At 60.9% G+C, this 56,563-nt stretch carries 52 protein-coding genes (1 of these 52 cut by a window edge); 32 read left to right on the forward strand and 20 right to left on the reverse strand.

Annotated elements, in window-relative coordinates; all coding sequences use genetic code 11:
• Positions 1-370 precede the first annotated feature (370 nt).
• The 10 genes from EI290_RS20830 to EI290_RS20870 all read left to right on the forward strand — a co-directional run bounded on the left by EI290_RS20830 (position 371) and on the right by EI290_RS20870 (position 11,757).
• Positions 371-1,462: an OmpA family protein gene (locus EI290_RS20830; RefSeq protein ID WP_125433580.1), complete on the forward strand. Its 1,092-nt coding sequence runs from the start codon at positions 371-373 to the stop codon at positions 1,460-1,462.
• Positions 1,463-1,577: 115 nt separating this feature from the next.
• Complete coding sequence (locus EI290_RS20835; RefSeq protein ID WP_185817101.1) at positions 1,578-2,405, forward strand: rhomboid family protein; 828 nt, start codon at positions 1,578-1,580, stop codon at positions 2,403-2,405.
• Positions 2,406-2,588: 183 nt separating this feature from the next.
• Positions 2,589-3,692, forward strand: a complete 1,104-nt coding sequence (locus EI290_RS20840) for a bifunctional transcriptional activator/DNA repair enzyme AdaA (RefSeq protein ID WP_125433582.1) — start codon at positions 2,589-2,591, stop codon at positions 3,690-3,692.
• A gap of 725 nt (positions 3,693-4,417) precedes the next feature.
• The gene (locus EI290_RS20845) at positions 4,418-5,551 is read left to right on the forward strand and encodes a trypsin-like serine peptidase (RefSeq protein WP_125433583.1); all 1,134 of its coding nucleotides are present in this window, start codon (positions 4,418-4,420) and stop codon (positions 5,549-5,551) included.
• A 131-nt stretch (positions 5,552-5,682) separates the two neighbouring features.
• Complete coding sequence (locus EI290_RS20850; RefSeq protein WP_125433584.1) at positions 5,683-6,027, forward strand: carboxypeptidase-like regulatory domain-containing protein; 345 nt, start codon at positions 5,683-5,685, stop codon at positions 6,025-6,027.
• Between the two features lie 128 nt (positions 6,028-6,155).
• Positions 6,156-6,293, forward strand: coding sequence for a hypothetical protein (locus EI290_RS22540; protein WP_155832933.1), 138 nt, complete (start codon positions 6,156-6,158; stop codon positions 6,291-6,293).
• Between the two features lie 261 nt (positions 6,294-6,554).
• Positions 6,555-7,181, forward strand: coding sequence for an FKBP-type peptidyl-prolyl cis-trans isomerase N-terminal domain-containing protein (locus EI290_RS20855; RefSeq protein WP_125433585.1), 627 nt, complete (start codon positions 6,555-6,557; stop codon positions 7,179-7,181).
• A gap of 97 nt (positions 7,182-7,278) precedes the next feature.
• The gene (locus tag EI290_RS20860) at positions 7,279-7,938 is read left to right on the forward strand and encodes a hypothetical protein (protein ID WP_125433586.1); all 660 of its coding nucleotides are present in this window, start codon (positions 7,279-7,281) and stop codon (positions 7,936-7,938) included.
• Positions 7,939-8,081: 143 nt separating this feature from the next.
• Complete coding sequence (locus EI290_RS20865; RefSeq protein ID WP_125433587.1) at positions 8,082-10,016, forward strand: KUP/HAK/KT family potassium transporter; 1,935 nt, start codon at positions 8,082-8,084, stop codon at positions 10,014-10,016.
• Between the two features lie 172 nt (positions 10,017-10,188).
• Positions 10,189-11,757 (forward strand): S8/S53 family peptidase, encoded by a 1,569-nt coding sequence (locus tag EI290_RS20870; RefSeq protein ID WP_125433588.1) that lies wholly within the window; start codon positions 10,189-10,191, stop codon positions 11,755-11,757.
• A gap of 91 nt (positions 11,758-11,848) precedes the next feature.
• Here EI290_RS20870 and EI290_RS20875 read toward each other — a convergent pair whose 3' ends face one another.
• Entirely contained in the window at positions 11,849-13,660 is a 1,812-nt protein-coding gene (locus EI290_RS20875; protein WP_125433589.1) for a M61 family metallopeptidase, read from the reverse strand.
• 192 nt (positions 13,661-13,852) lie between these two features.
• Here EI290_RS20875 and EI290_RS20880 point away from each other — a divergent pair, with 192 nt between their 5' ends.
• The 3 genes from EI290_RS20880 to EI290_RS20890 all read left to right on the forward strand — a co-directional run bounded on the left by EI290_RS20880 (position 13,853) and on the right by EI290_RS20890 (position 16,373).
• Positions 13,853-14,398, forward strand: coding sequence for a C40 family peptidase (locus EI290_RS20880; protein ID WP_185817102.1), 546 nt, complete (start codon positions 13,853-13,855; stop codon positions 14,396-14,398).
• A 704-nt stretch (positions 14,399-15,102) separates the two neighbouring features.
• Positions 15,103-15,543 (forward strand): DUF2147 domain-containing protein, encoded by a 441-nt coding sequence (locus EI290_RS20885; protein ID WP_125433591.1) that lies wholly within the window; start codon positions 15,103-15,105, stop codon positions 15,541-15,543.
• A 203-nt stretch (positions 15,544-15,746) separates the two neighbouring features.
• The gene (locus tag EI290_RS20890) at positions 15,747-16,373 is read left to right on the forward strand and encodes a hypothetical protein (protein WP_125433592.1); all 627 of its coding nucleotides are present in this window, start codon (positions 15,747-15,749) and stop codon (positions 16,371-16,373) included.
• Positions 16,374-16,454: 81 nt separating this feature from the next.
• Here EI290_RS20890 and EI290_RS20895 read toward each other — a convergent pair whose 3' ends face one another.
• On the reverse strand, positions 16,455-18,473 hold the full coding sequence (locus EI290_RS20895) for a M1 family aminopeptidase (protein ID WP_125433593.1): 2,019 nt from the start codon (positions 18,471-18,473) through the stop codon (positions 16,455-16,457).
• A gap of 133 nt (positions 18,474-18,606) precedes the next feature.
• Here EI290_RS20895 and EI290_RS20900 point away from each other — a divergent pair, with 133 nt between their 5' ends.
• Positions 18,607-20,856 carry a gliding motility-associated C-terminal domain-containing protein gene (locus EI290_RS20900; RefSeq protein ID WP_125433594.1) on the forward strand — a complete coding sequence of 750 codons (2,250 nt, stop codon included), beginning with the start codon at positions 18,607-18,609 and terminating at the stop codon, positions 20,854-20,856.
• 215 nt (positions 20,857-21,071) lie between these two features.
• On the opposite strand, the gene EI290_RS20905 is transcribed toward EI290_RS20900, so the two are convergent.
• The 3 genes from EI290_RS20905 to EI290_RS20915 all read right to left on the reverse strand — a co-directional run bounded on the left by EI290_RS20905 (position 21,072) and on the right by EI290_RS20915 (position 22,483).
• Entirely contained in the window at positions 21,072-21,716 is a 645-nt protein-coding gene (locus tag EI290_RS20905) for a cytochrome c oxidase subunit 3 (protein WP_125433595.1), read from the reverse strand.
• A gap of 196 nt (positions 21,717-21,912) precedes the next feature.
• Complete coding sequence (locus EI290_RS20910) at positions 21,913-22,257, reverse strand: hypothetical protein (protein ID WP_125433596.1); 345 nt, start codon at positions 22,255-22,257, stop codon at positions 21,913-21,915.
• Positions 22,250-22,483 (reverse strand): hypothetical protein, encoded by a 234-nt coding sequence (locus EI290_RS20915; RefSeq protein ID WP_125433597.1) that lies wholly within the window; start codon positions 22,481-22,483, stop codon positions 22,250-22,252. Before EI290_RS20915 ends, EI290_RS20910 begins: the two co-directional genes overlap by 8 nt.
• 236 nt (positions 22,484-22,719) lie before the next feature.
• Between EI290_RS20915 and EI290_RS20920 the strand changes: the two genes are divergently transcribed.
• The 4 genes from EI290_RS20920 (at position 22,720) to EI290_RS20935 (ending at position 27,062) form a co-directional block, all read left to right on the forward strand.
• Positions 22,720-23,520: a TapB family protein gene (locus tag EI290_RS20920; protein ID WP_125433598.1), complete on the forward strand. Its 801-nt coding sequence runs from the start codon at positions 22,720-22,722 to the stop codon at positions 23,518-23,520.
• A 46-nt stretch (positions 23,521-23,566) separates the two neighbouring features.
• Positions 23,567-24,076 (forward strand): DUF4920 domain-containing protein, encoded by a 510-nt coding sequence (locus tag EI290_RS20925; RefSeq protein ID WP_125433599.1) that lies wholly within the window; start codon positions 23,567-23,569, stop codon positions 24,074-24,076.
• A 236-nt stretch (positions 24,077-24,312) separates the two neighbouring features.
• Complete coding sequence (ligA, locus tag EI290_RS20930) at positions 24,313-26,412, forward strand: NAD-dependent DNA ligase LigA (RefSeq protein WP_125433600.1); 2,100 nt, start codon at positions 24,313-24,315, stop codon at positions 26,410-26,412.
• A gap of 194 nt (positions 26,413-26,606) precedes the next feature.
• Positions 26,607-27,062, forward strand: coding sequence for a rhodanese-like domain-containing protein (locus EI290_RS20935; RefSeq protein ID WP_125433601.1), 456 nt, complete (start codon positions 26,607-26,609; stop codon positions 27,060-27,062).
• Positions 27,063-27,513: 451 nt separating this feature from the next.
• On the opposite strand, the gene EI290_RS20940 is transcribed toward EI290_RS20935, so the two are convergent.
• Entirely contained in the window at positions 27,514-28,443 is a 930-nt protein-coding gene (locus EI290_RS20940; protein ID WP_125433602.1) for a polysaccharide deacetylase family protein, read from the reverse strand.
• A 126-nt stretch (positions 28,444-28,569) separates the two neighbouring features.
• Here EI290_RS20940 and dapA point away from each other — a divergent pair, with 126 nt between their 5' ends.
• Positions 28,570-29,442, forward strand: coding sequence for a 4-hydroxy-tetrahydrodipicolinate synthase (dapA, locus tag EI290_RS20945; RefSeq protein WP_125433603.1), 873 nt, complete (start codon positions 28,570-28,572; stop codon positions 29,440-29,442).
• Between the two features lie 319 nt (positions 29,443-29,761).
• Complete coding sequence (locus tag EI290_RS20950; RefSeq protein ID WP_185817103.1) at positions 29,762-30,157, forward strand: VOC family protein; 396 nt, start codon at positions 29,762-29,764, stop codon at positions 30,155-30,157.
• Positions 30,158-30,252: 95 nt separating this feature from the next.
• Here EI290_RS20950 and EI290_RS20955 read toward each other — a convergent pair whose 3' ends face one another.
• Positions 30,253-30,990: a (Fe-S)-binding protein gene (locus EI290_RS20955; protein ID WP_125433605.1), complete on the reverse strand. Its 738-nt coding sequence runs from the start codon at positions 30,988-30,990 to the stop codon at positions 30,253-30,255.
• A 184-nt stretch (positions 30,991-31,174) separates the two neighbouring features.
• Complete coding sequence (locus EI290_RS20960) at positions 31,175-32,029, reverse strand: hydroxymethylglutaryl-CoA lyase (RefSeq protein ID WP_125433606.1); 855 nt, start codon at positions 32,027-32,029, stop codon at positions 31,175-31,177.
• A gap of 376 nt (positions 32,030-32,405) precedes the next feature.
• Between EI290_RS20960 and EI290_RS20965 the strand changes: the two genes are divergently transcribed.
• Positions 32,406-33,740: a M23 family metallopeptidase gene (locus tag EI290_RS20965; protein WP_125433607.1), complete on the forward strand. Its 1,335-nt coding sequence runs from the start codon at positions 32,406-32,408 to the stop codon at positions 33,738-33,740.
• A 421-nt stretch (positions 33,741-34,161) separates the two neighbouring features.
• Here the strand turns inward: EI290_RS20965 and EI290_RS20970 are convergent, their stop codons facing one another.
• The 3 genes from EI290_RS20970 to EI290_RS20980 all read right to left on the reverse strand — a co-directional run bounded on the left by EI290_RS20970 (position 34,162) and on the right by EI290_RS20980 (position 37,422).
• Entirely contained in the window at positions 34,162-34,764 is a 603-nt protein-coding gene (locus EI290_RS20970; protein WP_125433608.1) for a hypothetical protein, read from the reverse strand.
• A gap of 217 nt (positions 34,765-34,981) precedes the next feature.
• Complete coding sequence (locus EI290_RS20975; protein ID WP_125433609.1) at positions 34,982-35,701, reverse strand: hypothetical protein; 720 nt, start codon at positions 35,699-35,701, stop codon at positions 34,982-34,984.
• Positions 35,698-37,422 carry a S8 family serine peptidase gene (locus tag EI290_RS20980; RefSeq protein WP_125433610.1) on the reverse strand — a complete coding sequence of 575 codons (1,725 nt, stop codon included), beginning with the start codon at positions 37,420-37,422 and terminating at the stop codon, positions 35,698-35,700. The genes EI290_RS20975 and EI290_RS20980 overlap by 4 nt, the downstream gene beginning before the upstream one ends.
• Before the next feature lie 191 nt (positions 37,423-37,613).
• Between EI290_RS20980 and EI290_RS20985 the strand changes: the two genes are divergently transcribed.
• Both EI290_RS20985 and EI290_RS20990 read left to right on the forward strand, forming a co-directional pair.
• The gene (locus tag EI290_RS20985; RefSeq protein WP_246009023.1) at positions 37,614-38,447 is read left to right on the forward strand and encodes an OmpA/MotB family protein; all 834 of its coding nucleotides are present in this window, start codon (positions 37,614-37,616) and stop codon (positions 38,445-38,447) included.
• 346 nt (positions 38,448-38,793) lie between these two features.
• Positions 38,794-39,027 (forward strand): hypothetical protein, encoded by a 234-nt coding sequence (locus EI290_RS20990; protein WP_125433611.1) that lies wholly within the window; start codon positions 38,794-38,796, stop codon positions 39,025-39,027.
• Positions 39,028-39,109: 82 nt separating this feature from the next.
• Here the strand turns inward: EI290_RS20990 and EI290_RS20995 are convergent, their stop codons facing one another.
• The 3 genes from EI290_RS20995 to EI290_RS21005 all read right to left on the reverse strand — a co-directional run bounded on the left by EI290_RS20995 (position 39,110) and on the right by EI290_RS21005 (position 41,795).
• Positions 39,110-39,649 (reverse strand): 2'-5' RNA ligase family protein, encoded by a 540-nt coding sequence (locus EI290_RS20995; RefSeq protein ID WP_125433612.1) that lies wholly within the window; start codon positions 39,647-39,649, stop codon positions 39,110-39,112.
• A 96-nt stretch (positions 39,650-39,745) separates the two neighbouring features.
• Entirely contained in the window at positions 39,746-41,134 is a 1,389-nt protein-coding gene (locus tag EI290_RS21000) for a M28 family peptidase (protein WP_125433613.1), read from the reverse strand.
• 94 nt (positions 41,135-41,228) lie between these two features.
• Positions 41,229-41,795 carry a histidine phosphatase family protein gene (locus EI290_RS21005; RefSeq protein WP_185817104.1) on the reverse strand — a complete coding sequence of 189 codons (567 nt, stop codon included), beginning with the start codon at positions 41,793-41,795 and terminating at the stop codon, positions 41,229-41,231.
• Positions 41,796-42,008: 213 nt separating this feature from the next.
• On the opposite strand from EI290_RS21005, the gene EI290_RS21010 reads away from it, so the two are divergent.
• Positions 42,009-43,049: an ABC transporter ATP-binding protein gene (locus EI290_RS21010; RefSeq protein WP_125433615.1), complete on the forward strand. Its 1,041-nt coding sequence runs from the start codon at positions 42,009-42,011 to the stop codon at positions 43,047-43,049.
• Positions 43,046-44,608, forward strand: a complete 1,563-nt coding sequence (locus EI290_RS21015; protein WP_125433616.1) for an ABC transporter permease/substrate-binding protein — start codon at positions 43,046-43,048, stop codon at positions 44,606-44,608. Before EI290_RS21010 ends, EI290_RS21015 begins: the two co-directional genes overlap by 4 nt.
• Positions 44,609-44,642: 34 nt before the next feature.
• Here the strand turns inward: EI290_RS21015 and EI290_RS21020 are convergent, their stop codons facing one another.
• A complete protein-coding gene (locus EI290_RS21020; RefSeq protein WP_246009024.1) occupies positions 44,643-45,338 on the reverse strand; it encodes a TIGR04283 family arsenosugar biosynthesis glycosyltransferase in 696 nt (231 codons plus the stop codon).
• Positions 45,339-45,502: 164 nt separating this feature from the next.
• Here EI290_RS21020 and EI290_RS21025 point away from each other — a divergent pair, with 164 nt between their 5' ends.
• From EI290_RS21025 to EI290_RS21040, 4 genes are all read left to right on the forward strand, one after another.
• A complete protein-coding gene (locus EI290_RS21025; RefSeq protein WP_125433618.1) occupies positions 45,503-46,189 on the forward strand; it encodes a response regulator transcription factor in 687 nt (228 codons plus the stop codon).
• Between the two features lie 274 nt (positions 46,190-46,463).
• Positions 46,464-47,792 carry a sensor histidine kinase gene (locus EI290_RS21030; RefSeq protein WP_125433619.1) on the forward strand — a complete coding sequence of 443 codons (1,329 nt, stop codon included), beginning with the start codon at positions 46,464-46,466 and terminating at the stop codon, positions 47,790-47,792.
• Positions 47,793-47,885: 93 nt separating this feature from the next.
• Entirely contained in the window at positions 47,886-48,158 is a 273-nt protein-coding gene (locus tag EI290_RS21035) for a hypothetical protein (RefSeq protein ID WP_125433620.1), read from the forward strand.
• Between the two features lie 64 nt (positions 48,159-48,222).
• Positions 48,223-48,408 carry a hypothetical protein gene (locus tag EI290_RS21040; RefSeq protein WP_125433621.1) on the forward strand — a complete coding sequence of 62 codons (186 nt, stop codon included), beginning with the start codon at positions 48,223-48,225 and terminating at the stop codon, positions 48,406-48,408.
• 138 nt (positions 48,409-48,546) lie between these two features.
• On the opposite strand, the gene surE is transcribed toward EI290_RS21040, so the two are convergent.
• Positions 48,547-49,416 (reverse strand): 5'/3'-nucleotidase SurE, encoded by an 870-nt coding sequence (gene surE / locus EI290_RS21045; RefSeq protein ID WP_246009025.1) that lies wholly within the window; start codon positions 49,414-49,416, stop codon positions 48,547-48,549.
• 130 nt (positions 49,417-49,546) lie between these two features.
• Here surE and EI290_RS22545 point away from each other — a divergent pair, with 130 nt between their 5' ends.
• The 3 genes from EI290_RS22545 to EI290_RS21060 all read left to right on the forward strand — a co-directional run bounded on the left by EI290_RS22545 (position 49,547) and on the right by EI290_RS21060 (position 52,638).
• Entirely contained in the window at positions 49,547-50,242 is a 696-nt protein-coding gene (locus EI290_RS22545; RefSeq protein ID WP_185817105.1) for a hypothetical protein, read from the forward strand.
• Positions 50,243-50,356: 114 nt separating this feature from the next.
• Positions 50,357-50,791 carry a DoxX family protein gene (locus tag EI290_RS21055; RefSeq protein ID WP_125433622.1) on the forward strand — a complete coding sequence of 145 codons (435 nt, stop codon included), beginning with the start codon at positions 50,357-50,359 and terminating at the stop codon, positions 50,789-50,791.
• A gap of 119 nt (positions 50,792-50,910) precedes the next feature.
• Complete coding sequence (locus EI290_RS21060) at positions 50,911-52,638, forward strand: M14 family metallopeptidase (RefSeq protein WP_125433623.1); 1,728 nt, start codon at positions 50,911-50,913, stop codon at positions 52,636-52,638.
• Positions 52,639-52,739: 101 nt separating this feature from the next.
• Here the strand turns inward: EI290_RS21060 and EI290_RS21065 are convergent, their stop codons facing one another.
• The 4 genes from EI290_RS21065 to proC all read right to left on the reverse strand — a co-directional run.
• Positions 52,740-53,531 (reverse strand): hypothetical protein, encoded by a 792-nt coding sequence (locus EI290_RS21065; RefSeq protein ID WP_125433624.1) that lies wholly within the window; start codon positions 53,529-53,531, stop codon positions 52,740-52,742.
• Positions 53,532-53,606: 75 nt separating this feature from the next.
• Complete coding sequence (locus EI290_RS21070; RefSeq protein WP_125433625.1) at positions 53,607-54,386, reverse strand: hypothetical protein; 780 nt, start codon at positions 54,384-54,386, stop codon at positions 53,607-53,609.
• A gap of 94 nt (positions 54,387-54,480) precedes the next feature.
• Positions 54,481-55,725, reverse strand: a complete 1,245-nt coding sequence (locus EI290_RS21075) for a bifunctional 3,4-dihydroxy-2-butanone-4-phosphate synthase/GTP cyclohydrolase II (protein WP_125433626.1) — start codon at positions 55,723-55,725, stop codon at positions 54,481-54,483.
• Positions 55,726-55,947: 222 nt separating this feature from the next.
• On the reverse strand, positions 55,948-56,563 hold the 3' portion of the coding sequence (proC, locus tag EI290_RS21080; RefSeq protein ID WP_125433627.1) for a pyrroline-5-carboxylate reductase. The gene runs 197 nt beyond the window's last position; only the last 616 of its 813 coding nucleotides appear in the window; its start codon lies beyond the right edge, outside the window — the gene reads right to left on this strand; its stop codon occupies positions 55,948-55,950.

The raw sequence follows: 56,563 nt of genomic DNA on the forward strand, positions 1-56,563 counted from the left end.
CCACTGCGAGTCAGTAAGGGGTTGGTAGCCATCAACCATAATGCCCGTGGAAGCCTAGGAACTCCCCGCGCAACTTACTGACTCGTTTCTTTTTAGCCCCTACCTAATTCCCAAACACGCTCTTATGCGGAGCGCCGCGAGCCACCCGCCCCGCCGGATAGCTTTGGGGCCGGAAAGAAGTATGGACGCTTAGTGGCGCGGCTTGTGGCCGGCCGGGCTGGGGCTCAGCTCCGGGGTGAGCCGGGCAGCTCTGCTGGGCACCCGATGGCTGGGGCCAGCTGCTTTCCGCAAGTCCTGCTTATCCGCATTGGGTCGTCGTTGTAGCCCGGGCATTCCGTTGCAACTACAGACTTCGCTTTATTTTAGGAGCATGAATACGAGAATCTGGTACTGCATCATGGCCTTGCTCCTGCCTGCCGGACCGGGCCATGCCCAGTCGTTGGCGGGCGTCTGGCAGGGTGTGGAAACGGAAACCGGTCAGCGGGACGGGTTCTGGCCGACGGTACTTCGGATCCAGCCCAGCAAGCGTAACGACTACTTTGGTGTACTCTACCAGGAAGTTGGGGGGCAGGCCCGGGTTTCCGTTACATTTCAGGTGCAGGCAGCCCGCACCGCCACCGGATTGCGCCTGGACCATGGGCGGAAGCTGCAGGAAAGCGGCCGCTCCTTGTTCAGCTACTGGTGCGACGGGTCTATTGCCTTTACTTATGATGCGGCCCAGGAAAAGCTGACCGGCCGGGCCACTTACCGCCCCGTGGGCGACTGTGACCAAGGCACGTTTATTCTGTACCGGGTGAAGCTGAAATCGGCTGCCACCGTAACGGCCGGGGCCGAAACCACCATCCGGGTATCGGGCCGCAACGTGCTGTGGTACGCCGATGCTGAGCTTAAGCAGCCCGTTGCTACTGGCAATTCCTACCGCACCCGCCTCACCAAAACCACCACTTTCTACCTCACCCAGGGCTACTACTCTACCGCCGAAAGTGCCGTAACACCCGTTACCGTACTGGTAAGCGAAACCGCCTCTCCTTCCCGGCCGGGTCCTGTGGAGCCCCTGGCGGCCCGGCCTCCGGCCCGGCTGAACCCGCAGCCGGAAGCCCTCGTGCCTGCGCCCGCCCCGGCCCTGCCTGCTGCGCCCGTAGTACTGCCTACCGTGCTGTTCAGGCTAGGCACTCCCGAGCTGCTGGCCGATGGCCTACCGGCTCTCAACAGGCTGGCCGCCGAGCTGCTGGCTCGCCCTACCCTGCAGCTGCTGGTAGCCGGCCACACCGACAAAATCGGCGAGCCTCAGAAAAACCAGGTGCTGAGCGAACAGCGGGCCGAGGCCGTGAAAGCCTACCTGGTGAAGGCCGGGGTGCCCGCCCGCCGCATCCGCACCGTGGGCTACGGCGACGCCCGCCCGCTGTTCCCTTCACCGGATGCCCGCAACCGCCGGGTGGAGGTGAGCGAGGTACCGGAATAACAGCCTTTGGCGGCTGTGTATGCCCCCTAGGAAGTGTGCGTCGGCTCGCCCTAACTTGCCGCTGTCCACACAGCCTAGTGACGGTTTTTTCATTTATCCTCATTTTAGTATCCGTATGAACGATTTAGGCATTGTGGGCCTGGGCTTGGTGCTGCTGACGTGTTACGTGACGTACAAAGGGCTGCATGAGCCCGGTTATATGGCCCGCTACGCCTTTGAGGTGGGCCCCATCCGCTACCGGCAGCAGTACCAGCGGCTACTTTCCTCGGGCTTTCTGCACGTGAGCTGGTGGCACTTGGGCTTCAACATGCTTACCCTCTGGTGTTTTGGCGGAGCCCTGGAGCATCTGGCGGGCATGCAGAATTTTCTGACGCTCTACTTTTCCAGCCTCCTGGGCGGCAACTTATTCTCCCTGTGGCTGCACCGCCACGAGGCCCGCTACAGCGCCGTGGGCGCATCCGGGGCCGTGAGTGGACTAATTTTTGCCTCCATTGCGCTTTTTCCGGATATAGAAGTGGGGCTGCTGGGTATTTACCTGCCGGGTTGGTTGTATGGCATTCTGTTCGTGCTCCTGTCGGCCTACGGCATTACGGCCCGCCGCGACGCCATCGGCCACGATGCTCACCTAGGAGGCGCGTTGGTAGGCCTGGTGACCATGTTGCTGATTCGCCCCGAGCTAATCCAAACCAACTACCTCACCATTCTGGCTATTCTGGTGCCGGCGGTAGGTTTTCTGCTTCTGCTGCTACGCCGGGCAGCCGGCCGGCCCGTGGGGCGGCTGGTTGCGTCCTCCCACCACTATCAGACGCAGGACGACCGGTACCTCGATAAAAAACGCCGGGAAGAAGCCTATCTGGATGAGCTACTCGAAAAAATCAGCCATAAGGGCGTAGACGGTTTGAGCGCCAGAGAAAAGAAAGATCTGAAGGACTGGTCCCGCTGAAAAGCCCGGCCGGACAGCTGGCAGTAGGTTGCCAGTAGTTGGGGGCTGGGGGTCGGGGTATTCTACTCAAGCCCCCGGCCCCGGTTGCATAGCCGGAAATTGCCTGTTCATTTTTCGGTTGCGGGCCGGGTGGGCAGAGGGTTGCTTTGCTTATCTTCTGAAGCCCTCACCCAGCCTTATCGTATGTTACCCTTCGTGTTTCTGCCCTCCGCCGCTGAATGCTACCAGGCCTTAGTTGCCAAAGATGCCTCTTATGAAGGCCGGTTTATAGCCGCCGTGAAAACTACCGGTATTTTTTGCCGGCCAACCTGCCCGGCGCGCAAGCCCAAGCCCGAAAACGTGGAATTTTTCGGCTCCACCCGCGAAGCCCTGCTCCATGGCTACCGCGCCTGCAAAGTGTGTACCCCGCTTACCACCCGAACCAACACTCCCCCGTTCGTGCAGGAGCTGCTGGAGGAACTGGCCCGGCAGCCTGCCAGTAAAATAACCGACCAGCACTTGCGCCAGAAGGGCCTGGAGCCAGCCACTGTGCGGCGGTGGTTCTTGCGGCAGCACGGCATTACGTTCCAGGCCTACCAGCGCCTGAACCGCATCAACACGGCCTTCCGGCTGATCCGGAGCGGAGAGTCGGTAACGGCCACGGCCTTTGAAAGCGGCTATGAGTCGCTGAGTGGCTTTCAGGATTCGTTCAAGACCGTTTTTGGGGTGGCGCCGTCCCTAAGCCGCCAGCAGCAGCTCCTGAATCTTACCCGCCTCGAAACACCCTTGGGCACTATGCTTGCCTGCGCCTCGGAACAGGGCATATGCTTGTTGGAATTCACGGACCGCCGGGGGCTGGAAACGGAGCTCAAAGAACTTGTCCGTCGTCTTAACGCCACGGTAGTACAGAGCCACAATGTGCATTTTGGCGTCCTGAATACGCAGTTAACCGAATACTTTGCCGGAGCGCGCCAGGAGTTTACGGTGCCGCTGCACGCTCCCGGCACCGCCTTCCAGCAGCAGGTGTGGCAGGAGCTACTCCGCATACCGTACGGCAATACCCGCTCCTACGGGCAGCAGGCCACTGCTTTAGGCCGTCCCAGCGCCGTACGAGCCGTAGCCGCTGCCAATGGCCAGAACCGCCTGGCTATTCTGATTCCCTGCCACCGGGTGCTGGGGGCTGATGGGCACCTGACCGGCTATGCCGGCGGCCTCTGGCGCAAAAAGGCCCTGCTGGAGCTGGAGCAGTCTGCCGGCTTATGCGCGGCTCAACAGCCATTACAGCTACCTGAGCAGGTTCCCGCGTAAAGGAAACCGGCGCACTACCCTCACTTCACCAAACTATTTAACGGGACAAGCTCCCTGACGTTCAGCTTCTTGCTTGTGTGCTTGTCAGGAAAAAACCAGGCTTTCCTCGGCCATGTACTGCCGGGAGGCAGCGTAGCAGGCCGGAGTTAACTGCTGTACCAACTCCGGCTCCTGAGCCTGCAGCTCAGCCTACCCCACAACGTGGCGAACAACGCCTGCTACTACTGTTGAGCCTGAATTTTATCATTTCGGGCACCGGAGGCCCTGCCACCCCAACAAGGCCTTGTTCTGAAGCATCCTGTACCGGCCGGGCTACTTGAAAAGGTTATTCAAACCACGATATATCCTGTATAAAATATTGACCTTCACATATTTATGTTATTGAGTTCTATACACCATCGTGGTATCTTAGGTGCATCCATTTCCAACACCTAACCTACTACCACTATGGAAACAAAGTTCAGAGTAACCCCGCGTAACGGGCAGTACGACTACGACCTGCCGCCTTCCGGTTCCGGCCCCATGGGCTACCCCGCCGAAAACCAGGCATCCGATGAGGCAACTACGTTGGAGGAAGTCATTAACGAAGTGGTTGGGCCACGGATGGCAGCGAGGCCGAAGGCTACGGCACTGAAGCCACGGCCCCCGATACCACCCTTGCCAACGGCCACCGTTCCATCAGCAGCCCGGTTTCCCGCCTGAATACCGCCGGCAATGAGGGCGGTATGTCCGACGAAGCAGCCGAGGCCCAGACCACTGATACGGAATCGTTCTACGAAAGTGTGGAGGGCTGGCAGGAAACCGACCCCACTGAGTCCAGCGCCGAGGCGGAACCGGTAGTAGAGGCTTCCATGGCCGATTTGGAAGCCTCGGAGGGCAGTCAAGAGTTTTTTGGGGCTCTGGCGGCCCTAGTATTACCCCTGGCCAAAGCCGTACTGCCTACCCTGGCCGGAGCTGCCGTAAAACAAGGCACCAAGCTGGTGCAAAGCGTCGTGAAACCCAAAGCTAAAAAGCTCAGTCCCGCTATTCTGCAGATGCTCCGGCAGGCGGGCGTCAACCCGGCCATTCTGAAGCAACTGGAGTTCAGCGAAGCCACCGATGATGAGGCCGGCCAGGACGAAGCCGGAGGCTTCGATGAAACCGACGTGGAGGCCCTGGCTCAGCAGATTGAGGCCCTGGAGGTAGTAATTGGGGTAGATGACCGGGTACAGATTACCAACACCTCCGTGGTGCCCTGGAAACGCATCTGCCACCTCAAAATTCAGGCGGCCGACGGCAAGAACTACCTGGGCACGGGCTTCTTTATCGGGCCGCGCACCATTCTTACGGCCGGGCACTGCGTGTACATCCACGGACACGGCGGCTGGCCCCGGCAAATTGTAGTTACGCCCGGCCGCAATGCCGCCAATGAGCCATTCCAGCGCTTCACGGCTACGGCCTTCCGCTCGGTGCAGGGCTGGGTAAACAACAAAGCCCGCAATTACGACTACGGCGTGATTCAGCTGCCCCGCAACGCCAGCGTGTCGCCCAGTATTGGGGCGTTTGGGTTTGGGCAGTTCCCGGATCAGTTTCTGCTTAACAAGCGCCTGAACACGGCCGGCTACCCCGGCGACAAGCCCGCCGGTACAATGTGGTTCAATGGCCGCAAAGCCAAGAGTGTAACCGCCCGCACCATCACCTACGACATCGACACGGCGGGAGGCCAGAGCGGTTCGCCCGTGTGGTTTAAGGATGCGGCCGGCAGCCGCATTGTGGTAGGTATTCATACCAACGGCGCCTCTTCGGGCAACTCGGCCACCCGCATAACCAAGCCCGTGTTCGATAACCTGAAGAAGTGGAGAATGGAAGGTGGTGCCTAGTCCCGGGTGCCGCAACCCCATCTGGCCGGAGCAGCCTGCGCTGCTCCGGCCAGTTGCTCACCCTTACCGGCTTTCTGCCGGGGCTACTCGGGCTGTTGTTGCGTTGCAGTACCCTTAACCAAGCAAGCACCATGGGATATATAACCGGTATTGTTCGGGATACAACCAATGCGCCCCTCGAGGACGTGAACATGATTATTGTGTCCGGGCCACCCCACCCCGATATTGTGGCCGTTACGGACGCCGAGGGTCGTTTTGGGTTCGATAACCTGCGCCCCGGCCGCTATGTGCTTAAAGCGTATGGCCGGCTGGAAAGCGACGAAATTCCGGTGCAGGTAAAAGCCAACGAGCCGCCTTACGTTGAAATTTGGCTGGGTTCCGCGCCTCCTCCCCCGCCTCCCACTTCCGCCGAGGAGAGTTACCTCATCCACGAAGAAAATTCTTTTGAGGATGAAGGCTACCAGCGGGACGAGTAGGCAGGCCCGCAACGAAATCTGACGCGGCAGACGCAACAAATAAATGATGCTTGCATAACAATTTCCTGATAACTGCGTAGTATCTTTGCAGGCAACAAACTGACTTGCATCACCATACACATAGTTTCATGAAAAAGAGCACTGCCGCCGTTTCTTCGCTGCTGGTTCTGGGAGGGTTAGGGTCACTCAGCTTCCTGGCCGCCCAGGTCCGCGACCTGAACCTGTTTTTTGATCTGCGCGACGAGGAGGAGCTGCATTTCTGCTAGCCGATACCTGAAGTCGTTTTTTGGCCACACCCCGCCCCCTGGGCGGGGTGTGGTGCGTTTAGGCCGGTACAAACCGGGGTTCAAAATCAGGGCATTAGCAACCTAGCCCGAAAAAAACTATATCCATTCGCGGCAGTTTTCGGTACTTCACAGCACGAGCGGCCCGCGGTGGGCCGTTTCCTCTCTCATATACTGCTATCCGGAACCGGGTTTCACCAAAGAAATCTGCGTCAGCCGGGCAAGCAGTACAACCTGTGATTTATGAACCTGAACGGCTTGAAAGAGCAAATCAGCTACATTATCGGGCGCGACATGGCCCGCAACTTTGCCCAGCAGGGCCTGGATCTGGACGTGGATGTGTTTGCCCAGAGCATGAAGGAAGCCCTGACCGGGGAGCCCAGCCGCCTCACGCCCGAGCAGATGCAAAGCGCCATGCAGCAGCTCCAGCAGCAAATGGAAGCCCACGAAGACTCCAACCAAGACACTACCGATATGAGCAACAACAAAGCCGAAGGCGAAGCCTTTCTGCAGCAAAACGCGGGCAAGCCCGGCGTAACCACCCTGCCCAGCGGCCTGCAGTACGAAGTTCTGACGGAAGGTACCGGCCCCAAACCAGGCCCCTCCTCCTCCGTTACTACTCATTACCATGGCACGCTCATCAACGGCAACGTGTTCGACAGCTCCTACCAGCGGGGCCAGCCGGCCACCTTTGGCGTAAACCAGGTAATTGCCGGCTGGACTGAGGCCCTGCAGCTGATGCCCGAAGGCTCAAAGTGGCGCCTTTACATCCCCTCCGACCTGGCCTATGGGAAGCGCGGCGCCGGCCGGGACATTGGCCCCGACTCAGCCCTGATTTTCGACGTAGAGCTGCTGAAAGTAAACCGCTAGGCAGACGAAAGCCTGCTGGCTCAGCAGTCTGGAAAGCAGATGTGCATTTCAGGTATTTAAGCCAGGGGCTTACGGCTCCATCCATCGTACTCTATTCATGAAAGCCCTGCTGCCTGCTGTGCGCCTTGTACCACCCGTTTGGGTACAGACCACTACCGGCAGCGGGGCTTTTCGCGCTATGGACCACTCCACCTCCAGCCCATCCCCCGGTTCCGGCCCGCAACCCCACCACTCCGCTGGGGTGGCGGCGGGCTCCCTCCCCGCCGAGCCACTACCTCAGCCCCCCCCTGAACCCGAGCAGTTTCTGCTCCAGCGCAGCGAGGATGGGCGGGTGGCCCTTACGAATGAGGGGCTGGAACTGAACAACGAGCTGTACGGATGGCGGGAGCTGGAGGCGGTAGATGTGCGGCCCGTGCGGTGGCTGCTGGGCGTGTTGCTGGGGGTAAGTATGCTCTGCGTGTTTTTACTGGGCTATCTGCAATTTTGGCTGAGCACCGTGCCAGCGGCCCTGGGTCTAGGGCTGGGTATGGCGCTGCTGGCCTGGGGAGTGCGGGGCACCAACCGCTGGCGCCTGTACCGGCCGGGCCGGGAGCCCCGGCATTTTGCGTTTTCGGGTGGGGCCCGCAGCTGGCAGCAGCTGGCCCAGGAAGCCAACCGGCGTATCCGGCAGCGCCACGATGAAGCAGCGGCTACGGCCGCCTACTGGCTGGCCCTGCACGACTGGCAAACCCGCCCGCGCGAGCAGTCATCGTCCTGACTGGCTGGCTGCCTGATTTTGAGGCGGGGCTGCACCTTTCCGGCGGGGCTACGTAAGCGCGGCAAGCGTTGGCATTTCAGCGCATCTGCTACCTTTGGCCCCGCTTGTTAAAAACCGGCTATTCTCTCACTAGTACTCCTCACATGGACGCCAAACACCAGCACACCGCCATATCCACGGCTGGCTTGCTCATTGCCCTCGGCATCATCTACGGCGACATTGGCACCTCGCCGCTGTACGTAATGAAGGCCATTGTTCCGGAGCAAATCAACCCGATGCTCGTGTACGGGGGAATTTCCTGCGTTTTCTGGACGCTCACGCTTCAAACAACCATCAAATATGTGATGCTGACCCTCAATGCCGATAACAACGGGGAGGGGGGCATTTTCTCCCTGTACGCCCTGGTGCGCCGGCGCGGGGCCTGGCTGTCGGCCATTGCCATCATTGGGGGCTCGGCTCTGCTGGCCGATGGTGTAATTACGCCGCCCATCTCCGTTTCTTCGGCTATTGAGGGGCTGGAGGCCGTGTACCCCGATATTCCTACGGTGCCCATCGTAATCGGCATAATTGCCGGGCTGTTTCTGCTGCAAAGCTTTGGTACCCAGATTGTAGGCAAGGCTTTCGGACCTATCATGTTCGTGTGGTTTTCTATGCTGGCGGTGCTGGGCGTGCTGGGCGTGGTGCAGCACCCTGAAATTCTGAAGGCCCTCAACCCCGTGTATGCCTACGACCTGCTGGTAAATTACCCCGGCGGCTTCTGGCTGCTGGGCGCGGTATTCCTGTGTACTACCGGGGCCGAGGCCCTGTATTCCGACCTGGGCCACTGTGGCAAGGGCAACATCCGCATTAGTTGGGTATTCGTAAAAACCTGCCTGGTACTCAATTACCTGGGTCAGGGCGGCTGGCTGCTGGCCCACCAGGGTGAGATGCTGAATAAGCGGAACCCCTTTTATGAGCTGATGCCGGAGTGGTTCCTGCTCATTGGTATCGGTATTGCTACCATTGCCGCCATTATTGCCTCCCAGGCACTCATTACGGGCTCGTTCACGCTGGTAGCCGAAGCCATCCGCCTGAACATGTGGCCTAAGGTGAAGCTCAACTACCCCACCGACGTAAAAGGCCAGCTCTACGTACCCAGCATGAACCGCCTGCTGCTCCTGGGCTGCATTGCCGTGGTGCTGTACTTCCAGAAATCGGAAAACATGGAAGCGGCTTACGGCTTGGCCATTACGCTCACCATGCTCATGACCACCGTGCTGCTGATTATGTGGTTGCGCTCCAAGCGGGTGCCGCTTCCGGCCATCTTACTGTTTGGCCTGGTGTACGGAGCCATCGAAGGATCCTTCCTCGTTGCCAACCTCATTAAATTCCCCCACGGCGGCTGGGTTTCCCTGGCTATTGGCATTACCCTCATGGGCGTGATGTACGTGTGGCTGCGGGCCTTCTACATCAAGCGCCGCCTCACCGAGTTTGTGAAGATTGAGCCCTACATAGAAGCCATGAAGGAGCTTAGCAACGACGAAACCGTGTCGAAGTATGCTACCCATCTGGTGTTCATGTCGTCGGCGGAGCGGCAGTCGGAAATCGAGTCGAAAATTATCTACTCCATTTTTCAGAAGCGGCCTAAGCGGGCCGACATTTACTGGTTCGTGCACGTAGACACCACCGACGAGCCCTACACGATGGAATACAAGGTAACGGAGCTGGCCAAGGACGACGTGTTCCGCATTACGTTCCGCCTGGGCTTCCGGGTAGAGCAGCGCATCAATCTGTACTTCCGCAAGGTGGTGGAGGATCTTGTCCGCAATAAGGAAGTAGACATTACCTCCCGTTACGAAAGCCTGAGCAAGCAGCACGTAACCGGCGACTTCCGCTTTGTGGTGCTGGAAAAATTCCTGTCAGTAGAAAACGAATTCCCGATGGTGGAGAAGCTGGTTATGCAGGCCTATTTCTACATCAAGCAGTTCATTGCTTCCGAAGACAAATACTTCGGCCTCGATACCAGCTCGGTGAAAGTAGAGAAAGTACCGCTGGTGATTACGCCCGTCCGCGACGTGGCACTGAAACGGGTGCAGTAGCTACTACCGCAAACCTGATTTCCCAGGCCCTGCTACCCCGCGTAGTAGGGCCTTTTTGCTGGGGCCTGCGTCCGGATACTCGGCAAGCCGAACATAATTCTACACGTTGTACTTATTTAATATTCAGCTTTCTTTATCCACTGTTCTTCTTCCAACCAAAACCCACTACTCTATGCGAATTCTACCCCTCGCGCCCGCCGCGTTGCTGGCCTTGGCATTGGCTGCCTGCCAGCACGATGCTGCCGATCAGGTGCCAGCTCCCCAGCCGGACCCCACTACCGCTCTGAGCCCCCAGCAGCTGGACGAGCAGATTTTCAGTACGTTGCGCCAGAAGGGGCAGTTTGACTGGAACGCGGCCTCAGCCCACACGGTCTGGAGTGCCCTGCAACAGTCCGACCATGTGCTGTCGGTGGGCTACCGGCCAGCCTCGGTACGGGCTTCGGCTCCGCTGCCCGACGATGCCCGCCTGAGCCCCGAGTGGCAGCAGGCCCGCCAGCAGGTACTTGCCCTGATTTTGGCCGAAGAGCAAAAAGCGCACCCGGAGCTTACCCCCGAAAAGCTGCTGGTATTTGAACAGAATACGTTGCCCGTACTCACCGTAACGGTACGCGAGCTAGCCACCATTAAGGCCTTGCGTGAGTCGGGGCTGGTGCGCTACGCCGAGCCGATGGGCTACGAGCCCCGCCATCAGGAGGCCAGCAAAGCAGCCTCCATCCTCAGTAGCAGTGGATGCGGCAGCAACACCGCCACTGCCGGTCTGGTGGCCGGCTCCGACTACACGGTTCTCAGCAACGGCAGCAAATCGTCCTGGAACCAGGCGGATGTGTACCACGGCATCCGGACGGCCTGGAGCCAGAGCACCGGGCGCGGCAGCAAAGTGCTCATTATTGATACCGGCGCATCCAGTGCGCAAGAGAACCTGGGTTCCGCCTTCAACCAGGGGCTTAGCAGCGGCCGCACGCTGGAGCGGCTGGTAACCCTGCCCCGCAACAGCATTTTTGGCATTCCCTACGGCGACTACGAAACGCCCAATGATGGCTGCGGCCACGGCACCGGCATGGCCGGGGCCTGCGCCGCCCCCCGCGGCACCGACGGCGCCTCAGTAGGTGTGGCCTACAATGCCAACCTGATTACAGTACGGGCCGCCGAAGATGTATTTCTGGATGCCAGCCGGGAAGTACAGGGCGTAACGGATGCCTACCTGCTGGCCGCGGGCCGCTCCGATGTGCGCATTATCAGCATGAGCATGGGCCGCCTCACCTCCTCCTCCCAGATGGCGGACGCCATTCGGTTAGCTTACTCCAGAGGCAAGCTGATTTTCTGCGCGGCCGGCACTTCCTTTGATTGGTCAGCCGGCTTTGTGGGGGTTATCTACCCTGCTTCGTTGGCCGAAGCCGTGGCCGTGACGGGAGTAAAGGATAACCTGACTTCCCGCTGCGACGAGTGCCACGTGGGCGCCGACGTGGAGTTTACGGTAGTGATGCAGCGCACCAGCAACAATCTGCGCCCCTTAAGCCTGGCCATGAGCGGCGACGCCCCCAGCACAATTGGCGGCTCTTCGGTGGCTACGGCCAGCATGGCCGGTATGGCGGCGGTGGTGTGGGCAAAGTACCCCACCGAAACCCGCGAGCAGATTAAAGCCCGCCTGGTGGCGGCCAGCTCCAACCGTAGCAGCCGGGACCCCAACTTTGGCTGGGGCCGCGTGAACCTGGCTTCGGCCGTGGGCGGGTTGGTTAATTAAAAATCGAGCCGTACGCATTAAAAATGAGCCGCTGGACGGTCCTGTAAAGGATTCATCCAGCGGCTCATCTTTAATGCGTACGGCTCGATTTTTAATTCCCCTTCACCGGCAGCCACTTAGCCAGGGCCGTTTGCTGCTCAGCCGTAGGATTGGCCACGCGCTCAATACGGTAGCGGCGGGTTGTAGCCGCCAGCAGCGGGAAGCGTATTTCCCGAATCTGCCCGTCGCGGGCTACCAGCAACTTCACTTCCGAGCCTACGGCCCGGCCAGCCAGCAGCTTATTGGGGTCGTCGGTGAGGCGGGCACCGTCAAGGCTCAGGATTTCGTCGCCTACGCTCAGGCCACCCTGCCAGGCACTACCGTCGCGCTGCACGCTGCTCACCGTTTGGCGGCCACCGGCGGGGCTAATGCTGGCTCCCAATGCTACATCCGTGGCAGGAGCCGGCGTGATGGTCAGTTTCAGGCCGGCGTAGCCCAGGGCCTGCTCGTAGGGCAGGGTTTCGGTGCCGTACACGTAGCGGCGGAAAAAGTCGTCGAAGCGGCGGCCAGCAACTTTGGCTACGGCATCCTGGTATTCCTGGTCGGTGAAGCCCCGGCCTAGCTTGGTGTAGTACTGGTCGTAGAGGTAGCGCATTACATCATCCAGGTGTTTCTGCCCCTTGGTTTCCTGGATGATCATCAGATCCAGCACCGCTCCAATCACCTCGCCCTTGTCGTAATAGCTGATGCCGGTGTTGGCCGAGTTCTCGTTGGGACGGTAGTACTTGATCCAGGCATCGAAACTCGATTCGGCGGCCGACTGCTGCTTGTTGCCCGGGGTATTTTCCACCCGCGTAATACCGTTGCTCAGGTCGCCCAGGTACTCATCAGGGCTCAGAAAGCCAGCCCGCTGCACAATCAGGTTGGAAAAGTACTCGGTGCCACCCTCGCTCACCCACAGCATACGGGTGTAGTTTTCCTGGTCGTAGTCGAAGGGCCCAAGGGCCACCGGCCGGATGCGCTTCACGTTCCAGAGGTGAAAGTACTCGTGAGCAACCAGCCCGAGAAACCCCTTCCAGCCCGCCTCCGAAGAATACGCATTGCGCGACACCGACAGCGTGGTGGAGAACAGATGCTCCAGCCCTCCGGTGCCCCGGTCGATGTTGTGCACAATGAATACGTAGCGGTTCAGGGGGTTCTGGCCTACCACTTTGTGGGCCTCTTCGCACACGCGCTGCATGTCGCGGGTGAGGCGCTGCTCGTCCACTTTGGGGTCGCCGAACATGGCCACCGTGTGGGGGGTGCCATTGGCCGTAAAGGTATACAGCTTCTGGTTGCCGATTTCAATGGGCGAGTCGGCCAGCTCATCGTAGCTGCTGGAGCGGAAGGTAAACGTGCCACCCGCCGGCTGGAGGCTGGTGCTCACCTGGCTCCAGCCGGCGGCAGGTTTCACCTCCAGGGTGCTGGGCAGCATTTTGCCCTCGGCCGGGTACATAAATACGCTGGTGCCATTTACGTAACCGTGGGCAGCATCCACAAAGCTGGTGCGCACGCTCAGTTCAAATGCATATACGCGGTAGTGGACGCGGAATGCCTTGGCTTTGGGGTGATACACCCGCCAGGTATTTTTCGATACTTTTTCAGTACGCAGCTTTTCCGATCCGGCAGTAGCCTCAAAGCCTTCCACGTTCTTGGCGAATTCGCGCACCAGGTAGGAGCCCGGAGCCCACACCGGCATTTTCACATCAGTGTAGGCCTTGCTGAAGCCATCCAGCTGCATATCTACCTCAAAGTAGTGAGTTTGCGGGGCCGGCATGGCCAGGGTATAGCGAAGCGTAGGGGCAGCGGAGGCAGCCGGGCTGGCATAGCCCAGCAATGCTCCCAGGGCGGCTACCGCCAGGTGACGGGTACAGGTCAGGTGCATCGGGAAAGAATGGGGTAACGGGTGGGTAAGAAGAAACCCGGGCGAGCCGGGCGGCCAAAGAACGGAGAAAACGCCGGAAGGATGCAACTACTGCCGACAAATGGCCTACCTACCCTGCTACACGCGCGCCGGCCGGAACCCCAGCGGCGGGTGGACCGTTACCGCAGTAGTCTGCTTTTTCAACTCCACGGTATGCGCTACGTCTGGCTGGTTTTTTTGGTAGTAGTAGCCCTGCTGCTCGGGCGGTTTGCCTGGGTAGGCCTGCAGCGGCAGCCCTCGCCTGCTGCCACTGCAATGCCGGTTCATCCGGTGGCCTACGTACTCAGTAAAACCACTTCGCCCCGGGCCGACAGCGTGGTGGCATTTGCCCTGCGGCAGTTGGGCACTAACTACTGCTACGCCGGAAGCACCCCCGAAACCGGTTTCGACTGTTCGGGCTTCGTAAACTATGTATTTGGGCGCTACCATATTCCGGTGCCACACTCCACGGCCCTGCTGATCAGTACTGGCCAGCCCGTTCCGCGCGCCCAAGCACGGCCCGGTGATATTGTGGTGTTTACCGGTACTGCTGCTACCTCCACCACTCCCGGCCACGCTGGCATCGTACTCAGCCGCCCCGGCGAGCCGCTTCGCTTTGTGCATTCTTCCTCAGCCCGCCGCGAGTCCGGCGTAAAAATCAGCCAGGTAGAAGGCACCGACTATGAACGGCGTTTTATGCAGGTGCGCAGGGTGCTATAAGCGGTGAGATGGTGAACTAGTGAAATGGTGAGTTTGACGTTCTGCCTGCGCCACTTGCGCGGATAAAACGTCAAACTCACCATTTCACCATCTGAAATAAACGCAACGATGCCCGGTTGCCTATGCAGAACCTCCGTTGTGAGGCTGCTGGGCGACCGGGCATCTAATCCTTCAAATCTTACCAAGCGACTGGCCTGGGGTGCAGGCCCGCCATCTACGTATCAGGTAAGACCTTGCCAGAATGCGGGAATGCTAAAAAAAGCGAGTTCCGCGCGAAAGCTCTTGTTACGCGCGTCCGGCGGTGAGGCGGACTACATTCGACAGGCTTGGCAGGATTTGTTTGGGACTACTAGACATTTTGTACCTCCTTTCTTTAGATCCGACATAACCCGGGCCGCGCTTCCCAGCACCTTAGGGTTGCTTGGCGGGGGCTGTAGCACTCGCTACGGTTAGTAAAGTTAAAAGCCCTTGGGATGGTTCAAAATAAAAAAGGCTTTTTTTAGCATTTCTACCGCACAAAATGGCCATCTACCTGATGGTCAATCGGTTTAATTCGCCACATCTTGACGCATACGGAAAGGGTTAAAGCCTGGCCCCAAAGTTGCCTTTCTTGCTTTGAAGAAAGCCGGATAGGAAATGATTACAGTTCCCGACTTTTTCTTCTATCTTTTTCCCGAAATACCCACATTCACTTCATCACCACCATGAAAAAAATTCTGTTCCTCTGTCTGAGCCTGTTTCTGGGGCTGGTTGGGGCTGCCTCCGCTCAGTCTCTCTCGCCCCTGGGCGTGTGGACGAACTCGGAGAAAAAGGCCACGTTTGAAATTTACAAGTGCGGCAACAAGCTGTGCGGTAAAATTGTGACGCTGACGGTTCCGAACGACCCTAAAACCGGCAAGCCCAAAACCGATTCCATGAACCCCGACCCCAAGCTGCGCAGCCGCCCGCGCCTAGGCCTGGTGTTTATGCAGGGCTTCGAGTACGACAGTGACAACAAGTGGGACGATGGCAAAATCTATGACCCAGAAAGCGGCAAGACCTACTCCTGCTACATGAAAATGGAGAATGCCAACACCATGGAGGTGAAAGGCTACATCGGCTTCTCCCTTATTGGTAAGTCGCAGACCTGGACCCGGGTTCGGTAATACCCCGGCGCTGCAGTGACAAAAGGCCTCCGTACCGGAGGCCTTTTTTTGTGTCTGACTAACAGTCCCGGCAGCATAAGGAATACGTGAGGGGTAAGACAGATGCCCGCGGCAACAGGAAGTAAGCAACCCGCAGTAGCCAAAAACGCGCCTAAAACCATTTGGAGTGGCCGGTGTTACACTTGAAATATCCCGCCATTTTGTTGAATCTGTTTAAACGGCTTTTTACCGGCTCCCCTCCTCCGTCAGCCGATTGGCAGCCCCTGCAGCGCAAGCCCGCCCACGAGCGGGTGCGGCAGCAGTGGCTGGCTCAAGCGGTATATCTAAACTGGATGGCGCCCTACTTCAAAGCTTACCATTACGAGAAGGCCGGGCTGCCGGGCTCCCGGTTTCGGGTGCAGCTGGCCCGGCAGGAGCACCCACGAGGGGCGGTATTCCTCTATGACCCCAGTATTGGCCCCGGCAACTTCCAGCACTTGTTTGATTTTGTGCGCGACCGGGTGCTGGCGCTGGGTTACCACCTGGGAGCCGCCGACCAGCGCACGGTGCAGCACGAGAGCTACCAGGAAACTACCCAGAAATATTTCCTTAAGCCCCAACCCAACGACTGCTCCAGCTCCGGCCGCTGCAATCAGCGTTTCGGCAACGTAACGGTGGACTTGGTTAGCATTAACGGGCAACCCGGCTTCCTGCGGCTGGCAAGCAACCCCTTCACCGATGATATTTTTACACCGGCAGCCTCCTTCGATGAGCTGGTGGATGCCATTTTCAACCTACCATCCCCTACTCCCGACACTGAAAAGCTTATTAAGCAGTTTGCGAAGCTGTAGGATACGGACGGCGCTAAGCACAGAGAAGCCCCACTGCCAAAGCTGGTAGTGGGGCTTCTCTGTGCCTGGGCTTGCCTGGGCCTACTCGGCTGCACGCACAAAGCGAGCCTGCGCCAGTACCCCCGCCGGGCCCAACAGGCGCACTTGGTAGATACCCGGGGCCAGCGCAGCGGTATGCACCACCGGCAAAGCCGCCGTGACTACCTGGCGTAGCACTACGCGGCCGGTTACGTCGGTTACCACGGCCTGGGCCTGCGGGCCCCCAAACTCGGCCAGACGCAGCTGGTCGCGGCAAGGGTTGGGATACACCGTAATAGTCCGTCCGCCGGCAGGCACCTGGGCCGACGTAATCAGAGCATTGTCGCGGGTGATGGTACCGGCTCCGTTGAGCAGCCACTGGTCGGGGTCGACAGTGATGCTGCTAATGGTGCGGGACTCGGCCACGGCCGCCGACACCGTAGGCTGGTACTGGGGCAGTCGGATGAGGCGGGTGCTGCCGTCGGTGAAGGTAAGGCGGTAGTCGACCTCAGTGTAAAAGAAGGGCGTGACGGTGGGCATGGAGGTGGTTTCGGTGTTCTGAATGTACACCTGCCCGCCGGTCTGGTTCCAGCGCACGGCAAACGTCGGGTACCCCTCGCCCCGGAACCACTGGTCGAAGAAGTATTGGAGGGAGCGGCCGGCCTCGGCCTCGAAAATGCGTTGCAGGTCGCGGGTGCGGGCGGTGCGGCCGGCGTAGGTGCTCTGGTACGTGCGCAGGGCCCGGAAAAACTTCACGTCGTCGTTGAGCAGGTAGCGCAGCATGTGCACCACGGCCGCTCCTTTCTTGTAGGTGAGGCGGGTGCTAAAAATACGACCAACGTTGCTGGTATCGGGCACGAACACGCTGCCGCCGGGCTGGCTCATGGCGGTGCTGTGGGCCTGGTTCATCCAGCTGAGCGCCGCGGCGGGTGTGCTAAAGCGGTTCAGGGACAGGTACTCGCCGTAGGAAGCAAAGCTCTCATTCAGCCAGATATCCTCCCAGGCGCCGCAGGTTACGTTGTTGCCAAACCATTGGTGAAACAGCTCGTGGGCCGTAAGCGTGAAGGTAAAGCCGTCCTGGGTAGTCATGGTCTGGTGCTCCATGCCCCCTCCAATGGGAGATGTGCAGTGGCCGTATTTCTCGTTGGCAAACGGGTAGAGCCCCACCAATTCCGAAAAATTCTCAATAAAGCCCGGCGTACGGTCTATTTCCGTGCGGTAATTGTTCAGGGCCGCCTGGCTGTACACGTAGTTAACAATGGGGATGCGCGGCCCCCCCGCCGGGTTGGCGTAGGTCACATACTCTACGTAGGGCCCTACAGCTACTGAAATCAGGTAGTAGTCGATGGGGTTGCGCGACTTCCACTCATAGCGGACCCGGTTGTTGGGCAGCGGGGTGGTGGCGCGCAGGATGCCGTTGGAGCCCACTTTATTGGTGGCGGCGGTAGAAATCCACACGTCCGAAGAGTCGGCTTTATCGGTGAGCACCTGCTTGCAGGGCCACCACTCGTAGGCATTGTAGGGCTCGGAGAGGCTCCAGGTAGTACTGACGCCGTAGGTGGGGTCGGGGCGGGTATCGAGGGCGTTGCCGATGGCCGCGGAGTTGCCGTTGGGGGCGGTGCCCCGGTAGTAAATGAGGGCGTTGAACAGGGTGTTGGCCGCCACCGGCTGGCTCAGACCCACCGTCACGTCGCCCTGCCCCTTGCGCACCAGCCCCAGGCTGCGCCGCCCGTTCACCACCACCGAGTCGATGGTATGCGTGGAGTACAACTCAAAGGCCAGAGAATCCAGCGGCTGGCTGCCCGTTTGGGCCCGGATGGTAACCGCCCCGCTCACGCCCCGGGAGTTGTTCGTCAGGTTCAGGTCGAGTTTATAATACTTCACGTCGTAGCGGGCCATTTTCTGGCGGTGGCGCAGGGTGGCGTAGGCTGGGCGGTTGGGGGCGGTGTGGGTGCGGGCGCAGGCAGCGGCAGCCTCTCCGTGCAGGTCGGCCGGCCGGGGCTGGTAGGTGGGCACCTGGGCGGCCAGGGAGGTACTCAGCAATAAGCCACCTACCAGGAAGGCGTAAAATCGAACAAGCATTGGGCAGGGAATGGGTGGAAACGAATACCCGCGTAAGGTACGGCACAAACCACAGAAAGCGGGACTTCGAAAACCGGCAATGGCCTAACTCGTCGTATCTTTCCCTAGTTCTCCGTTACCTGCCTTGTATCGAATGTATTCCTCTACCCTTACCCGGCTACTGCGGGGCGTGTTGCTGCCCCTCCTGTTCGGCCTGTGGGCGCTGCCCCAGGCCCGCGCCACCCACATTGTCGGCGGCGAGCTGGACCTGCAGCACATAAGCGGCGACACCTACCGGCTCACCCTGAACCTGTACTTTGATGCGGTGTATGGCCAGCCAGGGGCACTGGACCCCTCCATGGTGGCCAGCATCTTCGAGAAAGGCAGCAACCGCCGCATGCTCAACCTTCCCTTACCCCAGCTCAGCAACACCCTGGTTAACTATACCAGCCCGGCCTGCTCCACCCCCGACCTGGTGACGCGCCGCATTGTGTACAGCAGCAACCTGACGCTCACGGCCCAGCAGTTTGCCAACGCAACCGGCTACTACGCCGCCGTGGAGCGGTGCTGCCGCAACAACGGCATCAGCAACATTGTGAACCCCGGCGGGGCGGCCCAAACGTTTTATCTGGAATTTCCGCCCGTTACGCGCAACGGCCAGGCCCTGCGCAACTCCACGCCCCGCATCTTTCCACCCCTGAGCGACTACGCCTGCCGGGGTGAGCTGTTTTACTACAACTTTGGCGGGCAGGATGTGGATGGCGACTCCCTGGTGTATGATTTGGTGACGCCCCTGAACGGCCATACCACGGCTACCTTCCCCAACCCCAGCTTTGCCGACTCGGCTCCGTACCAGACCATCAACTGGCTGCCGGGCCTGAGCACCACCAACCAGATTCCGGGCGCCCCCACCCTGAGTATCGGCCGCCAGTCGGGCCGGCTGGAGGTGCGGCCCACGCAGCTGGGGCTGTTCGTGTTCGGTATCCGCTGCACGGAGTACCGCAGGGGGGTGCGGCTGGGAGAAGCCCGGCGCGACTTCCAGCTTAAAGTTATTAACTGCCCCACTAACACCCGGCCCAAGGTGCTTATGCAGCTACCCGGCACTACCCGCGCCTATCAGCCGGGGCGCGACACCCTGCGCCTGACGCCGGGCAACAACCGTTGCGTAACCCTGCGCTTCACCGACCCCGACCCCACCTCGGCCCTCACCCTGTCGTTGAGCCCAGTAAACTTCAGCGCCACCCTGCCCACCCTGAGCGTACTACAGGGCACGGTACATGCCCCCGGTCTGCCCGATACCATTACCTCCCGCCTGTGCTTTCCCGACTGCTTCAACACCAAAGGCAAGGTGTTTCTGCTGGATGTAATTGTGGCTGACAACGGCTGCAGCCTGCCCAAGCGCGACACTGTGCGGGTGGCCTTCACCTCCGTACCAGACCCCAACACGGCCCCGGTACTGCGCTCCACGGCCGTGCTGCCCATCCGGGCCAGAGTGGGCGACCTGATAACCTTCGACCTGACGGCCACTGACCCTGATAACGACCCGCTAACCCTGGAAATGACAGGCAAAGGCTTCGCTCCTGCCAGCCTGGGCGCAACCATGGCCCTGGGCTCGGCGGGCAACAACCAACTGAACGGCCGCTTTAGCTGGCGCGTCGACTGCCGGGCGGTGGATAAGCCACTCTATGAGTTTGAGTTTACGGCGGCGGCATCGCCCTGCAACGACCGGCAGGCTACCACCTTACTGATACCCGTGCAGATTGACTATATCAACAAGCCGCCGGTACTGACCACCTCCTTCGCGGCGCCCATTGCAGCCGACTCCGTGACGATTGTGCGGCGGCCGGTGGGGGGCGTGTTTGAGGCTACTATGCGCGGCACAGACTCCGACAATGACGCCCTGTCTATGACGGCCACTGGCAACGGCTTCGACCTCTCGGCGGTGGGTATGACGTTCGTGCCCCGCAACGGCGCGGGTGCTGCCTCCGCCACGTTCCGTTGGGTGGGCGACTGTGAGGCTGTGCGCCGCAACGGGCTGGAGGTGACCTTTACGCTTCAGGAAACCACCTGCCGCCCCCAGCCCCGCACCCGTACCGTGCGGTTTGAGGTGGAGGCCCCGGCCGAGCAGCCCTTCCTGCCGCCCAACATCATTACCCCGTACCAGGTAGATGGTAAAAACGACTTTTTCACGCTAGATAACGCCCAGGCCAACCTGCCGCTTGACTTCTGCGACTCCCGCTTCGCCGATATCCAGATTTTCTCGCGCTGGGGCAACCGGGTTTACTCTACCTCTAACCGGGCGTTCCGCTGGAATGGCGGCGGCCTGCCGGCCGGGGTTTATTTCTACCTGATTGAATTCACGGATGGCAAGAAGTACAAAGGCACCGTGACCATTGCGAATTAAGTACCAGTGGGCAACAGATAACGGGGAACAAGCTGGCCGCGGCGCGGCTACAGGCTGGCAAATATCCGGAATGCATGACCGTCGCGCCGCGTAAGGCGCCTGAAACTTCTGGCGTCACTTGCGCGGCCACGCGGCGTTGAACTGCTGGATGCTTGCTTCACTGCCAACCTGTAGCCGCGCCGCGGCCGGTCCGTCCTCCCCCCTTTCCTGTCATTTCAATACAGAAACAAGAAAGCCGCAAACAGCGCCAGCCACACTCCGTCGATGAAGTGCCAGTACAGCGTAATCATGCGCAGCTGCAGGCGGCGGTAGGGGTTGCGGATAAATACCAGGCTGCGCACCGCGTCGCGGGAGGCGTGGTGGGTCCGTAACAGCAGGGTCATCAGAAACAGCATACCGCCCAGCAAATGTGCTACGTGCACCGCCGAAATCAGGTACACGAAGGTGCCACTGGCCATGCCCTCGAACAGGATACCATGCATGAGCAGCTCCCGCCACCCCAGTGCCTGCAAGCCCGCGAAGATGCTGCTAAGTAGGAATGTGGCACCGAGGCAACGGGCCAGGCCCCGTAAATCGTCCTGGGCGTAGAGGCGCTGTGCCTGAGCTATTACGTAGCTGCTGATCAGAAGCACGATGGTGCTGAGGGAGAAATAGCGCGGCAGCGGGTATATACCCGTAGGGGCATTCTGGTGGAAGCGGGTATAGGCGTATGCGGCAATGAGAACCACAAACAGCACCGTTATGCCGGCCAGGCCCACGTACAGCATCATCAGCAGCAAGGGCACCCCCTCCATGCGTTTGAGGGGCGAAGCCGGGCGGTTAGCGCCAACCTTGTTGCTGCTTTCAGAATCGGAGTTCATGCGGTGCGAAGACAAAAGTGCGTGCGTAGTAGCAAACCATTTGCAAACCCTTTAGTTCAGGCCACGTCTACCGTTTTTGCCAGGAGGGCTTCCTACCAAGGTACGCAAAAACTCCTGTGCCCGGCGTACGATTTTCAGGCGTTACGCACGTCAGACACAGGAGTTTACCGGGCGGGTGTTCAGCCACTTGGTACGCTCAGGATTTACTGAAAAACGAGCCGATTTTACCCAGCACCGCATTCAGGGTAATCTTGGGCGAGCGGCCGGCACCGAAGGTAACGTGGGTTTTGCCGGCCACCCGCAGATCCAGTACCAAGCCCAGCCGCAGGGCCAGGTCGTTGAGCTGCTGCAAGGGGTCGGGGCCGGCGGTTTTGGGTTTGGGCGGGGCGTTAGGGTCTTTGGTCGGGCCACTGGTAAGCTTATCGAGCACGCGCTGACTGGGAAAGTTTACGATGAGGTAGCCCCCGGAGCCCGCCACCTGAACATCGTCGCCGTCGAAGCTGACAACCAGCCGAGCTTCTATATCAAGGCCACTAGCCAAGGGACGCGGGCGTTGCGGGCGGCAGAGCACTGCTGGGCGGATTCTCGCCCCGGGTCCGAATCCGCAGGGAGCCGTTCAGCCGCCAGGTCGTCGGCGTAGCCGGGTTCTGGGGGTTGGGTACTTGCAGCTCCATCTGCTCGAAGTTAAGGGCCAGCTCAACCCCACCCGAGAGTTTGGAAAGCAGGGAAGCGGCCGTATCGGCCCAGGAAGTTGGTTGATCAGGCATACGCGGGAGTTGTGAGAATGAATGTGGGGAATATGAAGAGGACTGTACAAAATAAGCGAAGAGCCGGAGCGGCCAGGCACTTCACCGCAAACGACTTGCGCCCGGGCAAGTTACGCGCGCTCATTGGCAAGACCTTTGCCTGCTCCTTTGGCAAGCCTATGTTCTTTCTCAAATCCAAATTGTTCGGCTTGCGTATGCAGGCCCATCGGCTGGATTTCCACCCTTTGCACTGCCTTATGACCCGCTTCCTTGTTACTACGGCCGCCCTGCTGCTGGCCCTGCCGGCTGCCCAAGCTCAACCAACCACTAAATCCGTTGACTGCACCCACCCTTTTGGTTTGCTCGATAATATGGAGCGAGTGTATCAGCTCCAAGACGCCAGTGGAAAAGCGAATGGTACCCTCCGCCAGCGGGTGGTGAGCCTGGGCTCGGAACAAAACAAAAAAAAGACAGTTACCACCACTACTGCACTGGTAAAAAGCGGCACGTACGACTCCAAAAATCACCTGCAGCGCCAGCAGGATCTTATCTTCCGCTGCCGCCAGGATACCAGCTTTACTGATGGCCTCGAGGAGTTAAACCCGGAAAGCCTGCGCTCCTTCCGCGACCGGCGCTTTGCCTACGCTCCCGTGCCGCTGGCCTGGCCTAACCAGCCCACTGTAGGCTCAGAGCTGCCCGGCGGTGGCGTTTCGGTGCAGGTGAGCAGCACCGCCGTGGATATTGCCCGGGTGTACACCACCGTGCAGAAGCGGCGCATTACGGGTACTGAGTCGGTAACGACGCCGGCCGGCACTTTTGCGTGCTACCGCGTGGAAGCCGAGCGGGAAAGCGCCACCGCCGCCCGCGCCGATATGGTAATGCGTACCACCGTAAAAGTAGTGGACTACTACTCGCCCGGTATTGGAATAGTGAAAACCGAGGTGTACGACAAAAAAGGCAAGTTGGAACAGGTACGGCTGCTTACGGCCATCAATCAGGTTTCCCAGTCGGCCACGCAGCCGAAAATGAAGGAGAAGTACAAGGTCAAAAAATCGTAAGTTCAGGGCCGTAACGCCTTCTTCCCTTACTTTTTTTCTTTCCGCCATGCGCACTTTGTCCGTTTTGCCGGCCGCCCTGCTCCTTCTGGCCGCCTGCCAGCAGCAGTCTAAAACCGAAACTGCCGCTGCTCCTGCTCCTGCTCCTGCCGAAACCCCGGCCGTTACCGGCAAAACTTACGGCAGCGCCATTACCGCTGCCGGCGCGCAGCCCCTTTCGGCCCTGAACACCGTGCTCGGCGACCAGGACTCGGCGCAGGTGAAGCTGGTGGGTAAGGCCGATGCCGTATGCCAGGCCAAGGGTTGCTGGCTGACAATGAAAACGCCCGATGGCCAGGAAATGCGCGTCCGGTTCAAGGATTACGCCTTCTTCGTACCCAAAGACATCAGCGGCAAAACCGTGGTTATCAACGGCTGGGCCCACCGCGAAACCGTGCCCGTTTCCGATTTACAGCACTATGCCAAAGACGCCGGCAAGTCCGACGCCGAGGTAGCCGCCATAACCAAGCCCCAGCAGCAGCTCAACTTTGAGGCCGACGGGGTGCTGGTAGCGGAGTAGATGTTGTTGACTGTGAAGAACGTCATTCCTCCTTAAACAGCTTCTGTATTATCGAGCCCTGGCCCCTCCCGGCCGGGGCCTTTTTGTTTCGCGCAGCGTTTCGCAGTGGGTTTACGCAGTGTCTCGCAGTGCACGGCCACCGTGAAACACTGCGGCTGCCACCGCGAAACACGGCACGAAACCGGCACCGAATGCAGCTACTTTGTAGCTTGCAACCTCAACCTGCCTTCCCCTATATGTCCGATATTCAACAGCAGATAACCGCCCTTACCGAGCGGCTTCATCACCTCAACTACCAGTACTACCAGCGCGACATCAGCGAGGTGACGGATCAGGAATTTGATGAGCTACTGGCCAAATTGGCTGGTTTGGAGAAGCAGCACCCCGACCTAGCCCACCGGAACTCCCCTACCCAGCGCGTGGGCGGCACCATTACCAAGCAGTTTCCCACGGCCGAGCACCGCTACCCCATGCTCAGCCTGGGCAATACCTACTCCGAAGCCGACCTGCGCGAGTTCGACGAGCGGGTGCGCCGGGGCCTGGAAGGGGCCGACGTGGCCTACGTATGTGAGTTGAAGTTCGACGGCGTGGCCATGAGCCTCACCTACCAGCAGGGCCAGCTCACGCAGGGCGTCACGCGCGGCGACGGTACCCGCGGCGACGTGGTGACCAGTAACGTGCGTACCATCCGGAACCTGCCCCTGCACCTGCGCCCCGAGGGAGCCCCCCAGCCCCCGGAGTTTGAGGTGCGGGGTGAGATTTTCATGCCCCTGCCCGTATTCGCGGAGCTGAACCAGGAGCGCGAGGCCAACGGCGAGGCCCTGCTGGCCAACCCACGCAACGCCGCCTCCGGCGCCCTCAAGCTCCAGGATTCGGCCCAGGTAGCGGCCCGCCGGCTGCGCTTCTACGCTTACTCCTTCCTCATGCCCGGCCGCAACCAGTTTCCCACCCACAGCGCCTCGCTGGAAGCCCTGCGCGCCTGGGGCCTGCCGGTGTCGGACACCTGGCGGCTATGCGGCACTATCGAGGAAGTATTGGATTTCGTGCACCAGTGGGACAAAAAGCGGTTTGAGCTGCCCGTAGCTACCGACGGCATCGTTATCAAAGTAGATGATTTCCGCCAGCAGGAGTTGCTGGGCTTCACGGCCAAGAGTCCGCGCTGGGCCATTGCCTACAAGTACCCCGCCGAAGCCGGCCGCACCCGCCTGCAGGCCATTCAATACCAGGTGGGCCGCACCGGGGCCGTTACGCCGGTGGCCCTGCTCGACCCGGTGCCGCTGGCTGGCACCGTGGTCAAGCGCGCCTCGGTGCACAACGCCAACCAGATTGCCGCCCTCGATTTGCGCCTCGGCGACATGGTGTTCGTGGAGAAAGGCGGCGAGATTATCCCCAAGATTACCGGGGTGGATGTGGCCGCCCGCCCTGCTGACAGCCAGCCCATTATCTACCCCACCGAGTGCCCGGCCTGCGGCACCCCGCTCATCCGGCCCGAGGGCGAGGCCCACTTCCGCTGCCCCAACGACCGGGGCTGCCCGCCCCAGCGTAAGGCCAAGCTGGAGCACTTCGTGTCGCGCAAGGCCCTGAACATCGACGGGCTGGGAGCCGAAACCGTGGGCCGCTTCTTCGACCTGGGGCTGGTGACGGACGCCGCCTCGCTCTACGACTTGCCTGCCAAAGCCGCCGAGCTGGCCCAGCTGGACCGCATGGGCGAAAAATCGGTGCAGAGGCTCATGGCCGGGCTCGAGGCCAGCAAGCAGGTGCCGTTTGACCGGGTGCTGTTCGGGCTGGGCATCCGGTACGTGGGCGAGACCGTGGCCGAGAAGCTGGTGAACCACTACCGCACCATTGAGGCCCTGGCTGCCGCCACGGCCACCGAGCTGGCCGCCGTACCCGAAGTAGGCGGCGTCATTGCCGAGTCGGCGGCGGCCTGGTTCCAGGAGCCCGCCAACCGGCAGCTGCTGGAGCGGTTGCAGGCCGCCGGGTTACAGCTGGCCCTCACCGGCGAGGCCCCGCAGCCCCAGAGCGACCGGCTGGCCGGCCTCACGTTTGTGCTGTCGGGGGTGTTTGAGCAGCACAGCCGCGAGGAGCTGCAGCACCTGATTGAGCAGCACGGCGGTAAAATCACTGGCAGCATCAGTAAGAAGCTCAGCTACCTGGTGGCCGGCGACAAAATGGGCCCCGCCAAGCGTGAAAAAGCCACCTCCCTGAACGTGCCCATCATCGGCGAAACCGACCTGCTGGCTATGCTCCCAACGGATACGGACGCTCCTGAAACCCCGGAGGAAGCAGCGTCACCGGTGCCGCCAGTTGCAGGCCAGCAAGGTTCCTTGTTTTAGCACGGTGTAGAGACGCGACACGTCGCGTCTCGTCGTTGCTGACGTTGTTAAGGCCACCTTTATGGTACGGCTCCAATCATTCAACGGCGAAACGCGACGTGTCGCGTCTCTACACCATTCTGGCGGGCCTTGCAACTCATTCGGTTCGTTGCGTGTCCATTTGGCGTATCCTTCTTACTTCTAATCCACTGCATATGAAACGTTTTCTGCTTGCCGGTGCCTGTACTCTGATTTCCGTAGCCGCCGCGGCCCAGGCTACCAATGTAGTGCGGGAGGTGAAGGCAGATTTACCGGCTAAAAACACAGTTCTATCCAGTAACACCGGCGCCATAACTGCCCCAGCTGTGCCCGTAGCGCCTGTGGCAGATGTGAAGAAAACCCTGACTCAGCCCAACACCGTGCTGCTTGATGTGCGTACGCCCGAGGAATATGCCGCCGGCCACTTACCCGGGGCCCAAAACCTTAACTTCCGGGCCCCCGACGTAGCCCAGCAACTCCAGCAACTAGACCCCAGGCAGACCTACGTGCTGTACTGCGCCAGCGGCAACCGCAGCAGCAAAACCGCCGTGTTGATGCAGGAAAAAGGGTTTCGGCAGGTAGTAAATGCCGGCGCCTACGAGGAACTGAAAAAGCAGGACGTCAAGAAGTAAAGCAGCCTGTCAGTGCGAGGAGGAACCGAGGCAATCCGTTCTTTTCAGGGTCAGAGGTTTCTGAATACACCGAGCCTCTGACGCCAGTTCGCTTGTAGAGCCGCTATACTTCGCGTCTTCCAGTAGAACAGCTTGCGTTCCAACGACATCGTTCAATGCTGAGACGCGAAGTGTCGCGTCTCTACAAGAAAAGCCCCCTTCGTGCACACGAAGGGGGCTTTTGCGTAGGTTGAAGCTTTCCTCTGAAGCCGTTTAGAAAGTCTACAAATCAAAGGAACGTCATGCAGAGCACAGCGAAGCATCTCGCGTGTTGCCGTTGCAATACTATTCGGACTTCAGCATGCGAGATGCTTCGCTGTGCTCTGCATGACGCCCTGCTACTTTCTACGCAGCTTTACTCTGCCAAGTGGATATCCTATGTCCGTCTAACTTCTTGCCTCCTACTTCTACCCTAGAAGCTCTGCACGATGCTATTGTGCAGGGTGCGGGGGCTCCAGTAGCCGCTGGCAATGATGCGGCGGATGGTGTAGAGCGGGTCCTGCTGGTCGCGCTTTTCGGCCAGAATGAAGGCGGCATCCATGCCGCGCTTCTTCAGCTCGGGGATGGACTCGGGGCGCCACAGGCCGAAGGGGTAGGCGAAGTAGTTGATTTTCTTGCCGGTAATTTCCTCGAGCTTTTTAGTTGGTTCCTCAATCTGCGTCACCCAGTCCTTACCCTCGTACTTCTTCACGTTGTGATGGTCCCAGGTGTGCGAGCCGATGACGTTGCCTTCATCCGAAAGCTGCTTTACCTGCGCCTTGCTCATGTAGTTGGGCCGGCCCAGGCTCACCGTCATGATGAAGTACACGGCCTTATAGCCGTACTTATCGAGGGTGGGCCGGGCTACCGTGAACTGGTCGAGGTCGGTGTCGTCGAAGGTCAGCATGATGGGCTTGCTGGGCAGGGCCGCGCCGGTGGTGAGGTAGGCGTACAGCTGGTCGGGCAGGATGGTATGGTAGCCCGAGTCGGCCAGCATCTTGATCTGGGCCTTGAACTGCTCCACCGGCACAATGTAGTCTTTGGCTCCGCGCGAGTCCTTGGCGCGCCAGTCGCGAATCTGGTGGTAGCACAGGATGGGCACCTGGGGGCGGGCTAGCACGGTGGCGGCATCGGCGCGCTGGCCGGCGGGGATGGTAGCAGGGCTGCCGGCACTGGTGCTGGCGGCCGAGGCGTTGCCGGCCGTGGGCGTGGCGGCGGTACTGGCCGAGTCGGCCGCATCCTGGGCTTTGTTGGCTACGGCAGAAGCCTCGGAGGCCGTGGCGTTTTTGGCGTCGTTGCAGGCCGGCAGCGCGGCCAGGGTGGCAAGCGCAGCGGCCAGCACGGGGTACTTGGGGAAGTTCATGAAGAAGGATAACGCGGCCCGAACAGCGCCGGGCCGTACTTTTAAAGATGAGGGGCCGACCTTGGGCAAGGGCATTGTATCTTCGCCGCAGGACTTCCCTCTACAAATCAACCGCTAATTTTCCGCATGGACAACCTTCGTGGTACCGGCGTCGCCCTTGTTACCCCCTTCACTCCCACCCCCGACCGTGCCGTGGACTACCCGGCCCTGCGTCGATTGATTGATTTCGTCATCGATGGTGGGGTGGAATACCTCGTCATCAACGGCACCACGGCCGAGTCGCCGACCCTCACCACCGAGGAAAAGGCCGAAATTCTGCGCGTAGCCAAGGAACACGTAGCCGGCCGCGTACCGCTGGTGTACGGCATCGGCGGCAACGACACGGCCGCCGTGGAGCGCACCATCCGCAGCACCGACCTCACGGGCATTGCGGCCCTGCTCTCGGCTTCGCCCTACTACAACAAGCCCACCCAGCGCGGCATTATTGCGCACTACCAGCGTGTGGCCGATGCCTCGCCGGTGCCGGTGCTGCTCTACAACGTGCCCGGCCGCACCAGCTCCAACCTCACGGCTGCTACCACCCTGGAACTGGCTAAGCACCCCAACATCATCGGCATCAAGGAAGCCAGCGGCAACCTGGAGCAGTGCATTGCCATTGCCGCCGCCAAACCCGCCGACTTTCTGCTGATTTCCGGCGACGATATGATGACGACTTCGCTCATCAGCTTCGGAGCCGTGGGCATCATCTCGGTGCTGGCCAACGCCTTCCCCCGCCGCTTCTCCGACATGACCCGTGCCGCCCTAGCCGGCGACTTCCCGGCCGCGTCCAAGCTGCTGTTCGGCTTTGTGGAGCTGAATCCGCTGATGTACGAGGAAAGCAACCCCGTGGGCGTGAAAGCCGCCCTGGCCGCCCAGGGCTTGTGCTCGGATGCCGTGCGCCTACCACTGGTAGAGGGCTCGGAGGGGCTGAAGGCGCGAATTGCCGCCTGTGCCGAGTAGTCAGAAGAATCTAAAAACAAGAAAGGGTGGCCCAAGGCTACCCTTTCTTGTTTTTAGATTCTTAGCTGCGCGCAACAGCCTTGAATTTTCAGGTCTTTCAGAATGGTGACTACCGTATTCCCAGCAAAAACTGAAATATTCACCAGTACGACCCGCTGCAAGTCCTGGACCTTTGTGCTTCGTCAGCTGCTGCGGCCTCGGTAGCTTTCCTACCCGCCCCACATTCGGCAGCCGACGACTTAATCTGACACAAAGAATCCACATGCAGAACCCACAGCTGCCGTTACCGGCAAAAAACCCAGCAGGTAGTAACGGTACCATGCGCGCCGCCCACGTGGGCCTGCGCACGGCCCATTACACCGACACGCTCAACTGGTACACCGAGAAGCTCGGCTTTCGCATCCTCAAAGAATGGACCGTCGGGAACCTGCGGCTGGCCTTCCTTGCGCCGGCCAACGACGACGCCTTCTGGCTGGAAGTGGTATGCGACTCAGCCACGAACTCAACGCCGCCGCCGACCCTGCCGGTTACAGCCGGCTTCCATCATCTTTGCCTGGAAGTAGATGATCTGGACGCCACATTGGCGGACTTGCGGGAAAAAGGGGTGTCCGTTGTGCGGGAGCCATTCGAGGTGCCGGCCATTGGTAAGCGTTGCGGCTTTGTCACGGACCTGCACGGCAACATGCTGGAGTTTGCCGAAAACCTGAACCGCTAGCTGAAACCCACCGTCAACAGCCTCTGCATACCAATTACCCCGCAGCCCACGCGCTGCAATCCGCGAAATCCAACAAATCCGTCTAAATCCGTGATTTACCAGCCACTGGCCAGCACATCGGCCACGTGCAGGGTTTTGAGGGGCTTTTTTTCGCGGCGGATATAGGCGTCGAGGTGCATGAGGCAGCTGGTGTCGGTGCTGATGAGGTAGTCGGCACCGGTGGCCAGGGCATGTTCTACTTTCTGCTCGGCCATTGCTACGGATATGGCCTCAAACTTCACGGCAAAGGTGCCGCCGAAGCCGCAGCAGGTTTCGTTTTCGGCCATTTCCAGCCGCTCTAAGCCGGGCACAGCATCCAGCAGTTGGCGCGGAGCCTCCCGGATGCCACATTCGCGCAGGGCCGAGCAGGAGTCGTGGTAGGTATATTTGCCGCTGAGCCGGGCCTGCGGAATCGACTTCACGCCCAGCACGTCCACCAGAAACTCGGTCAGCTCAAACGCCCGGCGCTGCACCCCGTGGTAGCGGCCCGAGTCGGGCGTGCCCTCAAATAAATCGGCGTAGGTGTTGCGCACCATGCCAATGCAGGAGGCCGAGGGGCTCACGATGTAGTGCTCCTGCTCGGTGGGGAAATCGGCCAGGAACTTGCGGGCTACCTCGCAGCTCTGCTCCTTGTAGCCGGCGTTGTAGGCGGGCTGGCCGCAGCACGTCTGGTTGGCGTTGTAGTGCACCTGGCAGCCTACCCCCTCCAGCACCTTCACCATGTTCAGGGCCGTGTGCGGAAAAAGCTGGTCAACAAAGCAGGGAATGAACAGGTCGACTTGAGGGGCTTGCATGGTGTGGAGGGGCGTAAGGAGTAGCTGTCATCCTGAGCAGAGCGAAGGACCTTATGACAGGTGAACGAGTTTTCTCGCAGAGGTTCGCGGAGTGATGCGCAGAGGAAAGCAGAGGCGTTCTAGTGTAAAAAAGGCCTTCGGCTACTGCCTCAGGATGACAGGCGGGTTGAGTGACAAAGTACGGTTAATGCCCCGCAAATATGCGCTGATTCCACTCTAAGGCCTCAGCCAAAGCCTCCCGGTTCAGCTCCGGCACCTCGCCCACTGCTGCGCCGAACTCCAGGAGCCGTTCGGTGGGCATGTTGCCGGTCAGCTCATCGGCGGCCATGGGGCAGCCACCGTAGCCGCCCAGCGCACCATCAAAGTAGCGGCAGCCGGCCTCGTAGGCAGCCTGCACTTTCTCGCGCCAGGTGGCAGGCGTGGTGTGCAGGTGGGCCCCGAAGCGGATGTGCGGGTAAGCGGCTGTCAGCTCCCGGAAGGCCGGGGCAATGGTGGCCGGCGTGCTGGCCCCGATGGTATCCGACAACGCCACAATGCCCACGCCCAGCGCGTCGAGCTTCTGAGTGAACTCGCCCAGCACGGCGGGGCTCCAGACGTCGCCATAGGGGTTGCCGAAGCCCATGCTCAGGTACACCACCTGCTCCTGCCCGGTGCGGGCGCACAGCTCCTGCATGCGGGCTACGTCGTCGAGGGCCTGGGCAATGCTTTTGTTGGTGTTGCGCTGCTGGAAGGTTTCGGATACTGACAGTGGAAAGCCGATAAACCGGATCTGCGGGTGCTGGGCGGCGGTTTCGGCCCCGCGCAGGTTGGCCACAATGGCCAGCAGCCGCGTGCCCGACTGGCTCAGGTCGAGCCCTTCCAGCACCTCAGCCGTATCGGCCAGCTGCGGAATGGCCTTCGGCGACACGAAAGAGCCGAAGTCGAGCGTGTCAAACCCCACCCGTAACAGAGCGTTCAGGTAGCTGATTTTATCGGTGGTTGGAATGAAGGTGGGCCAGCCCTGCATGGCGTCGCGGGGGCATTCGGTGAGGTGGAGCATGGGCAGGATGGGTGGTGAAGTTGCGAAGTTGTGAAATTGTGATAGAACCCGCGCCATTGGGAACGACACACTTCCCTGGATGGTGGCTGTGAACTGCTGGACGGAGGGTGGTGCGGGATTGACGGTGGCCTTTCGTAGGAAGCCCCCGGACGAAGGATACCAGAACCATCAGAGCGTGTTCGGAAATGTAGAAGGATTCATACTTGATCTGGTGTCCGCTTGTTGAAGCATGACGTTCCAATGGTGAGTTTAGTAAATCCAAACACGCTCTTACTTCACAACTTCACCTTTCGCAACTTCACCACTTACCAAAGAACTACTCCGCTCCGGCTGGGGTTTATCCTACTACCAACTACCTCCTTCCTACTTCCCATTGATGCTGCACCGCCTTCGTGCCCTGCCCGCCGTTCTGTTTGTCCTATTTCTTACCGCCTGCAGTCAAAGCCAGACGCTGCAGGGAATCTTCCAGCAAAGCACTCCGCACGAGGCCTATGCCCGTAAGCTGAAACAGGCCGGCCTGGCCGAAACGGCCCTGGGCCGCGACTGGCTGCGGGCCGCCGACCAGGCCCTGCGCGACTCGCTGGTGGTGAAGCTACCGTTCCAGGAAGCCGGCTTTTTCCCCGCCGACCGGGCCGTGGCCACCGGCTTGCGCTACCAGGTGCGGCAGGGCGAGGCCATCCATATCAGCCTCACGCTGGCTCCCGGCACCCAGGCTCCCAAGGTATTTGTGGATGCCTTTGAGCTGAACCCCGACCGCTCGGCCCCACGCCCCCTGGCCTCGGCCGATACCGCCGACCTGAGCTTCCGCTACGTGGCTGAGGCCGACCGCCAACATGTGCTGCGGGTGCAGCCCGAGCTGTTACGCGGTGGCCGCTATACCCTGCGCATCCGGCGCGAGCCCAGCCTGAGCTTTCCGGTAAAAGGCAAGTCGGACGTGGCCGTGGGCTCGTTCTGGGGTGTGGACCGGGACGGCGGGGCCCGCCGCCACGAGGGCATCGACATTTTTGCCCAGCGCGGCACGCCGGCCGTGGCTGCCGCCAACGGCTACATCACCCGTGTGCAGGAAACCCCGCGTGGGGGCCGGGTGGTATGGCTGGCCGACACCGACCACGGCCAGCACCTCTACTACGCCCACCTCGATAAGCAACTGGTACAAGCTGGCCAGCAGGTGAAGCCCGGCGATACGCTGGGCCTGGTGGGCAATACCGGCAACGCCAAAACCACCCCGCCCCACCTGCACTTCGGGGTGTACCGCAACGGTGCCGTGGACCCGTTCCCCTTCGTGCGCCGCGCCGATGCCCTGACGCCCGCCCCTAAAGTATTGCCGGCCCGCCTGGGCCAATGGGTGCGGGCCCGCGAGGCCAGGCTAAGTTTGCGCCGCACGCCGGCTACCACGGCCACTACAACTGCGGCTGCTACCCGCGCCACTCCGCTGCTGGTGCTGGGGGCCTCCGCTGAGTGGCTACGGGTGCAGCTGCCTGCCGGCCGCACGGGCTTCGTGCCCACCAAAGCCGTACTGACGGCCGCGCCGTTGCGCCGCGAGAATCTAGCGGCCGTGGCCGAGTTGCGCTCCTTTCCCCTGCCCGAAGCCCCGACCATTGCCTCCCTGCCGGCCCAAACAGCCGTAGCGGTACTGGGCGAATTTGGAGGCTACCGTTTGGTGCGCCAGGCCGATGGCCGTACTGGCTGGGTAGCAATACGACCAGCATAGGGCGGGCACTCACTACCAGTTGGCACATGCTCGTCCTGGCATCATGCGAATGATTTTCTTCTGCCACACCAATTTCTTCACCTGAGCTTCATGCATGAGGGTATACGTTTGAGCCGGTGATTGGAGTAAAGAACGCGGAGTAGCTTTTTACCGGAAGCTGTTCCGCGTTTTTCTTACCCTACCTACCGACCGCCTCCTCACGAGCCTGGTTTTTTCAGCATCAATGCACAATTCATGCTCAGGGCACATACATTTTCCGTCGTTCTACTTTCCTTGGCCCGCTAAACCGGCCGAGGGTTTACCTTTTCTATCCTCCGGGCACTCCCGGCTACCACAGATAGCTGCCTATAGCCCGCCAAAAATGGAACAAGCCCCGCCTACTACCAAGTAAGCGGGGCTTGTTCCATTTTTGGCCGAATCCTTACTCGGCAATAACCACAGCCCGACCCAGCTTTTTGGAGTATGCCAGGCGCCGCTCCCGGCCATCAGCAGCCGGATAGTCAAAGCCTACGGCGCGGGCATCCTCCTTTACCGACGTCCAGGATTGCGCGTCCACATTTTCGGGTTGAGTGGCGGTGCGGGGTACGGCGGGCTGCACAAACCGGTCGTCGCGGAAAAAGCTGTTCATGCCCTGCAGAATGGCAATTTCCTTGTCGCGCACAGTGGCAGCCTGCGGGTCGTCCAGGTCTCGCTCATTAATAAGTGCGGTGGCGGGCATTACCTCTTTGCGCAGGGTGTCTCCGGTGGGGCTAATGATGATAAAATACGCTTGAGCGGTAGCAATTTTTGGCCCCCGCAGTTGCAACACAAAATTATCTTTTGACTTGGTGGTTGAGAAATTATGGGCAGCATTTACGGTGCGCAGCACGGTGCGCTCCGATACGCGGCCCCGGTTGGCCTCCGGCGTGGGGGTGAAAACCCGGTCGGCATTTTTGGAAGTCCCTACCTCACGCTCCGTATTGATACAGGAGCTCAGCTGGAGCATAGAAAGCGCCCCAACGGCAGAGAGTACAAGCTTTTTCATGAAGGAAGAGTAAACCATCGTCAAATCAGTTCGGCAAAATACAAAAACTACCAAGAGCCGAAAGTTCAGTAGATGCCTGGAAGACCAGAATAAACACGACTGCCGCAGCAGCAAAGAGGGTGGCGCTGCCAATTGACAAAAACCTTGGCTGCTTTGGGCCTTTTTACGGGACTAACGGCCCATTCGGATGCACCGAACAGACTTTTTTCAGCAGTTTTTAAAACAAGCCCATCTCCAGGCCGAACAGCCAACGCGGAAGCTCAGCATACGCCGGACTGGCGGAAGTGGTAAACGTATCGGAGAGGCGGTAACGCCCAACCAACGCATATCTGCCAGCCCCCAGGCGGCTTCCTACTCCGTAGGACCAGCGCCGCACATAGCTCAGCCCCCGCTCAATTGTTACCGTACGCGCGCTACCGCCGAAACCGGGCTGGTCCAGGGTGTGGTGGGAAGTAGCCATAGCCCAGCCACCCCAGCCACTAACATCCAGATACCGCCCGACAACGTTACCGCGGCGCCCGAAGCCGAGCCGGATAAAGGGCTCCAGCTGAAGCTGCGAAAAAACCAGCGACTCCTTTCGGTGCAGGGTAGCCGTAGGCAGCTGTTTGCGGCTGTTCTGTTCCAGCGCGTATACCAGCCGGGCGTAGCGGAAATCAAATCCGGTGGATACGGCTTTGCTCAGCCGAAACTTATACCGGATACCCGCAAAGGGCTCAGCGGAGGTGAAATACCGTAAGTCGGCGCCGGGGCCGGCCGGCCGGCCCACCACGGGAGCATAGCCAAGAAACACATGCTGATAGAACTGCCGGTTGGGACCATAGTCTACCTGCATCGAATCGGTGGCGGGGTCGGCCCGGAAGAGCACCCGTTGCGCCTGTACCTGGGCAGCGGCCATGCAGGCCAGCACCATTCCCCCGGCAAATAGGCCTGTTTTCATCGTGCAGAATAGGTTTCGGTATATCCCCGGTAATGGACACGCACGGTATTGCCGCTTTTGAACCGGTACAGCGGCACCCGCAGTATTGCCCGTTGGGTAACCTCCAGCACCTCGTAGCGTAGCGGGTGCCCGGCAGCATCCAGCAGCTGCCAGTACACATAATTGGGTGGTACCGGGGCGGCTACCTCATCGGCCTGGGGTGGCTGGGGAGCCCGGGCCTGCTCCTGCCCTACGGGGGCTACCCGCGGCGCTTCGGCGGGGGTAGTGGCCTGCACCGAATCGGCAAAAAGCGGGAGAGTACGCGCCGGCGTATACGCTGCCTCAGCCCGGATAATTACTTGGACGGTAGAATCCTGACGCACAAAATCGAATGTAGGCGCTGCCGGCCCGCTCGGGCCGGCATGTAGGAAATGACGGGCCTGGGGTAATCCGTATCCATGGGCGTAGTCGAAGTACGGGTACAGCCGACCCGACGCCTGAATTTGGCGGAACAGCTCCATGGCCGATAAATTACGCTGCTGCTGCCAGGCACAGGCAGCAAAACCAGCTACCAGCGGGCTGGCAAAAGAGGTGCCTTCGGTGCGGGTGTAGCCACCCGGCACGGCCACAATGGCTATGCCAAAGGCCGCTACGTTCGGCTTCAGGCGCTTGCCAGGAGCCGGGCCGTAACTACTGAACTCAACGTGCAGGTACGTATCCGGGTCGAGCCCTCCAACGGCCAGCACCGAGTCGCCATCGGCCGGGGTGCCCACCGTGCGCCAGCGGGGGTCGTCGCCGTCGTTGCCGGCAGCATTTACCACCAGTATACCTTTGCGGGCGGCCAGTTCGGCAGCCCGGGCTACCAGACTGGTGCGGCCGTTCATCTGTTCCGGGAAATACCGACGGTCGGTGTAGCCCAGCGAGGAGTTAATGATATCGGCCCCGTTGCGGTCGGCCCATTCGGCGGCGGCCAGCCAGGCTTCTTCCTCCCGGTACCGCTCCCGGTACATCTGCTCGGTACGGGCCAACAGGAACTCGGCGTTTGGCGCCAGCCCCAGGTACGAACTGTCGGGCAGCTGACCGGCAATGCAGGAAAGGACCTCCGTACCATGGTTTCCCCCCTGGTACACATAGGGCGTTCGGCGCAAAAAATCGTAGGTAGCCACAATGGCCTGTCGCCGCCGCAGATGGGCAAACGCCGGATGCTGATCGGTGCCGGTGAAGCCCACATCGAAGATGGCAATGCGCATGCCCTTGCCGGAAAGATTGGCCCGGCGGAAGTCGGCCGCACCCAATGCGGCCGTTTGCCGCCGCGCCAACGACCGGTCGGCCGCCGTAAGGGGCCGGGCGGCCATGGCCCGGCCAGCCGGTACCGCCGCCGCCTCCGGCCACTCGCGTACGCTCTGCACACCCGGCAGCTGCCGCAGGCGGGCAGCCTGCGCTGCTGTTGCCCGGCAGGCAACCCCGTTCAACCAGCGGCTAACCAGCGTGACGGTATCGGTGGTGCGTTCTACCAGCGTCAGCAAATCCGGCCGAACCGGAAAATCGGTGCTGTCAGCGGCCGGCAGATGCTGCCGCTGCCGCCGGGCCTGCGCCGCCGGGCTGAAATACACCTCAGGCCGCAACGACTGCCCGGCTTTATTGCAAAAAGTAACCCAAAACCGGCTTGCGGAAGGCGTAGACTGCGCAGAAACCGACCACGGCAGCAACAGTAACACCCATAATGTGAGGCGGAAGCGCAAGTGAAAATCGAAAATAAGCGTACAGGTATTTTGTCTTCCAAGGTACAGCAAAGCCGTCAATCAGTCCACGGTAGATTTACTGCCCCCTCATGGCAGTGGAAATACCCGGAATGTAACTCGTCTATTCAGAGGTGCGTTGTAGCTCACTAAAAGGATACAGTACACGTTTTTTTCACGCTGAATTTTTTCCCATGAAATATTCCCTCTTGACACCCATGCTTCAGACGATTTGTGGAATTGCTCTGCTGTTTGGTACGGCAAATTGTATTTCGCAAAAAAAATACGCGGCCCTGCAAAGCCAGTATACAGATGCTACCCGCTCCCGGGAACAACTGCAGGCAGAAAAGAATGCATTGGAGCAGGAAAAAGCCCGCAATGAGGAAGCCTTACGCACTAGCTTACTTTCTAAAAATCAGCAGGTAAACCAGTTAAACTCCAGCCTCAGCGGAGCGCAACAGGAAAATTCCCAGCTTTCGGCCGATTTACGTAGTAAGGAGCAACGGATTGCCGAAATGCAAAGAATTCTGGACCAGAAAGATGCAGCAGTAAAAGCATTGCGCCAGAAAGTAGGTGACGCCTTGTTAGGATTTAATGCCCAGGATTTGCAAGTGAATGTAAAAAACGGGAAAGTGTATGTGTCACTTTCGGAGCAGCTGTTGTTTAAATCGGGCTCAACCAAGGTTGACCCTAAAGGTCAGGAGGCTTTGAGTAAACTGGCAGCCGCACTTAAAGGTAATCAGGATGTAAACGTGCTGGTGGAAGGCCACACCGACAATGTGCCCGTAGCCAAGGGCACCGCTGGTATGCGCGACAACTGGGACCTAAGTGTACTGCGAGCCACTGAAATTACCCGAATTCTGACCCTGGCGGGCTTGCCGGCTTCGCAGGTTACGCCCTCGGGAAGAGCTGAATATGTACCCGTTGCTGTAAACGATTCCCCAGCCAACAAAGCCCTCAACCGCCGTACAGAAATAATTCTGACTCCAAAACTGGACGAGCTGTTTCAGATTTTAGAGCAGAACTAACTCTATCCTAGCATTGCCTGTGTGGTAGAGCATCCAGGTGCTGATTCATGCATTTTACGTTGCCTGCATACCGGTTACGGATGCAAATTGCTTTCTGCAGACTGAGCAACTGGAAGCTTCTTTCCCGTTGCTAAATTCTCAGGAACCTTATTTGGCAGATATGCGTATGCGGAGCATATTTAAAAATAAACCCTTTATTGCAGCCTATATCAGCAGTAACTATAAAATAAATCCGGTGTGGCAACCCTAGTCCACATATTCGAATTACAGGGTAAATTGTTTGTCTTCCCGAAGAAATCAATCAACTTTGAGCTTTACATTTCTCTCCAAATAAATTTCTCGCCCCATGGCAACTGCTGACCTAAACAAGCTGCAACAAATTCTGGCTAACGCGGAAGACAATGACGCGGTCCTGAATCAAATTCGTAAACAGGTTGCAAAAGTTAATGAGCTCATGACGGAGCTCAACTCCATGCTCGCACCTGATTACAAAGTAGCTAAAAAGGAGCGTAAGCCCCGCACCGTAAGTGCCACCGGCAAACGCCCCGGCCGTCCAAAGAAAAACGCCAGCGCCGAATAGTTTTGGCGGTATAACTGATTATAAAAAGGAGTCCGGTTGCGCTGGCAACCGGACTCCTTTTTATTTCGTGGCCCCAAGCTTCTTAGCTGGCTACCAACCCAAACTTTTGCAGCAACTGCCACGCGCGCCCATCGTGGCGGAACAGCGCCAGCTCAGTTAGCTCCAGGTGCGCCGCGTAGCTACGCTCGGCAAACAGGGCTTGCAAGGCGGGCACCTGGGCGGCTGGCAGGTCGCGGGTGGCCAGCGTAACGTGTGGCACGAAAGGCCGGGTGGGCACCGGCACCGCGGGCAGGTGCTGGCGGCAGTGCTGGTACAGGGCAGCGTACAAAGCCTGCACACCGTCGGTCTGCGTTACCGGCAGATACAGCGTGCGGCCCCCGAACCACGCGAAGTTGCGCAGTACGGCAGTGCACCCGGGCTGGTGGGCCGCAAAATTGTGAAGTAGCTGCCGGGCCGCCGGCTCGAATGGGGCCGGCTGCCGGAGCGGCGGTATCAGGGTGATGTGAGGCGGCAGCCGGAGCGCATTGCGGCTGCCCGTCAGGCGGTGCACCTCCTGTTTCAGCGCCCACACCTCCTGGTTGGCCGGCTCGGGTATTAGCAGCGTAACCAGGTAGGGGTCCATGCGGGTGAGATGGTAAACAAAGCCCCACCCCTAGCAACAGCTCTCCTGCCACGAAGAGCCAGTACCCGGGGCAGGGCCTTAGCTTCTGCTATCGACTTATAAGCCGTACTTGCTGATGAGGTAGATGAGGGCGGCCATGCTGGCGCCCCCCAATTCCAGCTCCCGGCGGTTTACCTTGTCGAAGGTGTCGGCGGCGGTGTGGTGAATATCGAAGTAGCGCTGGGAGTCGCATTGGTAGCCGATAAGGGCCTTTACCTGCTCCTTTAGCGGCTCGATGTCGGTGCCGGAGTGGCCGGCCACAAACTCCCCGCTGCCGTAGGGCCGAAACAGGGGCTGCCAGGTCTGGATTTTGCGCACCACGGCGGGGTCGGCCTCAATAGAGAAGCCCCGCGGCGTAAACCCGCCCCCATCCGACTCCATAGCCGCTAGGTGCTTCTCGCCGGCGGCTTTGGCCAGCTCGGCGTACTTGGTACCGCCCCGCACGCCGTTTTCCTCGTTCATGAACAGCACAGCCCGCACCGTGCGCTCGGGGCGCAGGCCGGTGGCCTTCAGCAGGCGCAGCACTTCCATGCTCTGGGTGCAGCCGGTGCCGTCGTCGTGGGCGCCCTGGCCCAGGTCCCAGGAGTCGAGGTGGCCGCCTACGCTGATGATTTCCTCCGGGTATTTCGAGCCTTTGATTTCGCCGACCACGTTGTAGCTCTTGGTTTCGGGCAGCTGCTGGCAGCTCATTTCCAGCTCCACCGTCAGATTGGGGTCGGCTTTCAGGAGCTGGCTCAGCTCGTCGGCGCCGTTGGTGCTGAGGGCGGCGGCCGGTACTTTGGTCACGTTGTCCTCGTAGCGCATGGCCCCGGTGTGCGGAAAATCGTCGTGGGCCAGGGAGAGGCTGCGCACCAGCGCCCCCACCGCGCCGCGCTTGGCGGCTTCGGCGGCGCCGCTACGGCGCTGGTCACCGGCTTCGCCATAAGCCCGACCGGTTTCCACGTACAGCGGGTTCATGGGCCGGTTAAAGAATACTAGCTTGCCCTTCACCTTCTCGGCGGGCAGGGCGGCCAGCTCCTTGAGGCTGTGCACCTCAATTACCTGGGCTTTCAGCTTGCCGTTGGTACCCACCGAGCCACCCAGGGCGCACACGTTCAAGGTCAGGCCTTTGCCTTTAGAGCCTTTCACCTGGGCTTTTTCCCGGGCGCCGCGCACCCAATGCGGCACCATCACCTCTTGCAGATACACCCGGTCGAGGCCCATTTTCTCCATCACCAGCTTGCCCCACTGCACGGCCTGCTCAGCCTGGGCCGAGCCGCTGAGGCGCCCCCCAATCTGGCCGGTGAGGTAGCGCAGGTTGTCGTAGCTCTGCCCGTGGGCCAGGGCCTCATCGTACAGCTTCCGGATGGCCAGGGAGTCGGCGGTGGTTTGGGCCGTGGAGGTGAGGGGGGCGGCCAGCAGCGCGGCGGCCAGCCCCAGCGTGAGGCGCAAAGAAGGTAAACGCATGAAGTAAGAAAGGGAGTGAGTAGGCGCAAAAGTGACCAATAGAAGCCGAAACGCCGCTATAGTTGCAGAAAAACGCCCCGAAGGCGACAGAGCCTTAGCGGCTGGCAGCCCCGTAGCGCCGGGCCGTGGCGGTGGCCGCCTGGGTAGAGTCGCGCGGGAGGCGCACTTCCAGCAGATAATCGTATTCCGCATCCCCGATGGTAGGCACCGGGCGCGGAGCACCGAAGGCTTCCACGGTTTCCAGAATGGTGTTGGAATGCCCCACTACCAGCACCGTGCGGCCCCGGTACTCGCGCCGGATACGGGCAACCAGCTCGGGCAGCTTCCGGGCATCGTAAGTCTCAACGACGAGCTTGCGCTTATCAGCCAGGGGCTGGGCCGTGCTGCGGGTGCGGTTGGTGGCGGTGCTGAAAATACCGCTGAGCATGGCGTTGCGCCACAGCGTATCGCGCAGGGCCAGGGCCCGCTGCTGGCCGGCCGCCGTGAGGGGCGGATCGGCCAGACCGGGAGTCAGCTCTTTTTCGGCGTGGCGCACGATGAAGACATGCGTATCGAGGCCCCGGGCATAGTGCGCCTGCAGCGCTTTGTTGCTGCAGTTACTGCCAATCAACAGCGCCAGCAATGCCAGCAAACTGATGTACAGCTTTTTACGGTAATTCATAGAACAGAGCATGGGTGTATCGAAAAGCAAGATAGAATAGTCCGGATAGTTCCGGCATACCTGAGCGCCGGGCCCGAACCCAGCCGACGGTTACCCACCCGCCCGCCGGTTCCGGCGCGCTGGGCGGCGGTGGGCTCTTTTGCGGCAACTGCTTCTCTGCCTCGCTACCTGCGCAGGCCGTGTTGTGCGGATTGCCGTTATCTTGACGGCCCTATGGCCCAGAATCCGCCCGCCCTCGAAGCCCGCCATCTCACCCGCCGCTACGGAACGCAACCCGCGGTGCAGGATGTGTCGTTTGCGCTAGCGCCCGGCGAAACGCTGGTACTGCTGGGGCCCAGCGGCTGCGGCAAAACCACACTGCTGCGGATGCTCAACCGCCTGGTGGAGCCCGATGCCGGCACCGTACTCGTGCACGGACAGGATGTGCGCCAGGTGCCGGTGGAGCGGCTGCGTCGGGGCATCGGCTACGTTATTCAGCAGGTGGGTTTGCTGCCGCACTACACCGTGGCCGAAAACGTGGCCATTGTGCCCCGCCTGCTGGGGCAGACTGATGCCTGGATTGCCCGGCGCACCGACGAGCTGCTGACGCGCCTGCACCTGCCGCCCGCCCGCTTCGGGGGGCAGTACCCGCACCAGCTCTCGGGGGGGCAGCAGCAGCGGGTGGGACTGGCCCGGGCCCTGGCCGCCGACCCGCCCATTGTGCTGCTGGATGAGCCCTTCGGCGCCCTGGACCCGCTTACCCGCACCAGCATCCGCCGGGAGTTTCGGGAGCTGCCGGAGCTTCGCCAGAAAACCATGGTGCTGGTAACCCACGATGTGCAGGAGGCCTTCGAGCTGGCCGACCGGATTCTGCTGCTCGACCACGGCCGGGTGCAGCAGCTGGGCACCCCGGCCGAGCTGCTGTTCCGGCCAGCTACGGCCTTCGTGCGGGAGTTTTTTGCGGCCGACTTCCTCAGCTTGCAGCTGCGGGTGCTGCGCCTACAGGACATCCTGTCATACCTGCCGCTGGAAGAAAATGAAACGCCAGTAAACGCTTATAATTCAGAAAGTACGACCATTTCACCTACAGCAACCATTCAGGATGCGTTGCAGCAGTTCAACCCGTCTTTCACGGCCACTCCGCCCGCGCCACCGCAACCGGTGGTGTGGGTTCGGGGGCTGAACCCGGCCCACCCCGATGAGCCCGCACCGCTTACGTATCCGGCCCTGATGGGAGCCTTTGCCCGGGCCGCTCAACAGCTGCAAACCGCATGAAAATAGTAACGGAGCTGCTGGCCTTCTGGCAACTACAGGCAGATAAAATCGGGCACCAAACCTTGCAGCACATCGGCCTGACGGCGGCCTCCCTGGTGCTGGGCGTGCTGGTGGGCGTCCCGCTGGGCCTGCTGCTCCGGCGGCGGCCCCGGCTGGCGCCCTGGGTGCTGGGGCTGGCCGGCGTGTTCCAGACCGTGCCCAGCATTGCCCTACTCGGCTTCCTCATCCCAGCTATGGGTATTGGCCCAGCCCCCGCTATTCTGGCTTTGTTCCTGTACTCGCTGCTGCCCATCGTGCGCAATACCCTGGCGGGCGTGCGCGGCGTGGACGCGGCCGTGGTAGATGCGGCCCGCGGCCTGGGCCTGACCGATGGCCAGATTCTGCGGCAGGTGGAGCTGCCCCTGGCTTTCCCGGTACTGCTGGCCGGCATCCGGACGGCGGCCGTTATCAACGTAGGAGTGGCTACGCTGGCCGCCTACATTGCGGCGGGCGGGCTGGGCGAGTTCATTTTCGGGGGCATTGCGCTCAACAACCCCGCCATGATACTGGCCGGGGCCATTCCGGCCGCCGGGCTGGCGCTGGGGTTTGATGCGGCCCTGGCCGGTGTGCAGCGCCTGGCGGGGCGGCGGCTGGTGTGGGCCGGCCGGGCCCTGCTACTGGCCCTGCCGGTGCTGGCCGGGCTGTACCTGCTGCCTCGGGCTGCCACCAAGCTGCTGGCGGGGTTTAGCCCCGAGTTTGTAGGCCGCGCCGATGGGTTGCCTGGCTTGCAGCACCGCTACGGGCTGCGGCCGGCCTCGGTGGTGCTGGCTCCGGCCCTGGTGTATGAGGCCGCCCGGCACGGCAACGTGGATATCATCGACGGGTACTCCACCGACGGCCGGATTCGGGCGTACGACCTGCTGACCCTGCGCGACGACCGGCACGCTTTTCCGCCCTACCAAGCTGTGCCGGTGGTGCGGCACCAAACCCTGGCGCAGCACCCCGAGCTGGCCGCGGCCCTGAACCGGCTGACCGGGCAACTCACCGACTCCGCCATGACCGAGCTGAACTACCGCGTCGATTACCTGCATGAGTCGCCCCGGGCCGTGGCCCGCCGGTTTCTGCGGGAGCGGGGGCTCTGGCGGGCCCCGCGGCCGGTGCCGGGCCCGGCCACCATCCGGCTGGGCTCCAAGATTTTTGCCGAGCAGTACATTCTCACCGAGCTGTACACGGCCCTTATCCGGGGCTATACCAACCTGGGCGTGGAAGCCAAAACCGGCCTGGGCGGCACCACCATCTGCGCCGAAGCCCTGCGCACCGGGGCCATTGACATGTACCCCGAATACACCGGCACCGGCCTGCTGGTGGTGCTCCAACCCTCCGCCGCCACCCTCGACTCCCTGGGCTCAGACCCGGCCACGGTGCTGCGCTATGTGCGGCAGCAGTACCGGCGGCGCTACCAGCTGGAGTGGCTGGCGCCGCTGGGGTTCAACAACACCTACGCCCTGCTCATGCGCCGCCGCCAGGCCCAGCAGCTCGGTATCGGCTCTATTTCAGAATTGAGTCGGTTTTTACGATAAACGCGGTACACCGGGAGGTGCGGCCCGCTGCGTTTCAGGCAATCAGGCGGCGGTACAGCCGGACCAGCCGGGGCTGCGAAACGCCCAGCCAGTGCAGCACTGCCAGCAGCGTGAAGCTGGCTTGCAGCCGGTACACGCCGTTAACCAGGTACTTGCGGGCCGAGGTGGTCACGTACTGCGGCAGCACCCGAAACGGCCCGTGCCACCGCAGCCGGGGCACAATCTCCTGGTCTTCCATCAGCTGCAACTCCGGCCGGAACCCGCCCGCCCGCTCGAACACCGCCCGCCGCACAAACAGGCTCTGGTCGCCGAAGCGGATGGCGTCCACATCGAACCGGGTAAACCAAGCACTCAGCCGCAGAAACCAATGCGGGTGGTTGAAGCGCAGCCGGAAGCAGCCGCTGCCGGCCCCGGCCGCCAGAGCCGCCCGAATCAGGGCCGGGAAGCCCCGGGGCGGGTACGTATCGGCGTGCAGGAAGTAGAGCACCTGCCCGGTGGCGGCCCGGGCCCCGCAATTCAGCTGGGCGGCGCGGCCACGTTGGGGGCAGGCCACCACCCGCGCCCCGCCGGCCCGGGCCACGGCCGCCGTACCATCGGGGCTGGCGGCATCGGCCACAAGTATTTCCACGGCCGCGTCGGCCTCGGTGCGCAGGTAGCGCAGCAGCGCGGGCAGCCCTTCCGCCTCGTTGTAGGTGGGCAGAATGATACTGATGGCAGGCAGCTGAGGCAAGTCGGGTAGCACGACGGGGGCGGATGAGGCTGCAACATACGGCCGGCCGCCGAAAAGAGGCCCGCTACCACCCCCGCGGCCCGTCGGGCGGGCGAACTTCATTCTACCTTCACGGCCGGGCTGCGTATGTTGCAGCATCCTTACGCCCAGTTGCTCCTCCCGCCATGCATGTTCTCATTGTTGAAGACGAAAAAAGCCTCCACCAGGAAGTCCGCCAGTTTTTGCTCCAGTCTCAGTACCTCGTCGATTCGGCGTATACCTACGCCGAGGCGTCGGAGAAAATCTTTGTCAACAGCTACGACTTCGTGCTGCTGGACCTGGGTCTGCCCGGGGGCGACGGGCTGGATTTGCTGCGCGAAGCCCGCCGCAACGACCGGCAGGAGGCTTCATTCATCATTCTGACGGCCCGCGGTGCCATCGACGACCGGGTGAAGGGCCTGGACCTGGGCGCCGACGACTACCTGCCCAAGCCGTTTTCGTTGCTGGAGCTGCAAAGCCGGATGCAGGCCATTACGCGCCGCAAGTTTGGGCTGAAGCGCCAGGAGTTGAACTTCGGCAACGGGTTCCAGCTGGACGCCACCGGCCGCACCCTGCGCTACCAGGACCAGGACGTGGCCCTCACCAAAAAGGAGTTCGACCTGCTGCATTACCTGCTGCTGCACAAAAACCGGGTGCTTACGCGCCTACAGCTGGGGGAGCACCTCTGGGGCAACGTGCTGGAAGATGATTCCGACTCCAACTACATCGACGTACACATCAAAAACATCCGCAAGAAGCTGGGCCAGTTCGCCCCCACTGATTTTCTGGAAACCGTGCGCGGCATTGGCTACCGGGTGGCAGATGCCAATTAAAAATTGAGAATTAAAAATTAAAAATGGCCGTGAGTTGCGGCGTTTTGCTCTGTATTCCCTTACCTATAGAAGCTGTTCAGGCAGGTCTGGCTGAACAAGTCAGCCCGTCATGCTGAGCGAAGGCGCAGCCGCAGTCGAAGCATCTCTACCGCTTCGTTGTGATGCATATTGAATTAGTCAGAAGTAGAGATGCTTCGACTGCGGCTGCGCCTTCGCTCAACATGACGGGCTTTTGAATTCCTAATTCTTAATTCTTAATTTTTAATTCAACGCCATGCGCCTTGAAGCCAAGCTGGCCCTGTTCAATGCCTTGTCCAAGCTGTTGCTGGTGCTGCTGGGGGCCGTGGTGATTCCGCCCATCGTGAGCCGGGTGGCCGTGGCCCACACCGACCAGCGCCTGCACGAAAAGCGGGAAGAAGTGCTCCAGTTGATTGAGCGAGATGGTATTTCGGCCTTTGTGCAGGGCGAGGAGTACGCCGACTACAACATTCTCAAGCAGGAATACATTACCCTTACGCCCCTGCCGCCCACGCCCAGCGGCCGCCACGCCCCACACCCGCCCCGTATCTTCGACGAGCCCCGGCAGGTAGACAACCAGATTGAGGATTTCCGGATTTTGAGCCAGCAGTTTGCCACCAACGGCCGCAACTACCGGCTCGAAATTGGCTCGTCGCTGGCTACGGTGGAGCTGCTCACCGATACGCTGCGCCGCATGGCCCTGTGGGTGCTGGTGATTGGGGCACTGCTGACCATTGCCACCGACGCAGCCTTTGCCCACTACCTGCTGCGGCCCTTGCAGCGGCTCATTGCCAGCAAGCTACAGGGCGTACACCACCCCTCGGCCTTCTCCTACGAGCCCCTGGAAACCACTACCACCGACTTCCGTCGCCTCGACGACAGCCTGAACGAGACCATGCGGCGGGTGCAGACGGCCTTCGAGAAGGAGCGGGAGTTCATGTCCAACGTGTCGCACGAGCTGCTGACGCCGGTGAGCATTTTGCAGTCGAGGTTTGAGAACATGCTTCAAGACCCGGCGCTGGGCCATGCCCACTCCCTCAAGATTGTGGAGTCGCAGAAAACCCTGTACCGCCTGCGCAACACCGTAAAAACCCTGCTGTTGATTGCCAACATCGAAAACGAGCAATACCTGCGCGACGAGGCCGTATCGGTGGCGGCGGTGCTGGCCGACGTGACCACGGAGCTGGACGACCGGCTGGCCCAGCGCGAGGTTAAGCTGCTGGAGGATTTGCAGCCCGATTATGTAGTGCAGCAGGCCAACCGCACGCTGCTGTTCACGCTGCTGTTCAACCTGATCAGCAACGCTATTAAATACAACCGCTGGGGCGGCAGCATTACGGTGCTGGGCCGCCCCGAGGCCGGGGGCTACCGCCTGTCGGTGACGGACACCGGGCCGGGCATCGACTCCCAGCACCTGCCCCACCTCTTCGACCGGTTCCGGCGGTTTCAGGCAGGGGCCTCGGCCCCGGAGGGCTACGGGCTGGGGCTACCCATAGCCAAAACCATTGCCGAGTTTCACAAAGCCCCGCTCACCGTACACTCCACGGTGGGCCAGGGCACCACTTTCTCCCTGCTCTTTACCTGAGCAGGCTTGGCGCCTGGCAACGGCGGCCGGGACATCCGGATGGGCGGAGCTGCGTACACGGTCTGTATGTTGTTCACCCACCCTTCTACTACCATGAAAAAGCTTCTGCTTATTGCCGGACTGGCTGTTATGGCCGGCTCCGTACACGCCCAGGCGGTACAGCAAAAAACCACCGCCACCAGTACAGCTGCCACTCCAACCGGCATGGTCCGCACCACCTCCAAAACCCATAGCGTAGCAACACCCAGTGGCAACTACCATACCTCCGACAAAACCCGTACGGTAACCACGCCGGCAGCTACGCGCAAAACGGCCGTGGTGAAGCGCAACACGGCCAACCGAACCCGTACCACCACGCAACGCTAGGTTCACGCGCCCTTCATGCGGGCCGGGGTAGATTTGGCACTCGCCTACTTTTCCCACCCCCTCCATGAAAAAGCTCCTGCTCCTGGTCGCGCTGCTGCTGGGGCTGCTGTGGCTGGCGGGCCGGCTGCTGCCCCCGGCCCTGCCCACGGCGCGGCATCTGGCCACGGTGCCGGTAGTACGCAAGCCGGACCACCTCCCTCTGGCTCACCCGAAGCGGGTATTCGCACCAACCAGCACCGGTGGCGACTAAGCCACTAACCGGAAAACATGGAGCCGTCCGGCGAAATGAGTGGCACATTAAATCAGGATGTGCCAGTAGGCCTAGAAGACTAGTTCCCCTCCTTGGAAAGGAGGGGAACTAGCTTGTAGCCCTAGGCTGCAACTTGAGTTACCCCAGTCCCTCGGCCGATTCGCCGGGGGTGGGCTCGGCGCTGCCCGGGCCGGGAGCCGGGGCCTGCTGCCCACCGGGCGTGGGGCTCAACTGCCAGCTGGCATTCATTTCGCGCAGACCATACAAAGCCGTGAGGTCGAACTGGCAGGGCACAATGGAAATGTAGTTGCTGGCCAGTGCGTACTCGTCGGTGTCCTGGCCGTGGTCCTCGTTCACGAAAGAGCCAATCAGCCAGTAGTAGGGCCGGTTGTGCGGGTCGTGGCGCAGGTCGAACTCCTCCTGCCACTTGGCGCGGGCCTGCCGGCACAAGCGGGCCCCGGCAATGGGCTCGGCCGACTTTTTGGGAATGTTGATGTTGAGGGCAGTACCCTTCGGAATGCCGTGCTCCAGGGCTTGGCGGGTCAGGTGCTCTACCCACTCCTCGGTGTGTGAGAAGTCGGCGTTATGGCCATAGTCGCAGAGCGAGAAGCCAATGGCCGGCAACCCCTCCACCGCCGCCTCAATGGCCGCCGACATGGTGCCGGAGTACAGCACGTTCACGGCCGAGTTGGAGCCGTGGTTGATGCCGGACACCACCAGGTCGGGGCGCCGGTCTTTGAGCACGTGGTGCTTGGCCAGCTTCACACAGTCGGCGGGGGTACCACTGCACTCGTAGGCCTCCACGCCTTCAAAAATGCGGCTGGCATCGAGGCGGAGCGGGTGGCCGATGGTAATGGCGTGACCCATGCCCGACTGCGGCGAGTTGGGCGCTACCACCACCACCTCACCAATGCGGCGCATCACCCGGACCAGGGTGGCAATACCGGGGGCGGTGATGCCGTCGTCGTTGGAAATCAGAATCAGGGGTTTGTGCGGTGCTGCGGACACGGGTATCGGATGGTTAAGGAAACGGAAAGCAGGACAAAGGTAGGCTACCCCGTCCATTGCCCGCTGCACTAACGCCGGGCAGCGGGCACGGGTTGTCAACTACCGCCGGCGGGGGTGCGTATACGCCGACATGCAGCTTCGTTTTTTGAGTGGACTACTGCCGGTAGCGGCCGTTTTGCTGGGCAGCCTCGGCGGGTGCGACTCCGCGCCTACCACCCGCACCGCCACCGACCCCGGCACCCCGCCATTTGTTACCGCCGAGGGTAATCCTGGGCCCACCTCCCCCGGCTCGGCGCCCATTGCCAGCGGCGCCACTGCCCCGGCCGAAACCGGTGCCCCCCTCCCCGACTCCTTACACCTGCTGAGTCCGGGCCGGGCCGGCCGCCTGCGCCTGGGCATGTCGGAAAAGCGGTTGAAACGCCTTATCCCGGCCCAGCTGCTCACGGCCACCTCTTACCAGGACCAGGGCCGCACCTTGCCGGCGTACACCCTACTCGATGCGCAGCACCCGGATGCCCCAGCCTCAGTGCTCCACATGATAGAGGGTCCGGCCGGCGGCTGGCGGCTGCGCCGCATCCGGATTTACTCCCCGCACTACCGCACTGCTGAGGGCATCGGGGTTGGGTCGCCGTTCGGGGCGGCGCGCCAGAACCTGGGGCTCACACGCATCCGCAATACGCCGGCCGGGCTGGCGGCCGTATCGGGGCAGGTGCAGATGGCCTGGGTAATTGACCCCAACTCCCTCCCGGCCAAACCTGCCGTGCAGCTTACTTCCGCCGAAATTCCGCCGGCGGCCCGCATCACCGGGGTATTACTTTACCAGTAGTACCCAAACTCTATGGATTGTATTTAGCTGCAAAACTTGTACTTTGGCGAAGCTGGTGAGTAGTACACCAGGAATTTTCATCCATTTGCCCCTGGCCCGAACTCCTGCCCGCCTATGGCTTTGTTTGCAAACCGCTACCGAACGCACGATTTGGGCTTACTGCTGCTGCGTATTGGTATTGGCATCATGTTCACTATTCATGGCTACCCCAAGCTCACGGGTGGCACCGAGGCCTGGATACAGATAGGCGGGGCCATGAAACTGCTCGGCATTGAGTTTGCGCCCGCCTTCTGGGGGTTTCTGGCCGCCGCCGCCGAGGCCGTGGGTGGACAGCTGCTTGCCATTGGCTTATTTTTCCGCATTGCCTGCGTGTTTCTGCTGGCCACCATGCTCATGGCTACCTTTATGCACATTAGCAACAGTGACGACTTCAATACCTACTCCCACGCACTGGAATCCGCTATTCTGTTTCTGGGGCTGCTGTTCATCGGGCCCGGCAAGTACAGCCTGGACCAGATGTTGTTTCCGGCCCGGCGCCGCTTGTATTAGCGCCTGTTTTTGCCCGGGTTCTTCAATGTCATTCTGTGCCCCGCACAGGATGACATTTGTTTTTCAGGCCACCTTTGCGGCCAGTCAGTGTCCTTGGGCTCGTACTATTCTGCACCCGTATGCTTTCTTTTCTCCTCGCCTCCTGCCTGCTTGCTCCTCCTGCCGCCCCCGACTGGCGCACCCCGTTTGAGAAGGGCAACGGCAATACCACCGCCACCCACGCCGAGTGCATCGGCTACTATCAGCAGCTGGATGCGGCCTACCCCGAAATTCAGCTGCGGGAAGTGGGCCAGACCGACAGCGGCCGGCCCCTGCACGAAGTGGTAGTGTCGCTGGATGGGAATTTCGACCCGGCTGCCGTGCGGGCCAAGGGGCGGCGGGTGGTGTTTATTCAGAACGGCATCCACCCCGGCGAGCCGGAGGGCATCGACGCCAGCATGATGCTGGCCCGCGACTACGTGCAGAAAAAGGAGCTGCGCCAGCAACTGGCCGACGTGGTGCTGGTCATCATCCCCATCTACAACGTAGATGGGGCCCTGAACCGCAACTCCACCACCCGCACCAACCAGAACGGGCCCGAGAGTTACGGCTTCCGGGGCAACGCCCGCAACCTCGACCTGAACCGGGACTACATCAAGCAGGACTCGCGCAATGCCCGGGCCTTTGCCCAGCTGTTTCAGCGCTGGCAGCCCGAGGTGTACGTGGACACCCACACCTCCAACGGGGCCGACTACCAGTACACCATGACGCTGATTGCCACCCAAAAGGACAAGCTGCACCCGGCCCTGAGCCAATACATGCAGCAGCGGCTGCTGCCGGCCCTGTATGGGGGCATGGACCGCAAGAAGTGGTACCTCACGCCCTACGTGGATTTTGAGGGCCGCACGCCCGACGCCCGCGGGCTGGTAGGCTTCCTGGAAACGCCCCGCTATTCTACCGGCTACACCGCCCTGTTCAACACCATTGGCTTCGTGACGGAAACGCACATGCTGAAAACCTACACCCCGCGGGTGAAAGCCACCTACGACTTTCTGGACCTGCTGATTCGGCAGGTCCACCAGGATGGGGCGACCATTGCGCAGGCCCGCGCGGATGCGGCCCAGCAAACCTGGACGCAGCAGCAGTTTGCCTTGGGCTGGAAGCTGGATACTACCCAGGCCGAGCGGTTTACGTTTCGGGGCTACGCGGGCAAAACCAAGCCCAGCGAGGTCAGTGGCCTGCCCCGCCTCTACTATGACCGCGCCGCACCCTATACGAAAGCTATTCCTTACTACAACACCTTCCGCCCCACTGCCACCGTGCAGCGGCCCCGCGCCTACGTGCTGCCCCAAGCCTGGGGCGAGGTAGCGGAGCGCCTGCGCCTGTCGGGCGTACAGATGCGGCCCTTGTCGGCGGATACCGTAATCAACGGCGAAACCTACTACATCCGGGACTACAAAACCGCTCCCCGGCCCTACGAGGGCCACTACCTCCACTCCCAGGTGCAGGTGAGCCCGGTGCGGCAGCCCCGCTCCTTCCTGCGCGGCGACTACCTGATTCCGCTTGACCAGCCCGCCGCCCGCTACCTCATTGAAACCCTGGAACCCCAGGCCACCGACTCGTTTTTTGCCTGGGGCTTCTTCGACAGCATCCTGCAGCAGAAGGAGTATTTCTCCGATTATGTGTTTGAGGACGTAGCCGCCGACCTGCTGCGCCGCCGGCCGGAGCTGCGCGCCCAGCTCGAAGAAAAAAAGAAAGCCGACCCCGCCTTTGCCGCCAGCCCCGCCGCTCAGCTTGATTGGGTCTACCGGCAATCCGACCACTACGAAACCTCCCACCTGCGCTACCCCGTGCTGCGGGTGTTATAAGGCAGGATTGGTTGAGCAGCAAGCTGTCAGTCCGACCGAAGGGAGGAAGCCGGGTTTACCAAGCAACGGTTCACCCATATTCCTTCCTTCGGTCGGACTAACTACTTCCCTGCCGCCCCCAACGAGTTGGCGTAGTTCACCAGATAGGCCAGTTCGCGGGCGTCGGTGTAGCTGAGCTTGTTGTCTTTGGCATATTGCTCAATTTGCCGGGAGGCAGTGCGAAAGTAGGCCAGTAAGTCCTTTTTGGGATTGCGCAAGCTAAGGACGCTGCCGGTGGGCAGGCCCAGAAAAAACGAATCCTTCACGTCGGTGTAGTACCCCATGGTACGGCCCGCCAGCCCCCCAGGTCCATAGCCATACCCGTAGCCGTAGGGCCCGGCGGCCGTAACCGGGCGCTGCACCAGTCCCTCGCGCCGCAGCAGAATAACCGGCCCGCCGCTGAGCTGCTCAAAAAAGCCCGGGGCCCGGAAGTCGCTGTAGTCGTTGTCACGGTTCCAGCGGTACACCCGGAACACGCGCACCAAGGCCGTATCGGGCCGCTCCCGACGGCGGGGCACGGGCATGGTATACAGCGGGTTACCATAGTAGTAACCCTGCCGCATGGCGTAAAAATCGTCGTAATAAAACCGCTCCCGGCTCTGGTCGTACCGCTCCCCCTGCACGGCAAAGCTCTGCACGCTCACGGCGGGCAGGGTCCGCACGGTATTGTCGGAGAGGCTCATGGTGAGGGTTTCCTCGGTGCGGTGCAGCACCACCGGCCCAACCAGCGTATCGCCGGTGCTCAGCAGCACGGTGGCGCGGTTGAACTGTTGGGTGAATCCCTCGCCCCCACGCTGAGCCCGCACTACCAGCGGCAGGAGAAGAAGCAGGAGGTAGCCAGGGAGTTGTTTCATACGGAAAGATACCGGTAGAATTCAGCATTTCCAGTCTCGCTCCGCCGCCACAGGGACGGTGGGTGCGCACAGAAGCTACGGCTGCTGCTCTGCCGCCAATGAGTTGGCGTAGTTTACGAGGTAGGCCACTTCATGAGCCTTGGTAAACCCTAAATTATGCTGGCGGGCAAATTCCTGGATTTTAGCAACGTAGGCAGGAAAGCAATTATAGAAATCCTGCGGCTTTTCGAGTAGCACCACACTACCATCAGGGTGCGAGAGGTACAGGCCGTCCTTCTTAGCAATCCACCGCTGACTGGCGTAAGTGCCTGCTACTCCATACGTCTGCGTTTTCATTACCAGTGCCTGCCGGCACAGCAGCATAATTGGCCCTGCGCTCAGTTGCTCGAAGAATCCCAACGCCTGAAAGTTCTGGTCGGTAGGCGTTTGGCTCCAGTAGCAGGTATGAAATACCCGGCTCACCGTGGGCGGCAGCTCCGTAAGGCGGAACGGCTCAGACACTACTCCTTCAAACCGGGCATTACCTGGGTAGAAGCCTCGGCGCATCGGCCCGAAATCGTAGTACTTTTTCCGGTCGAAGGTTTCGGTCAGCTGCTGCTGCCGCACCCGGAAATGACTCACCTGCGTAACCGGCAGCACTTGCTGGCCCTGCTGCGTCAGGATTACCATATCTTCCGCCCAGTGCAGGGTAAGCGGACCTTGCCACGTTTCGCCGGAGTTTAGGGTGACCTCCGCCCAGCCGAACTGCTGGCCGAAGCGTTCCGGGCTATATTTTTCCGTAATCTGGGCCTGGCTCGGCAAATTGCCACCCAACAAGCAGCTAAATAATAAGGCGGTAGAATAACAGTGTTTCACTTGAAACAAGCGAGGAAAAAATTGGCCGTAAAAATACGGCGGACGGGCTTTTATGTCACCCATCCGCCGTTATAAAACTTCTTCGTGCGCTACACTACTCCGCCGTAGCCGCCGCCGTATCCGGGTGCGGGGTGCGGTCTTTGTGCAGGATGGTGTGGCCCAGCTTATCGCGCTTGGTGGTGAGGTACCGCTCGTTGTGCTCGTTGGGCTCCACCTCAATGGCCACCGACTCCACGATTTCCAGCCCGTAGCCGATGAGGCCGGTGCGCTTGCGGGGGTTGTTGGAGAGCAGGCGCATCTTGCTGATGCCCAGGTCGCGCAGGATCTGCGCGCCCACGCCGTAGTCCCGCTCATCCATACCGAAACCCAGCTCCAGGTTGGCCTCCACCGTGTCGCGGCCCTGCTCTTGCAGCTTATAGGCCCGCAGCTTATTGAGCAGCCCAATGCCCCGGCCCTCCTGGTTCATATACACGATGACGCCCCGGCCCTCGCGCTCAATCTGCTGCATGGCGCGGTGCAGCTGGGGTCCACAGTCGCAGCGGCAGCTCCCGAAGATGTCGCCCGTTACGCAGGAGCTGTGCACGCGCACCAGCACCGGCTCAGGGCCCGAAATATCCCCTTTCACCAGGGCCAGGTGCTGGGCGCTGGTGGTGCGCTGGGTGTAGGCAATCAGGTCGAAGTCGCCGAAATCGGTGGGCAGCTTCACCGAAATTTCGCGGGTAATCAGGCTTTCCTTTTCCAGCCGGTACTTAATCAGGTCCTGAACGGAAATCAGCTTGAGGTTCCACTTGTTGGCAATTTCGCGCAGCTCGGGCATGCGGGCCATTTCGCCGTCTTCCTTGAGAATTTCCACCAGCACCCCGGCCGGCTCGAACCCTGCCAGGCGGGACAGGTCGATGGCGGCTTCGGTGTGGCCAGCGCGGCGCAGCACGCCTTCCTTGCGGGCTTTGAGCGGGAAGATGTGGCCGGGTTTGCCCAGCTCCTCCGGCTTGGTGTCGGGGTCGATGAGGGCCAGGATGGTTTTGGAACGGTCGGAGGCCGAAATGCCGGTGGTTACGCCGTTCTTGAGCAGGTCGATGCTCACGGTAAAGGGTGTGGAGTGCAGGGCCGTGTTGCGGCCTACCATCAGCTCCAGGCCCAACTCCTCGCAGCGCTGCTCGATGAGCGGGGCGCACACCAGCCCGCGGCCGTGGGTGGCCATGAAGTTGATAACCTCGGGCGTTGCGCAGCGGGCGGCGCAAATGAAGTCGCCCTCGTTTTCACGGTCCTCGTCGTCAACGACTACTACGACTTTGCCGGCGCGAATGTCGGCAATGGCGTCTTCAATGGAATCCAGCATGGAATCACGGATTTAAACGGATTATTCGGATTTCGCGGATTCAGGAGGTGCAGCCCCGAGGAGCCCCGCAAAGCTGCTGCTACAACCAGCAACAACGCCGCGAAGTTACGAAGCGGTGAAATGGTGAAGGGTGAAATTGTGAAATGCGCCGTAAGTAATACTATGCCTGCCGCCTTCGGGTCAACGCCAAATTCGCAACTTCACCTTTCACAACTTCACTACTTACTCTTTCGCCAGCTCGGTGGCGCGGTGCTGGGCGGCTTTGATGCCGGCAGTGAGCGTTTCGGCCAGGCCGCCGGCCCTGAACTCGCGCAGGGCGGCTTCGGTGGTGCCGCCTTTGGAGGCCACGGCGGCAATCAGCTCGTCGGGGGTTTTGTCGGAGGTGTTGAGCAGATGGTAGGCGCCCAGCATGGTTTGCTTAACGAGCAGCCCGGCCACCGACTCCGAGAAGCCCAGTTCCTGCCCCGCCCGCATCATGGCCTGCACAATGTAGTAGAAGTAGGCCGGGCCACTGCCGCTCAGGGCCGTTACGGCATCGAGCAGGGCTTCATCTTCCAGAAAAATGGAGCGGCCGGTGGCGTTCAGCAGATTTTCTACCTGATGCAGACGGCTGCGCTCCACCTCCGGCGAGGCCGAAAACCCGGTGATGCCCATACCCAGCAGGGCCGGCGTATTGGGCATGGCCCGCAGCACCTGCCGGTGGCTCAGCTCGCGCTGCAGCCGTGCAATAGGAATACCGGCCATAATAGATACCACCACCTGGCTTGGCTGCAGTACCGCTTGTAAGCTCTGGGCTACTTTCCCAAAGTCCTGTGGCTTTACGGCCACCAGCACCACA

Source organism: Hymenobacter metallilatus (assembly GCF_003944705.1).
Taxonomy (GTDB): Bacteria; Bacteroidota; Bacteroidia; order Cytophagales; family Hymenobacteraceae; genus Hymenobacter; species Hymenobacter metallilatus.

Excerpts from the sequence above, each read along its gene's own strand:
- EI290_RS20830 (WP_125433580.1), top strand. The coding sequence starts at position 371 with ATGAATACGAGAATCTGGTACTGCATCATGGCCTTGCTCCTGCCTGCC.
- EI290_RS20835 (WP_185817101.1), top strand. The coding sequence starts at position 1,578 with ATGAACGATTTAGGCATTGTGGGCCTGGGCTTGGTGCTGCTGACGTGT.
- EI290_RS20840 (WP_125433582.1), top strand. The coding sequence starts at position 2,589 with ATGTTACCCTTCGTGTTTCTGCCCTCCGCCGCTGAATGCTACCAGGCC.
- EI290_RS20845 (WP_125433583.1), top strand. The coding sequence starts at position 4,418 with ATGTCCGACGAAGCAGCCGAGGCCCAGACCACTGATACGGAATCGTTC.
- EI290_RS20850 (WP_125433584.1), top strand. The coding sequence starts at position 5,683 with ATGGGATATATAACCGGTATTGTTCGGGATACAACCAATGCGCCCCTC.
- EI290_RS22540 (WP_155832933.1), top strand. The coding sequence starts at position 6,156 with ATGAAAAAGAGCACTGCCGCCGTTTCTTCGCTGCTGGTTCTGGGAGGG.
- EI290_RS20855 (WP_125433585.1), top strand. The coding sequence starts at position 6,555 with ATGAACCTGAACGGCTTGAAAGAGCAAATCAGCTACATTATCGGGCGC.
- EI290_RS20860 (WP_125433586.1), top strand. The coding sequence starts at position 7,279 with ATGAAAGCCCTGCTGCCTGCTGTGCGCCTTGTACCACCCGTTTGGGTA.
- EI290_RS20865 (WP_125433587.1), top strand. The coding sequence starts at position 8,082 with ATGGACGCCAAACACCAGCACACCGCCATATCCACGGCTGGCTTGCTC.
- EI290_RS20870 (WP_125433588.1), top strand. The coding sequence starts at position 10,189 with ATGCGAATTCTACCCCTCGCGCCCGCCGCGTTGCTGGCCTTGGCATTG.
- EI290_RS20875 (WP_125433589.1), bottom strand. The coding sequence starts at position 13,660 with ATGCACCTGACCTGTACCCGTCACCTGGCGGTAGCCGCCCTGGGAGCA.
- EI290_RS20880 (WP_185817102.1), top strand. The coding sequence starts at position 13,853 with ATGCGCTACGTCTGGCTGGTTTTTTTGGTAGTAGTAGCCCTGCTGCTC.
- EI290_RS20885 (WP_125433591.1), top strand. The coding sequence starts at position 15,103 with ATGAAAAAAATTCTGTTCCTCTGTCTGAGCCTGTTTCTGGGGCTGGTT.
- EI290_RS20895 (WP_125433593.1), bottom strand. The coding sequence starts at position 18,473 with ATGCTTGTTCGATTTTACGCCTTCCTGGTAGGTGGCTTATTGCTGAGT.
- EI290_RS20900 (WP_125433594.1), top strand. The coding sequence starts at position 18,607 with ATGTATTCCTCTACCCTTACCCGGCTACTGCGGGGCGTGTTGCTGCCC.
- EI290_RS20905 (WP_125433595.1), bottom strand. The coding sequence starts at position 21,716 with ATGAACTCCGATTCTGAAAGCAGCAACAAGGTTGGCGCTAACCGCCCG.
- EI290_RS20915 (WP_125433597.1), bottom strand. The coding sequence starts at position 22,483 with ATGCCTGATCAACCAACTTCCTGGGCCGATACGGCCGCTTCCCTGCTT.
- EI290_RS20920 (WP_125433598.1), top strand. The coding sequence starts at position 22,720 with ATGACCCGCTTCCTTGTTACTACGGCCGCCCTGCTGCTGGCCCTGCCG.
- EI290_RS20925 (WP_125433599.1), top strand. The coding sequence starts at position 23,567 with ATGCGCACTTTGTCCGTTTTGCCGGCCGCCCTGCTCCTTCTGGCCGCC.
- ligA (WP_125433600.1), top strand. The coding sequence starts at position 24,313 with ATGTCCGATATTCAACAGCAGATAACCGCCCTTACCGAGCGGCTTCAT.
- EI290_RS20935 (WP_125433601.1), top strand. The coding sequence starts at position 26,607 with ATGAAACGTTTTCTGCTTGCCGGTGCCTGTACTCTGATTTCCGTAGCC.
- EI290_RS20940 (WP_125433602.1), bottom strand. The coding sequence starts at position 28,443 with ATGAACTTCCCCAAGTACCCCGTGCTGGCCGCTGCGCTTGCCACCCTG.
- dapA (WP_125433603.1), top strand. The coding sequence starts at position 28,570 with ATGGACAACCTTCGTGGTACCGGCGTCGCCCTTGTTACCCCCTTCACT.
- EI290_RS20950 (WP_185817103.1), top strand. The coding sequence starts at position 29,762 with ATGCGCGCCGCCCACGTGGGCCTGCGCACGGCCCATTACACCGACACG.
- EI290_RS20955 (WP_125433605.1), bottom strand. The coding sequence starts at position 30,990 with ATGCAAGCCCCTCAAGTCGACCTGTTCATTCCCTGCTTTGTTGACCAG.
- EI290_RS20960 (WP_125433606.1), bottom strand. The coding sequence starts at position 32,029 with ATGCTCCACCTCACCGAATGCCCCCGCGACGCCATGCAGGGCTGGCCC.
- EI290_RS20965 (WP_125433607.1), top strand. The coding sequence starts at position 32,406 with ATGCTGCACCGCCTTCGTGCCCTGCCCGCCGTTCTGTTTGTCCTATTT.
- EI290_RS20970 (WP_125433608.1), bottom strand. The coding sequence starts at position 34,764 with ATGAAAAAGCTTGTACTCTCTGCCGTTGGGGCGCTTTCTATGCTCCAG.
- EI290_RS20975 (WP_125433609.1), bottom strand. The coding sequence starts at position 35,701 with ATGAAAACAGGCCTATTTGCCGGGGGAATGGTGCTGGCCTGCATGGCC.
- EI290_RS20985 (WP_246009023.1), top strand. The coding sequence starts at position 37,614 with ATGAAATATTCCCTCTTGACACCCATGCTTCAGACGATTTGTGGAATT.
- EI290_RS20990 (WP_125433611.1), top strand. The coding sequence starts at position 38,794 with ATGGCAACTGCTGACCTAAACAAGCTGCAACAAATTCTGGCTAACGCG.
- EI290_RS20995 (WP_125433612.1), bottom strand. The coding sequence starts at position 39,649 with ATGGACCCCTACCTGGTTACGCTGCTAATACCCGAGCCGGCCAACCAG.
- EI290_RS21000 (WP_125433613.1), bottom strand. The coding sequence starts at position 41,134 with ATGCGTTTACCTTCTTTGCGCCTCACGCTGGGGCTGGCCGCCGCGCTG.
- EI290_RS21005 (WP_185817104.1), bottom strand. The coding sequence starts at position 41,795 with ATGAATTACCGTAAAAAGCTGTACATCAGTTTGCTGGCATTGCTGGCG.
- EI290_RS21010 (WP_125433615.1), top strand. The coding sequence starts at position 42,009 with ATGGCCCAGAATCCGCCCGCCCTCGAAGCCCGCCATCTCACCCGCCGC.
- EI290_RS21015 (WP_125433616.1), top strand. The coding sequence starts at position 43,046 with ATGAAAATAGTAACGGAGCTGCTGGCCTTCTGGCAACTACAGGCAGAT.
- EI290_RS21025 (WP_125433618.1), top strand. The coding sequence starts at position 45,503 with ATGCATGTTCTCATTGTTGAAGACGAAAAAAGCCTCCACCAGGAAGTC.
- EI290_RS21030 (WP_125433619.1), top strand. The coding sequence starts at position 46,464 with ATGCGCCTTGAAGCCAAGCTGGCCCTGTTCAATGCCTTGTCCAAGCTG.
- EI290_RS21035 (WP_125433620.1), top strand. The coding sequence starts at position 47,886 with ATGAAAAAGCTTCTGCTTATTGCCGGACTGGCTGTTATGGCCGGCTCC.
- EI290_RS21040 (WP_125433621.1), top strand. The coding sequence starts at position 48,223 with ATGAAAAAGCTCCTGCTCCTGGTCGCGCTGCTGCTGGGGCTGCTGTGG.
- EI290_RS22545 (WP_185817105.1), top strand. The coding sequence starts at position 49,547 with ATGCAGCTTCGTTTTTTGAGTGGACTACTGCCGGTAGCGGCCGTTTTG.
- EI290_RS21055 (WP_125433622.1), top strand. The coding sequence starts at position 50,357 with ATGGCTTTGTTTGCAAACCGCTACCGAACGCACGATTTGGGCTTACTG.
- EI290_RS21060 (WP_125433623.1), top strand. The coding sequence starts at position 50,911 with ATGCTTTCTTTTCTCCTCGCCTCCTGCCTGCTTGCTCCTCCTGCCGCC.
- EI290_RS21065 (WP_125433624.1), bottom strand. The coding sequence starts at position 53,531 with ATGAAACAACTCCCTGGCTACCTCCTGCTTCTTCTCCTGCCGCTGGTA.
- EI290_RS21075 (WP_125433626.1), bottom strand. The coding sequence starts at position 55,725 with ATGCTGGATTCCATTGAAGACGCCATTGCCGACATTCGCGCCGGCAAA.